Here is a 56,012-nt window from a genome sequence, read left to right as displayed (position 1 = left end):
CGGCACGCCGACGCCGGCCGCTTCGTCGAGCGTCAGCACGGCAGGCTTGCGGCGCACCCAGGACGCGTCGAGTACGAGCCACTCCGCATGCGAGCCGTCGCGATGCACGCCGAGATCGCCACCCGAGCCCCACACCGGCGCGCCGATCCAGTCGTCCGGGCCGCTGCGCACGATGCCGGCCCAGTCGCGCCCGGGCGTGCGCGGCCACACCGCGTGCGGCATGCGCCCGAGCGCAGCCTTCACGTCGCTCGGGTTCACGCCTGCCGCGCGTACCTCGATCAGCATCTGGCCGTCGGCCGGGACGGGCGTGTCGATTTCCCTCACACGCGCGTCGAGCGAGTCGATGTCGGCGGCGGGGGCGTCGAAGCGGATGCTGCGCATGATGATCTCCGTGGCGGTTGGCTGCCGCGCGGCCGGTCGGGCCGGTGCGTGCAGCGGGTGAAAAGGATGAATGCAGTCTAGTCGGCCCGGTTTGACGCGGAAACCCGCAAAGGCGGATGATTGTTTTGCGATAGACGCATAGCCAACACCGAGGGCCCTGATTGGACGATTTCCTTTCCCCGCATCTGGCGCTGTTCGTCGACGTGGTCGACCAGCAGAGCTTCTTGGCGGCCGCACGCCGGCTGGGCGTCGCCGCGTCGTCGGTCACGCGGCGCATCGACCGGCTCGAGACGCAGCTCGGCATCCGTCTGCTGCATCGCACCACACACGCGCTGCGGCCGACCGAGGCCGGGCAGTTGCTGTACGGGCGCGCGATGCGGATGCTGGCCGAGCTGCGCGGCCTGCAGGAAGACCTGCACAGCCAGCACGACGAGCCGAGCGGGCTGTTGCGCGTCGACTGTCCGGCGCCGTTCGGCCGGCGGCACCTGATGGCCGCGCTGGCCGCGTTCATGCAGCGTCATCCGGCGCTGCAGGTCGACCTGGTGCTGACCGACAGCATGGTCGATCTGCAGGGCGCGCGGCTCGGCTCCGACGTCGATCTCGCGGTGCGGATCGGCCCGATCGAGGACACGCGCTTCGTTGCGACCGTGCTGGCACCGCAGCGGCGCGTGCTGTGCGCGAGCGCGGCGTATCTGGCGTGGCGCGGCGAGCCCGAGTCGCCCGACGCGCTCGCCGGGCACGACTGCCTCGCCTGGCACGGTGCGCCGCCACCGGGCGCGTGGCGCTTCGGCGAGCGCCGCCACGCGCCGGCGCAGCCGCGGTTTCGCAGCAATCATTCGGAGGCGTTGCTCGAAGCCGCGATCGACGGGCTCGGCCTCGCGCACCTGCCGACCTGGCTCGCGGGCGACGCGCTGCGCGACGGGCGCTTGCGCGCGGTGCTGCCGCAGTTCGCGGCGGCGCCCGAGCAGGCGACGATCCACGTGTTGCGCCAGCAGGCGCGCGGCACCGCACGCGCGGCGCGGCTCGTCGCGTTCCTCGCGACCTGGTTCGCGCAGCCGGCGTGGGATGCCGCGTGGGCATGACGGCGGGTGCGGGTGTCGCGTTGCGGGGCCGGATAAGCGCCGGGCATAAATACGCCGGGCATAAAAAAGGGCCCCGCATGCGAGGCCCGTCAAAGGTCGGAGAAGCCGGTACGCCGGCCGGCAGCTGCAGACTGCGCGGCGCCGGCCGGATGCGCACCGTTACTGCGTCACTACCTTGCGCGGTTTGAAGATGCCCTGGTAGTGCAGTGCCGGGCGTTCCTTCGTCACCGGCTCGATGCCGTCGAAGGTCGGCGTCTGGCGCAGCTTCATCGCGGCCGGCGAAGCGACCGAGCCGATCGACGTCGAGCGCGAAGCCGGCGCGAGGTTGTTCGAGACGAGCAGCGCGGCCTCGCTCTGCAGGTTCGACAGCAGCACCGGATCGGTCGAGCGGTTGATCTGCGTGAGCAGCCCGCTCCAGGCCGCGTCGCTGTAGTTCACGACGTAGTAGTCGAGCCCGCTCGGGTCAGCCACCACGCCCGTGCAACCGTCGATGCGCGTTTGCGTCTGCGTATCCTTCAGCGCGAGCGTCGTGCGTTTGGCGAGACCCTGGCCGTACGCGAGCGTGATCGGCACCGTCCACTGCAGGCCCGGATACGCGTTCTTGTTCGGGAACGGCTGCTGTTTCAGCGTGACGATCGTCTGGTTCTTCGTCAGGTCGCACTGCGTGTCGAGCGAGATCAGCGGCACGCCGGTCTGGCGGACGTAGCTGTCGCCGATCGGGCCGATTGCCTGGCCGCTTTCCTTCGACAGCGCATCCCACAAGCGCTTCGGCGTACCGTTGCCGAACGAGTAGTCGACCAGGTATTGCTGCAGACCCTTGCGCAGCGTCTGTTCGCCGAGATAGTTCTCGAGCGTCTTCAGCACGTGGCCGCCCTTGTCGTACGTGAACGCGCTGGCGCTCAGCACGAAGTCGTTCGACGCCCAGCCGTTGAAGTTCGGTGCGACCGGGAACGCGTTCGGGCCGATATCACGATTGATCACGCGGTACTTGTTCTTCACCTGGTCGAGCCAGCTGAACTCGTTGGGGAAGAACTGGATCGTCGTCTTCGTCTCGAAGAACGTCGCGAACGACTCGTTGAGCCACACGTTGTCCCACCAGTCGGCCGTGACGAGATCGCCGAACCACTGGTGCGCGACTTCGTGCGTCAGCACCTCGTTGCCGTAGTGCGACATCGGCTGGCCCGGCTGCGGCAGGATGTCGTCGGCGAACTCGAGGATCGACCCCCAGTTCTCCATCCCGCCGAAGTTCAGGTCCTTCTGCGCCTTGAACGCGTCGTTCGCGGCCACCGTGTCGAACTTCGTGAGCGGCAGGGCAATGCCCGTGTAGCGGTAGTAGAAGTCGAGCGCCTGCTTGGTGCGGTCCATTGCCGGCTTCGCCCAGTCGCTCATGCCCGGCGGCGTGAACACGCGCAGGTGCAGGCCGCCCTTGCCGCCCGGCAGCGGGCTCGTGAAGTCGTCCTCGTAGGTGTCGAACAGGCCGCCGCCGAAGAACAGCAGGTACGACGGCATCGGCGGGGTCTTGTCGAATTGCACGAGCTTGTAGCCGCCGCCGACGTTGGTCGACGGCTTCTCGGCCGCGTTCGACACGACACGCCAGCTCTGCGGCACTTCAGCCGTCACTTCATAGGTCGGGCGGAACGCCGGCTCGTCCCAGCCCGGGAACCACTGGCGCGACAGGTTGGTTTCGCCTTGCGTCAGGATCGCGCCGCTCGTCTTGCCGTCGGTGCCCTTCAGGTCGACGCGGAAGATGCCTTCCGCGGCCGAGCAGCCCGGATACGGATCGTCGCCGCAGCTGCCGCCCGTCTTCGCGACCGGATCGTCATACGACTTGAAGTTGATGATGCCCGACCACTCCATGTGCAGCGAATAGTTGCCCGGCGCGATCGAGCCGCTCACGGGGCGCAGCTGATAGTAGTCGCCCTTGTCCTGCGGCGTCGCGATCAGCTGGATGTTGCCCGGCTGCAGCGTGAGGCGGCCGTTCGTGAACTTGATCCGGTGGCCGGCGATCACGATGTTGTTGACCGGCTTCAGCACCTTGATCTCGACGTCGGCGCGGCCGTCGAACGCGTTCAGCGCTTCGTTCGGGCGGAACCACAGCCGGTAGTTCACGGGCACCACGGTGTCCGGCAACTCGACAGGCGATACGCTCTTGTCGACGTTGGATGCGCTCGGCGGCGCGGTGACGGTGGGCGACGAGCCCGATTGCGGCGCGCCGGCGGAGCTGAGCGCGGAAGCCGAGCCCGGGCCGCCGTCGTCACCGCCGCACCCGGCGAGCGCGAGTGCGGCGACGAGCGGCAGATAACGCATCTTGCGAATGTCGATCGACATGACTGAAACCTCGATTGTTGAAAGAATCGTTCAGTGCTGCGAAAACGCCGGCAAAAGCAATCCCCTCGCCGTTAATCAACAGCGATAAAAATGCCAATGACGGATTATTCGAAAAGACGGCGGCCGACTACGTGAAGGTAATCATGGTTTACTGCCCCCTCTGGATTTCCGGATGTCGGTTAACTTGCCGGTTCAAAATGGCCGGGCGCGTGTTGTACTGAATTGATTTCGCGTGCACGACACGGAGCCGCACGCCCGGTGCGGGCGCGCAATCTCCTTGAACAGACGACCTACGGGGCTGGCCGGGCCTGGCCGCAGGATGGCAGGAAGGCGTGTCGCCATTCCGTAAAATCACCGTCATGCGGCTTCAAGGTTTGTCGGCTTGCTCGAAGGATGCGTAAATATACTTGATGGTTTTAGGTAAAGGAAACGAAAAATTTAGAAATTGCATCTATTGAATTCGGCGCGCTTCATTGAATGCTGGAAAGCATTAATGCGCTTTCCGTTTGACTGGTATTTTCGTAGTTTTAATCTATTAACGATCTCGCGTGGCTGCGAAAACTACGAAACCCGGCGTATGGGGTGCTCGGTACAATGCAGTGACGATCCGCTTACTGATTGCCGCGAGGAGGCCCTCCCATGTCACCAGCCCTGTTCCGTATCGCGCCGCTGCGCGCCGCGCTGATGCTGTTCGCCGCCGTGCTCCTGCTCGGCGGTTGCGCGGGGCTGACGCGCGATCCCGTGCGCGTGTCGGTCGCCGGGCTCGACCCGCTCGTCGGGCAGGGCCTCGAGATGCGTTTCAGCCTGAAGCTGCGCGTGCAGAACCCGAACGACGCGCCGATCGAATACGACGGCATTTCGGTCGCGCTCGACCTGAACGGCACGCCGTTCGCGAGCGGCGTCAGCGATCGCTCGGGTACCGTGCCGCGTTTCGGCGAGGCCGTGCTCGACGTGCCGGTTTCCGTGTCGGCCTTCGCCGCCGCGCGACAGGCGTGGAACCTGCCCGGCGCGGCCGCGAACGGCGAGCTGCCGTATGCGCTGCGCGGCCGGCTCGCGGGCGGCGTGCTCGGCACCGTGCACTTCAACGATGCCGGTACGCTGCGCCTGCCCGCGATGCCGGGGTGGGGCGGCTGAGCCGGGCGAGCGCGGCGGCGGGCGGCGCGGGCCGGCCCCCGCGCTTTGCCGCGCGGGCAAAGCGCGGTATGGTGTGAGCCGCGCGGCGCCCGAAATACGGTCGCGCCGCCCGTTGAAGCCAACCGTAACCGAGTTCGCGTGACCGATTTCCCTGTTTTCCACTGGACCGACGCCGACGGCGCCGATCATGCCGTGCGCTGGCGCTCCGAAGCCGGCGTGCAACCGCCGAAGCGCGCGGTGCCCGCCGACGACCGCCTCGCGGCCGACGCGGCCTACCGCCTTGCCTGCGAGGGCACCGCACTCGTCTGGCAGGGCGACTTCCAGAATGCGCGCCAGCTCGTGCAGGCGATGGCGCGCCGTGTCGAGCGCAAGCCGAAGAAGGCGAAAGCCGCGGCCGGCGTCGACGCATTCAACCTGCATCGTCTCGCGCAGTCGCAGCGCGCCCGCACGCTCGGGATGCTGCTGATTCCGCTCGATGCCGACTACACGATCCCGCTGCGCCGTGCGCCCGACGTGCGCGCCGCGTGCGAAGAGGCGTACGGGCCTGGCGGCGCGCCGTCGGTCGTGTCGCTGCGCGAACTGCTCGGCCTCGTCGGCGCGCATGAATGGCGCAAGAAAGGCGTGGCGATCCCGGCGCTCGGCGGCGCGGCGATCCACCCGCACTACGGCGTGTTCTCGCCGGTGCGCGGCGAATACGTCGATCTCGTCGCGCGCGCGCCGCTGCCGGCGACGTCGCTCGCGTTCGACATCGGCACGGGCACCGGCGTGCTGGCGGCCGTGCTGGCGTCGCGCGGCGTCGCGCGCGTCGTCGCGACCGACCAGGATCCGCGGGCGCTCGCCTGTGCGCGCGAGAACGTCGACCGGCTCGGTCACGCGGATCGCGTCGAGATCGTCGAAGCCGACCTGTTTCCGGCCGGCCGAGCACCGCTCGTGGTCTGCAACCCGCCGTGGGTGCCGGCCCGGCCGAGCGCACCGATCGAATACGCGGTCTACGATCCGGACAGCCGCATGCTGCGTGGCTTCCTCGCGGGGCTCGCCGCGCACCTCGAGCCTGGCGGCGAAGGCTGGCTGATCCTGTCCGATTTCGCCGAGCATCTCGGCCTGCGGCCGCGCGACACGCTGCTGCAATGGATCGACGAAGCGGGCCTCGTCGTGCTCGGTCGCGACGACATCCGCCCCGCGCACCCGAAGGCGATGGACGCCGACGATCCGCTGCACGCGGCACGCCAGGCCGAGGTCACGTCGCTCTGGCGGCTCGGCGCACGAGCCTGATCGCGCATTTTCGGTAAACTATCGCCATTCCTCACGAATTCCCGCCGCCGGGCCGTGGTCAGCCGACCGTGGCCCGGCGCCGCATCACGATGTCGAACAAGACCCACGAAATCCGCCCGGAGCAGTCCGTCGAGCTGCTGAAGGAACTGCACATCCTCACCCGCGACGGCAAGCTGAACCAGGACAGCCGCCGCAAGCTGAAGCAGGTCTATCACCTGTTCCAGTTCATCGAGCCGCTGCTCGCCGGCGTGCAGGCCGACCGTGGCAGCGTGACGCTCGTCGATCACGGCGCCGGCAAGTCGTATCTCGGCTTCATCCTGTACGACCTGTTCTTCAAGCAGCAGCCGGGGCACGGCACGCCGGCGTTCGCGTCGCACGTGTACGGGATCGAGACCCGCGAGGAGCTGGTCACGCGCTCGGCCGAGCTGGCGGCCCGGCTCGGGTTCGGCGGCATGTCGTTCCTGAACCTGTCGGTGGCCGATTCGATCACGTCGCCGGCATTGCCTGAAACGGTCGACGTCGTCACCGCGCTGCACGCGTGCGACACGGCGACCGACGACGCGATCCGCTTCGCGCTCGCGAAGCGCGCGCAGCACATCGTGCTGGTGCCGTGCTGCCAGGCGGAGGTCGCGGGTGTACTGCGCAAGAACAAGGGCAAGTCGCTCGCGAACGCGCTGACGGAAGTGTGGCGGCATCCGCTCCATACGCGCGAATTCGGCAGCCAGATCACCAACGTGCTGCGCTGCCTGCAGCTCGAAGCGCACGGTTACCAGGTCAGCGTGACCGAGCTGGTCGGCTGGGAGCACTCGATGAAGAACGAGCTGATCATCGCGCAGTACAAGAACCTGCCGCGCCGGCGGCCCGGCGAGCGGTTGAACGAGATTCTCGGGATGTTCGGGCTCGCCGAGCTGAACGAGCGCTTCTTCGTGCCGGAAGCGGCGGCGGGCGGCGAGGCCGTCGAACCGGCCGCAGGCTGACACGCGGGGGCGGGCACGCCGCGCCGCGTCGCTGTCAATGCGTCGCGCGGTGCACGTTGCGCGCCGCGTCAGACGTCGTCGCCCGGCCGGCGCATCCATTCGCGCCAGCCATCGTGGCCGAGGCGGCGCAGCGTTTCCTGATTCTTTTCGTAGATCGCGGCCGCGTCCGGGAACGCGTCGACCGCGCGCGCAATGCTGTCCTCGCGCAGCAGGTGCAGGATCGGATACGGCGCGCGGTTCGTGTAGTTCTCGATGTCGTCGGGCTCGCTGCCTTCGAACCGGTAGTCCGGATGGAAGCTCGCGATCTGCAGCATGCCGTCGAGCCGCAGCTGCCGCACCAGCCGGTCGGCAAAGAACAGCGCATCGTTGTAGTCGATGAAATCGGCGAACGCATGCGGGAAGATCACGAGCGTCGTGTCGACCTGCTGCGGGTCGGCCGCGTCGAGCGCGCGCAGCTCCGTTTCGAGTTCGGCGAGCGCGTCTTCCAGCGTCGTCGCTTCGCTGATCGCATAGCGCACCTGTTCCTTCACATAGACGCTTTTCGCGAACGGGCACAGATTGAGCCCGATCACCGCGCGCGCGAGCCAGTGCCGTGTGGCGGCGAGGATGTCGTCGTGCGATTCGGGGCGGGTGTCGGTCATCGTGAAACCAGTCGGGCGGAAGGGCGGTGAGGGCCGCATTGTAGCGGGCGCGCCGTCACGCGCAGGCGGCTTCGATCAACTGCGTGACGAGTGCGGGGGCGACGCCGATCGGCGTTTCGCCGTGCCGATAGGTCTGGCTTGCCGCGTAGATGCCTTCGATCACCAGCGCGAGCGAGTCGGCGAGCGCCTGCGGCTGCCGCGCGCCGGCGCTTTCGCACAATGCGACGAGCCGCTTCATCAGCTGTTCCTTGTTCTGCGCGACGCGTTCGCGCGCCGGGTGCGAAGCATCCGGGAATTCGGCGGCGACGTTGACGAACGGGCAGCCGCGGTAATCCTTCTGCGTTGCGCGCTCGGCGAGATCGACGAAATACTGGATCAGCTGCGCTTTCGGCTGGCCCGGGTGTTTCGCGACGCTCGTATTGAAGCGGTCGAAGAAGCACGCATCCATCCGCTCCAGATACGCGAGGATCAGCTCGTCCTTCGACGAGAACTGGCGATACAGGCTCATCTTGTTGACGCCCGCGCGCTCCACGACCGCCTCGACGCCCACCGTCCGAACGCCTTCCTTGTAAAACAGCTCCTCGGCGGCGCGCAGCAGGTGCTCTTGCGCGGTAGCGCCGTCGATCGGCCGGCGCGTGCGGCGCGCCAGCGGTTTGGCGATCTCGATGCCCGACATGATGACCCTCGACTGCATAGTGAATTGCTTGACATGTTACCGATTGGTCACTACGATCGCAACACACTTGTGACCGAGCGGTAACAATACCGATCGGATCGACAGACAAATGCCAAGCGTCGGCCCGGGTCAGCCGATGCAGCGTGCGGCGGAGGTGGCCTGGCTGGGCGGGGCGGAACGGGTGCGGATGCGCCGGAGCCGCCAACAGGAGAACGCGAAGATGAACTGGGCGGTGACACGAATCGGCGGGCGCTTCCACTACGGATGGCTCGCGGCGGCGGTGGTATTCCTGATCCTGCTGGCAGCGGCCGGCACGCGCGCGACGCCGAGCGTGCTGATGGTGCCGCTCGAGCGCGAGCTCGGCTGGAGCCGCGCGGCGATCTCGCTGGCAATCTCGGTGAACATCGCGCTGTACGGACTGACGGGCCCGTTCGCGGCCGCCGCGATGCAGCGCTTCGGGCTACGCCCGACGATTCTCGTCGCGCTTGTGACGATGAGCGCGGGCGTCGCGCTGTCGTCGATGATGACGCAGAGCTGGCAGATGGTGGTGATCTGGGGCCTGATGGTCGGCTGCTCGACGGGCGTCGTCGCGCTGACGCTGTCCGCAACCTTCGTCACGCGCTGGTTCCATGCGCGGCGCGGCCTCGTGATGGGGATCCTGACCGCGAGCACGGCCACCGGCCAGCTCGTGTTCCTGCCGATGCTCGCGGCGATCGCGCAGCGCCATGGCTGGCGGCCGGTCGTGCTGGTCGTCGCGGTCGCGGCCGCGATCGTGATTCCGCTCGTGGCGTTCCTGTTGCCCGAACGGCCGGCCGACTTGCAACTGCGCCCGTACGGCGAGCCGGCCGATGCGCCGCCCGCGCCCGAGGCGGCGAAGGAGAACCCGCTCACGGTCGCGTTCCGTACGCTGCTGACGGCGAGCCGTTCGCGCGATTTCTGGCTGCTGTTCTTCAGCTTCTTCATCTGCGGTGCGAGCACCAACGGTTACGTCGGCACGCACCTGATCGCGATGTGCAGCGATTACGGGATGACGGAAGTGCAGGGCGCATCGCTGCTCGCCGCGATGGGCGTATTCGACCTGTTCGGCACGACGCTGTCGGGCTGGCTGTCCGACCGTTACGACAATCGCGTGCTGTTGTTCTGGTACTACGGGCTGCGCGGGTTGTCGCTGATCTACCTGCCGCACGCGTTCGGGATCGATTTCTTCGGGCTGCCGCTGTTCGCGATGTTCTACGGCCTCGACTGGATCGCGACCGTACCGCCGACCGTGCGGCTTGCGACCGACGTGTTCGGCAAGGCCGCGGCGCCGGTCGTGTTCGGCTGGATCGTCGCCGGCCACCAGCTCGGCGCGGCGTTCGCGGCGCTCGGCGCCGGGCTGCTACGCGCGAGCCTCGGTACCTACACGATCGCGTCGATGATCTCGGGCGGGCTGTGCATCGTCGGCGCGCTGATCGTGCTGCGGATCAACCGCGGCCCGTCGCGCGCAGCCGCGCAGGCGGCCTGAGCGCGGCAATCCGGTGGCCCGGCTGGCCGCGCCGCGGGCCGCCGGCCAATGCACGCACGCAGATTTGCATAGCGCGGGAGGATCGGGCGCGCATCGGCTCAAGCGGGTATGCTTGCGGTTCGCCAGGCGTTCGCGCCCCTTCATCGATGTCAGCGAGGATCCGCATGTCCGTCAAACCTGCTCCCACCACTGTTTCGATTCACGATCTGATCGCGGGCCGCTGGAGCCCGCGCGCGTATTCGGATGAACCCGTCAGCGCCGGCGATCTGCACGCGGTATTCGAAGCCGCCCGCTGGGCGCCGTCCGCGTACAACGCGCAGCCGTGGCGTTTCATCGTATTCGACCGCACGCAGGACGAAGACGCGTTCAAGCGCGCGTTCGCGACGCTGGTGCCGTTCAACCAGGGCTGGAATGCGCCGGCGCCCGTGCTGATCGCGGTGACCGCGCATACGCTCACGTCGAAGGGCGAACCGGCGCCGACCGCGCTGTACGACGCGGGCGCCGCCGCGATGTCGCTGGTGCTGCAGGCGCACGCGCTGGGCCTGGCTGCCCACCAGATGAGCGGCTTCGACGCGAAGGCGTTCCGCGACGCGTTCGCGATTCCGGCCGACGTCGCGATTCCGGCGATCATCGCGCTCGGCCACTACGGCAACGTCGACAAGCTCGATCCCGTGCTGCGCGATCGTGAGAAGGCGCCGCGCACGCGTCATGCGCTCGGCGAGGTCGTCTATGCGAGCGCGTGGAAGAAGGGCTTCGACGCGGCAGCCTGACCGCCAGGCGGGCGGGCTGCGTCGCGCGTCCCGCCCCGCGTGTCTCCCGGCGCGCCAGGCTGCGTGCCGTCGCGATCGGGGCTCGTTGCGCGGCACCGATGGCCAGCCCCGGTTGTGATCCCGCGGGCTTCATGTTAAAAAGCCCGTCCTTTCCGTTTTCGCGCCGGCCCTGCTGCGGCAACTTCCCATGACTTACTGCGCGATCGATTTCGGCACGTCCAATTCCGCCGTGGCGCTGCCCGACGGCGACGGCATGCGCCTCGCGCCCGTCGAGGGCGACCACCTGACGCTGCCCACCGCGATCTTCTTCAACAATGACGAAGAGACGGTCGAATACGGCCGTGCGGCGCTGGCTTCCTACATCGACGGTTTCGACGGCCGGCTGATGCGCTCGATGAAGAGCATCCTCGGCTCGCCGCTCGCGGAAACGACGACCGATCTCGGCGACGGCAGCGCGATCGCGTACACCGAAATCATCGCGCGCTTCCTGACGCACCTGAAGCGCAAGGCCGAAACCCGCGCGGGGGCGCCGATCGGCCGTGCGGTGCTCGGCCGGCCCGTGTTCTTCGTCGACGACGATCCGCGCGCCGACCGCCTCGCACAGGATCAACTCGAAGCCGCCGCGCGGTCGGTCGGCTTCGCGGACGTGCAATTCCAGTACGAACCGATCGCGGCCGCGTTCGACTACGAATCGCGCCAGCAGGCGGAGCGGCTCGTGCTCGTCGCCGACATCGGCGGCGGCACGTCCGACTTCTCGCTGGTGCGCGTCGGGCCCGAGCGGATGGCGCGGCTCGAGCGCAAGGACGACGTGCTGGCCCACCACGGCGTGCACGTCGCGGGCACCGACTACGACCGGCGTGTCGAGCTGGCGGCGATCCTGCCCGCATTCGGCTACCGTTCGCTCGACCCCGAAGGGCGCGAGCTGCCGAACAAGATCTACTTCGATCTCGCCACCTGGCACCTGATCAACACGGTCTACACGCCGAAGCGGCTCGGCGAGCTGAAGCTGATGAAGCACCTGTATCGCGAGGTGCGGCAATACGACCGGCTCACGAGCGTGGTCGAACAGCGGCTCGGACATGCGCTGATGGCGCGTGCGGAAGAAGCGAAGATCGGCGTCGCGGCGGGCGGGGAGACGATGATCGACCTGAACGACGTGGAAGAGGATCTGCAGATCGCGTTCGATGCCGGCCGCCTCGTCGACGCGAGCCACGACGACACCGCGCGCATCGTCGACGCCGCGCGCGAAACGGTGCGGCTCGCGGGCGTTGCGCCGCGCGATGTCGGCGCGCTGTATTTCACCGGCGGCTCGACGGGGCTCGCGTTCCTGTCGGGCGCGCTCGCGGGTGCGTTCCCGGATGCGCAACCGGTGTTCGGCGACCGCCTCGCGAGTGTCGCGACGGGCCTCGGCATTCACGCGCAGCGACTATTCGGTTGAATGCGAGCGGCTAAAAGGCCGCCATGCCGGGCGACCGGCGCTGAAAAACAAAAAGCCCCGCCGAAGCGGGGCTTTTTACACGAATAATCGCGCCAAGCTTAGACCGGACGGATGTTCGCAGCTTGCAGACCCTTCGGGCCCGTCTTCACTTCGAATTCAACCTTCTGGTTTTCTTGCAGCGTCTTGAAGCCTTCGACGCGGATTTCCGAGAAGTGCGCGAACAGATCGTCGCCGCCGCCTTCCGGGGTGATGAAGCCGAAGCCCTTTGCGTCATTGAACCACTTGACGGTACCGGTTGCCATGTTACTTGTTCCTAAAAAGATAAAACGGGGCCGAAGCCCATGGGGTGCGGAAAATCAAGGAAGGGGTAATAGGACCAACCGGAGTACCGTTGATGGGCGAACTACGAAAGAACCAATTCACTCGCCACTTGAAATCCTGCGAAGTCCTTTATACGGCTTATCAACCGCGTGGTCAACCGTATTTCCATTGACTCAGGGTTATTGCGTAGATCAGGTTTACAAAGCTTGCAAACGACGCGAATTTTTTGTAGGGGCCGATCGATTTTGGCGCCACGTTTCAGGTGCAACCGTTAAACTACGCGCCGCGTGGACGGGTTGCCCTGATCGGGTGACTCGCCCCCCCAAAATTGCGTGCGCGGTGCTGTCCGAGCCGATCCCGGACCGCGGGCCGACCATGCTTTTTGAGACACAGGAGAGGATGTGAAGAGTTCTATTCAACGGAACATCGGCCCGTTTGCATTGATGCTGACGGGGCTGGGTTCGATTATCGGCTCGGGCTGGCTGTTCGGCGCCTGGAAGGCCGCGAAGATTGCCGGTCCGGCGGCGATCTGCGCATGGATCATCGGCGCTGTCGTGATTCTTGCCATTGCACTGACGTACGCGGAATTGGGCGCGATGTTCCCCGAGTCGGGCGGGATGGTGCGCTACGCGCGCTACTCGCATGGTTCGCTGGTCGGCTTCATCAGCGCGTGGGCGAACTGGATCGCGATCGTATCCGTGATCCCGATCGAGGCTGAAGCGTCGATCCAGTACATGAGTACGTGGCCGTATCCCTGGGCGCACGCGCTGTTCGTGAACGGTGAGTTGACGGTACCCGGCCTGCTGCTGTCCGCGGTGCTGGTCGTCATCTACTTCCTGTTGAACTACTGGGGCGTGAAGGCGTTTGCCCGTGCGAACACCACGATCACGATCTTCAAGTTCCTGATCCCCGGCCTCACGATCCTCGGCCTGATGCTGACGAGCTACCATCCGGAGAACCTCGGCACGGCGTCGAACGCGACTTTCGCGCCGTACGGCTGGTCGGCGGTGCTGACCGCGGTCGCGACGAGCGGCATCGTGTTCGCGTTCAACGGCTTCCAGAGCCCGGTGAACCTCGCGGGCGAAGCGCGCAATCCGTCGCGCAGCGTGCCGTTCGCGGTGATCACGTCGATCCTGATCGCGCTCGTGATCTACGTGCTGCTGCAGATGGCGTATATCGGCTCGGTGAATCCGGCCGACGTCGCACAGGGCTGGTCGCACTTCAACTTCAAGTCGCCGTTCGCCGAACTGGCGATCGCGCTGAACCTGAACTGGCTTGCGATCCTGCTGTACGTCGACGCATTCGTCAGCCCGAGCGGCACCGGTACGACGTACATGGCGACGACCACCCGCATGATCTACGCGATGGAGCGCAACAACACGATGCCGAAGATGTTCGGCAACGTGCACCCGCTCTACGGCGTGCCGCGTCAGGCGATGTGGTTCAACCTGCTGGTCTCGTTCATCTTCCTGTTCTTCTTCCGCGGCTGGAGCTCGCTCGCGGCGGTGATCTCGGTTGCGACGGTGATCTCGTACCTGACCGGCCCGATCAGCCTGATGGCGCTGCGCCGTGCGGCGACCGACATCGAGCGTCCGCTGTCGATTCCGCTGATGAAGCTGATCGCGCCGTTCGCATTCGTCTGCGCATCGCTGATCCTGTACTGGGCGAAGTGGCCGCTGACGGGCGAGATCATCCTGCTGATGATCGTCGCGCTGCCGGTGTACTTCTACTTCCAGGCGAAGTCGGGCTGGACCGGCTGGGGTGACGACCTGAAGGCCGCCTGGTGGCTGGTCGCATACCTGCCGACGATGGCCGTGCTGTCGCTGATCGGCAGCAAGGAGTTCGGCGGTCACGGCGTGCTGCCGTACGGCTGGGACATGCTGGTCGTCGCGGCAATCGCGCTGGTGTTCTACTTCTGGGGCGTGAGCACCGGCTACCGCACCAAGTATCTCGACGAGCGCGAGTCGCACGACGAGATCCTCGAAGGGGTCGGTGCCTGACGACGCCCGACCTGCCGCCGGAATCGGCGGCGGCAGCCAAGGCAAGAAAAAGCCCGCCCGAGCATCGCTCGGGCGGGCTTTTTCGTTGATGCGGGTGCCGCGCGCCGGTTGGCGCCGTGCCGCTCAGGCGGTCGTGCTCGCGAACACGTAGTTCGTCATCGCGAGCACGCGCTGGTACGTGCCGAGCGACTGGATGCCGAGCTGGTAGTCGTCGTCCGCCGCGCCGAGCGCCGTGAACACCGGCAGCAGATGCTCGTCGGTCGGATGCATCAGCGCCGCGAGCGGCGCCTGCCGGCGGTAGTCGAGCAGGGCGTCGATGTCGCGCGCGGCCAGCTTCGCCTCGAACCAGTCGGTGAATTCCGCGACGCGCGGATCCGCATCCTCCGGTGCCGCACCGAAATCGGCGGCGCGCAGGTTGTGCGTGATCTGGCCCGAGCCGATCACCATCACGCCTTCGTCGCGCAGCGGTCGCAGCGCGCGGCCGAGCGCGAAGTGGTGGGCGGCATCCGCGCGCGGCTGGATCGACAACTGCGCCACCGGCACGTCGGCTTCCGGGAACATCAGCAGCATCGGTACCCACGCGCCGTGGTCGAGGCCGTGCTCGGTCGTCGCGGTCTCGATGCCTGCCGCGTTCAGCAGCCCGGCCGCGCGCTCGGCGACGTCAGGCGCGCCGGGCGCCGGGTAGCGGATGTCGTACAGCGCCTGCGGAAAGCCGTAGAAGTCGTGGATCGTGTCCGGATGCGCGGCGATGCTGGCGACGGGCCGCTGCGTGCCCCAGTGCGCGGACAGCATCAGCACCGCGCGCGGGCGCGGCAATTCGGCAGCGAGGTACGTGAATGCACCGGACGGCAGCGTCGGGTCGATCGGCAGCGTCGGGGCGCCGTGGGACAGGTAGAGCGAAGGCAAGCGGTTCATGGCGGTGGCCTGCAAAGGGATTTGCCAGTGACTATAGGCGCGTACTGCGCATTGATAAATCCACGCTCTGGAATTTGATTGGCGCTTGTTTGTTGATAATCGGGGTGATGTGGCGCACACCGCGGCTGATGGCCGTTGTATTTGTGAAATCGAATGTATTTCGCCGAAAATTCGCGAAGATGCACGCAGATCGAGTCTGCGGGAGTGCGCTTACTGCGCGTGCCGGATGCCGGCCCACGGCGTCGTCAGCGGGGCGTTGAGCGCGAACAGGTCGAGGACGCGCGTGACGGTCTGGTCGACGAGTTCCTCGATCGTCTTCGGCATCGCGTAGAACGCGGGCAGCGGCGGGAAGACGATGCCGCCCATTTCGGTAACGGCCGTCATGTTGCGCAGATGCGCGAGGTTGAACGGCGTTTCACGCACCATCAGCACGAGGCGGCGGCGCTCCTTCAACGTGACGTCGGCGGCGCGCGTGATCAGGTTGTCGGACAGCCCGTGCGCGACGCTGGCGAGCGTCTTCATCGAGCAGGGTGCGATCACCATCCCGTCGGTCGCGAACGATCCCGATGCGATCGTCGCGCCGACGTCGCGCACCGAGTGCACGACGTCCGCGCGGCTTTCGACATCGGTCTTCGACAGCTTCAGTTCGTGCTGGATGTTGAGCCAGCCGGCGTTCGAAATCAGCAGGTGCGTTTCGACGCCGCCGGCGGCGCGCAGCAGGTCGAGCAGCCGTACGCCGTAGATCGCGCCGGTGGCGCCGGTGATCGCGACGATCAGCCGGCGTGGCGGCGCGCTGGGAGATGCCATCGAAAGGGGAGGCTTACGCGGCGGCGAACAGTTGCTGCAGTTCGCCCGACTGGTACATCTCCATCATGATGTCCGAGCCGCCGACGAATTCGCCCTTCACGTAGAGCTGCGGGATGGTCGGCCAGTTCGAGAACTCCTTGATGCCCTGGCGGATCTCGTCGTCTTCGAGCACGTTGACCGTCTTGAACTGGTCGACGCCGCAGGCTTTCAGCACCTGGATGGCGCGGCCCGAGAAGCCGCACATCGGGAATTGTGCGTTGCCCTTCATGAAGAGCACGACCTGGTTTTCGTCGACGATTTGCTTGATACGTTGTTGGGTGTCCATGACTGACCTTGCGTGTTTGCGGGGCGTTAGATCGAAATGATAGCGGATTTCAACCGGGCGGGCCGGGCATCAGCCCGGCAGGCGGCCGCCTGTCGTGCGTTCGATCGCGGCCAGATCGGCGAGCGATTCGACTGCGACGAAGCCGTGCGATGCGAGCAGCGCGCGCACGGCTTCGGCCTGGTCGTAGCCGTGCTCGATCCAGAGCGTGCCGCCCGGTTTCAGATAGGTGCCGGCGCCCGCGACGATCGTGCGGATCGCGCTGAGGCCGTCGGCATCGTCGGTGAGTGCGCCGCGCGGCTCGAAACGCAGGTCGCCTTGAGCGAGGTGCGGATCGTGCTGCGCGATGTACGGCGGGTTGCTGACGATCGTGTCGAATGCGAGCGCCGGCTCGAGCGCCGCGTACCAGTCGCTTTGCAGCCAGTGCAGCGGGCCGCCGGGGCGGTGCGCGTCGAGCAGCTTGCCGGCGTTGCGTTGCGCGACCGCGAGTGCGGCCGGCGAACGATCGAGCGCCCACACGCGCGCATCGGGCCGCTCGGCAGCGATGGAGACGGCAATCGCGCCGCTGCCCGTGCCAAGATCGAGCACGGCCGGATGTGGCAGTCCGTCGATCGCATCGAGTGCGGCTTCGACGAGCAATTCGGTTTCGGGGCGCGGGATCAGCACGTCGGGCGTTACGTCGAACGGCCGGCCGAAGAATTCGCGCATCCCGACGAGCTGCGCGACGGGCTCGCCGGCCAGGCGGCGCGCCTCGAGCGCACGGTAGCGTTCGACCGCGGCCGCGTCGAGCGGCGCGTCGCCGCGCGTGATCAGTTGCGTGCGAGTCCAGCCGAGCGCATGCGCGAGCAGCACGCGCGCATCGACCGGATCGAGTGGTGACGCGCGCAGCAGTTCGTCGGCGGTGGTGTCGGGCATCACGGCCTCAGTCGGCGTCGCCGAGCGACGCGAGCAGCTCGGCCTGATGCTCGCTGACCAGCGCGCTGATCAGTTCGTCGAGATCGCCGTCCATCAGCGCTTCGAGCCGGTACAGCGTCAGGTTGATCCGGTGGTCGGTCATCCGGCCTTGCGGGAAGTTGTACGTGCGGATCCGTTCCGAGCGGTCGCCCGAGCCGATCAGGCTCTTGCGGGTCGCGGCTTCCTTCGCGTGCTGCTCGTGATACTGCTTGTCCTTGATGCGCGCGGCGAGCACCTTCAGTGCGCGATCCTTGTTCTTGTGCTGCGAACGGTCGTCCTGGCACTCGACGACGATCCCGGTCGGGATGTGCGTGACGCGCACCGCCGAATCGGTCTTGTTGATGTGCTGGCCGCCTGCGCCGGACGCGCGGAACGTGTCGATCCGCAGGTCGGCCGGATTGATCTCGACTTCGCCGATTTCGTCGGCTTCCGGCATCACCGCGACCGTGCATGCGGACGTATGGATGCGCCCCTGCGTTTCGGTCGCGGGCACACGCTGCACGCGATGGCCGCCCGATTCGAACTTCAGGCGCGAAAACGCACCCTGGCCCGCGATCCGCACGATCACTTCCTTGTAGCCGCCGAGATCCGACGCGCTTTCCGACATCATTTCGACCTGCCAGCGCTGGCGTTCCGCGAAGCGCAGGTACATGCGCAGCAGGTCGCCCGCGAACAGCGCCGATTCGTCGCCGCCCGTGCCCGCACGGATTTCGAGGAAGATGTTGCGATCGTCGTTCGGATCCTTCGGCAGCAGCATCTTCTGCAGCTCGGTTTCGAGGCGGGTCATGCTCTCGCGCGCGCTGCGGATCTCGTCTTCCGCGAAGTCGCGCATCGACAGATCGCCGAGCAGCTCCTGCGCGGCCGTCTCGTCGCTGCGCGACTGGCGCCACAGCGCGTACTGTTCGACCACCGGGCCGAGTTCCGCATGTTCACGCGTCAGCTTGCGGTACTGGTCGAGGTCGGCCGTGACGTTTTCGCGGCTCAGCAGGTCGTTCAGTTCGGCCAGCCGTGTGGACAGCTGGTCGAGCTTGCGTTGCATGCTCGTCTTCATGGTGTGGAGCGGCGCTCCCGGGCAAGGGGTATTCGGAAAGGATAGACCGGCGCGCGGCCGGCGGCAGGGCGATCGGCCGGCGCTAGTGGCCGGACTGGTCGTTCGAGCGCGGTGCGTGCTGGTAGAAGCCGCGCATCAGGTCGATCAGCGAATCGCGATCGGCCCCGTTCACGCGGTTGAGCGCGCTCGTCGGGCCGTGGATCAGCTTGTTGGTCAGCGCCTGCGACAGCGCTTCGAGCACGGCGGCCGGATCGTCGCCGCGCGCGAGCAGCTTCTGCGCCTTGTCGACTTCGGCCCGGCGCAGCGCGTCGGCCTGCGTATGCATGTGACGGATCACCGGCACGACGCTGCGCGTGTCGAGCCATTGCATGAAATTCTGCACGCGCGTCTCGATGATCGTTTCGGCCTGTGCGACCGCGGCTTGCCGCGATGCGTTGCCTTCGCGCACGATCGCGCCGAGATCGTCGACGGTGTAGAGGAACACATCCTTCAGCTTGCCGACTTCGGGCTCGATGTCGCGCGGTACCGCGAGGTCGACCATGAAGATCGGCCGGTGGCGGCGTGCCTTTACCGCGCGCTCGACGGCACCGAGGCCGATGATCGGCAGCGTCGACGCCGTACACGACACGATGATGTCGAATTCGTGCATGCGGGTCGGCAGGTCCGCGAGCGGCATCGCGCGGCCGTTGAAGCGTTCGGCGAGCCGCTGGCCGCGTTCGGCCGTGCGGTTCGCGACGACGAGTTCGCGCGGGCCTTGCGCGGCGAAGTGCGTCGCGCACAGCTCGATCATCTCGCCGGCGCCGATGAACAGCACGCGCTGATCGGACACTTTTTCGAAGATGCGCTGCGCGAGGCGCACCGCGGCGGCGGCCATCGATACCGACTGCGTGCCGATTTCGGTCGTGCCGCGCACTTCCTTCGCCACCGCGAACGTGCGCTGGAACAGCTGGTTCAGATAGGTGCCGAGCGCGCCGGCTTCCGTCGCGGTGCGGACGGCGTCCTTCATCTGGCCCAGAATCTGCGTTTCGCCGAGCACCATCGAATCGAGGCCGGACGCGACGCGGAATGCGTGCCGGACCGCTTCCGACTGCGGCAGCGCATAGACGTGCGGCGCGAGCTCGTCGACCGGGATCCGGTGATACTCAGACAGCCAGCGGACCGCGCCTTCGCGTGCCGCACGATCGTCGGTCGCGCAATACAGTTCGGTGCGGTTGCAGGTGGAGAGGATCGCCGCTTCGGGCGTATTGGGCGCCTGGGGGCCGAGAAACACGTTTTTGAACGTGACGAGAGCCGGCTTGATCTGCTCGAGCGGAAACGCCACGCGTTCGCGCAAGGCGACAGGCGCAGTGTGGTGATTGATTCCGATCGTGAGGAGTTGCATATCGAGGGCTATCGTTTAGCCCCATATTATAGCGTTTCAGCGATTTCCTCACTCGCCGCATACCGGGCATCAGCGTGCCGGGGCCGGGAATTTGGGGGCTCGATCGGTACGCGGTCGAGCTGATAGCCGTAGCCGTAGAGCGGCAGCAGCCGGTAGCCGCGCTCCGGAAGCAGCTGCAGTTTGCTGCGCAGCCGGGACGCATGGGTATCGAGCGTGCGCGACTTCATGTCGCGGCGTCGCGCCCACACCGTTTCGAGGATATGGGCACGCGACACCGGCCGCGACAGATTCGTGAACAGCAACTGCGCGAAACGGAACTCCTTCGGCGTGAGTGAAACGATTGCGTCGCCGAAGCGAACGAGGCAGTGCGTCGCGTCGAAAGCGTATTCGCCATACATTTCGCGCGAGCGGGTCGGCGGCCGGCGCACGCCGGCGCGCCGGCTCAGCGCGTTGACGCGCGCAAGCAGCTCGGGCCCGCTCACGGGGCGCACGAGGCAATCGTCGGCGCCCGCGTGCAGGCACGATACGATTTCGCTTTCGCGCGGCAACTGCATCACGGCGATGGCCGGCAGCCCGGGCAGGATCGTCTGTGCGCGCGGAATGACTTCCTCGGCCGGCTGGTCGCCGGCCCAGTGGCCGGTGATCAGCATGTCGCAGGTGTTGTCGGCGGCGAGCCACTCGAAGAATGCCGTGCTGGACGGAAACGCGTGGCACACATGACCGCCCGCAAAGAGCAGACGGTTCAGGAGCGCGGCATGACGCGCGTCCGGATCGATCAGCGTGATTCGCATGAGAATTTCTTCAATACGGTAGCCGGTGCGCGCTTGCCATAACGTCGAGTCGGCCCCTACACTCGAATGTTCGCGGTACCCGGCTGGTCTCGGGTTCGATGGATAAATCGATGCTAGCCGCTGGCAACGTTCACGCCTATGGGACGAATCTGAATTTATAGAAGGCGTCGAATGAACTGGTTTGGAATCCTTGTCCTGGGAGCGGCCGTCGGGCTGTTCGGCCGATGGCTGCATCCGATGCGGCGCACGGGCCGGCCGGCGTGGTGGATCGCGGTGCTCGCCGGCATCGTCGGCGCGGCCGCGGCCCGCATGGCCGGCAATCTCTCGGGACTGTTTTACGATGGCGAGACGCTCGAATGGCCGGTCTGCACCGGCGTCGCACTCCTCGCCGTAGCCGTGACGGTCGCGCTGTCGGCCCGTCGCTGAATGCTCTCAGGTGAAATCATGAATGCCCGTCTTCCCGAAGTCTCGCCGGTGCCGGCCCGCCTCGCGCTGCTGCGTGGCGCCATGGCCCGCGAGAACCTGGCCGCCTATCTCGTGCCGTCCGCCGATCCCCATCTGTCCGAGTATCTGCCGGAGCGCTGGCAGGCCCGCCGCTGGCTGTCCGGCTTCACGGGCTCGGTCGGTACGCTGGTCGTGACTGCGGATTTCGCGGGGCTGTGGGTCGACAGCCGCTACTGGGTGCAGGCCGATGCCGAACTGGCCGGCACGGGCGTGCAACTGATGAAGATGACGGGCGGGCAGCAGAGCGCGCCGCACGTCGACTGGCTCGCGCAGAACGTGGCGGCGGGTGCGACGGTCGGCGTCGACGGCGCGGTGCTCGGCGTCGCGGCCGCACGCGGGCTGACGGGCGCGCTGAATGCACGCGGCATCGCGCTGCGCACCGACCTCGACCTGCTCGACGCGATCTGGCCCGAGCGGCCGGGGCTGCCCGGCGACGCGGTGTTCGAGCACGCGGCGCCGCAGGCCGACACGACGCGCGCGAGCAAGCTGGCCGAAGTGCGCCGCGCGATGCGTGCGCAGGGCGCACAGTGGCATTTCGTGTCGACGCTCGACGACCTCGCATGGCTGTTCAACCTGCGCGGCGCCGACGTCAACTTCAATCCCGTATTCGTTGCGCACGCAATGATCGGCGCCGATCGCGCGACGCTGTTCGTCGCCGACGGCAAGGTGTCGCCGGCATTGGCTGCGTCGCTTGCACAGGACGGCGTCGACGTTCGTGCCTACGACGCCGCGCGCGCCGCGCTCGCGGCGCTGCCCGACGGCGCGACGCTGCTGATCGACCCGCGCCGCGTGACGTTCGGCACGCTCGAGGCCGTGCCGGCCGGCGTGAAGCTGGTCGAGGCCGTGAATCCGTCGACGTTCGCGAAGTCGCGCAAGACGTCCGCCGAGATCGAGCACGTGCGCGTGACGATGGAACACGACGGCGCCGCGCTTGCGGAATTCTTCACCTGGTTCGAGCAGGCCGTGAACCGCGAGACGATCACCGAGCTGACGATCGAGGAAAAACTCACGGCCGCGCGCGCGCGGCGCCCCGGTTACGTGTCGGCGAGTTTCGCGACGATAGCGGGCTTCAATGCGAACGGTGCGATGCCGCACTACCACGCAACGCGCGAGTCGCATGCGACGATCGCCGGCGACGGGCTGCTGCTGATCGATTCGGGCGGCCAGTACGTGACGGGCACGACCGACATCACGCGCGTCGTGCCGGTCGGCACGGTCAGCGACCTGCAGCGGCGCGATTTCACGATCGTGCTGAAATCGATGATGGCGCTGTCGCGCGCCCGTTTCCCGCGCGGCATCCGTTCGCCGATGCTCGACGCGATCGCGCGTGCGCCGATGTGGTCGGCCGGGCTCGACTACGGCCACGGCACGGGGCATGGCGTCGGCTACTTCCTGAACGTGCACGAAGGCCCGCAGGTCATCTCGCACTACGCGCCGGCCGAGCCGTACACGGCGATGGAAGAGGGCATGATCACGTCGATCGAGCCGGGCGTGTACCGTCCCGGCCAGTGGGGCATCCGGATCGAGAACCTGGTCGTGAACCGCGCGGCCGGGCAGACCGAATTCGGCGATTTCCTCGCGTTCGAGACGCTCACGCTGTGCCCGATCGACACGCGCTGCGTGCTGATCGAGATGCTGCACGAAGAAGAACGCGCGTGGCTGAACGCGTATCACGCAACGGTGCGCGAGCGCGTCGGCCGGCACCTGAGCGGCGATGCGAAGGCGTGGCTCGACACGCGCACGCAGCCGATCTGAAACAACACGTGATAACGGCCGGACAACGGCCGAACGACAAAACCGAGGGCAAGCAATGGCGGACACCGCAGTGATCGTGGTCGACATGCAGCGCGGGCTGGTGGAGCGGGCGCAGCCCGCTTACCGGCTCGATGACGTGGTGTCGGGCATCAACCGGTTGACGGCGGCGGCGCGCGCGGCGAACGCGCCCGTGTGCTTCGTGCAGCACGACGGCGATGCGGACGACGACATCGTGCCCGGCACGCCGGGCTGGGAACTGCATGCGGGGCTGGTCGTCGGGAACGACGACTGGCGCGTGCGCAAGCAGGTGAGCGATTCGTTTCACGACACGCCGCTCGCGGCGCAGCTCGACCGCCACGGCATCCGTTCGGTGCTGATCTGCGGCTATGCGACCGAGTTTTGCGTCGATTCGGCCGCACGCCGCGCGGCGCTGCTCGGCTACCGGACGACCGTCGTGTCCGACCTGCACACGACGAACGAGCGCACGCACCTGTCGGCCGCGCAGATCGTCGCGCACCATCATTTCGTATGGCAAAACAATACGCTGTCGGGCAATCCGGTGACGCCGCGCCCGCTCGTGGACGTCCTGGCAACGGAGTTCGCATGACGATCAAGGCCGTGGTGTTCGATTTCGGCGGCGTGCTGATCGACTGGAGCCCCGAGTACCTTTACCGGGAGCTGATTCCCGACGACACGGAGCGTCGCTGGTTCCTCACGCACGTGTGTGCGATGGACTGGGTGATCCGCCAGGACGGCGGGCAGACGATCGAAGAGGGGACGGCCGAGCTCGTCGCGAAGTTTCCGGAGCATGAGGCGCTGATCCGTGCGTTCTATGTGCGCTGGCACGAGATGATCGGCGGCGTGCTCGAAGAGGGGGCCGCACTCGTCGACCGGCTGGAGGCACAGGGGATGCCGCTGTTCGGGCTGACGAACTGGTCCGCGCAGACGTTTCCGTATGCGTGGGACAACTTCCCGGTGCTGCGGCGTTTCAAGGAGATCGTCGTGTCGGGCCGCGTGAAGCTCGTGAAGCCCGATCCGGCGATCTATCGCGAGATGCATGCGCGAATCGAGCCGCACCTGCCGGGCATCGCGCCGCACGAACTCGTGTTCATCGACGACAACGCGAAGAACGCCGCGGCCGCGACGGCGCTCGGCTGGCACGGCATTCATCACACGAGTGCGGCAGCGACCGAGGCACGGCTGCGCGAACTGGGCGCGCTCGCGTAAGCGGCGAGCGAGCAGCAGCCGTCAGATAAAAAAAGCGGGCCAGCGGCCCGCTTTTTTGTTGTGCCGCTCCTGAAGCGGCCACCCTTGGTGCCTGGCCCTGCGTTGCCGCAGCGCCGGGCACCCGGGCCGTACCGGTCAGCGGCTGATCGGCTTGTAGCGCAGACGCTTCGGCTTCGCGGCTTCCTCGCCGAGGCGCGCACGCTTGTCGGCTTCGTATTCCTGGTAGTTGCCGTCGAAGAACGTGACCTGCGAATCGCCTTCGAACGCGAGGATGTGCGTCGCGATCCGGTCGAGGAACCAGCGATCGTGCGAGATCACCATCACCGAGCCCGCGAATTCGAGCAGCGCGTCTTCCAGCGCGCGCAGCGTTTCGACGTCGAGGTCGTTCGACGGTTCGTCGAGCAGCAGCACGTTGCCGCCGGAGATCAGCGTCTTCGCGAGGTGCAGGCGGCCGCGTTCGCCGCCGGACAGGTTGCCGACGATCTTCTGCTGGTCGCCGCCCTTGAAGTTGAAGCGGCCGATGTACGCGCGCGACGGCGTTTCGTACTTGCCCACCGTCAGCACGTCGGCGCCGCCCGAGATTTCCTCGAACACCGTCTTCGAGCCGTCGAGCGCGTCGCGGCTCTGGTCGACGTACGCGAGCTTCACGGTCGGCCCCATCACGACTTCGCCCGAATCCGGCTGTTCCTTGCCCGTCAGCATCCGGAACAGCGTCGACTTGCCGGCGCCGTTCGGGCCGATGATGCCGACGATCGCGCCAGCCGGGATCTTCAGGTTCAGGTTGTCGATCAGCAGGCGGTCGCCGAACGCCTTGCTGACGTTCTTGAACTCGATCACTTCATTGCCGAGGCGGTCGCCGACCGGAATGAAGATTTCCTGCGTTTCGTTGCGCTTCTGGTATTCCTGGCTGTTCAGTTCCTCGAAGCGCGCGATACGGGCCTTCGACTTCGCCTGGCGGCCCTTCGGGTTCTGGCGCACCCACTCCAGTTCCTTCTTGATCGCCTTCTGGCGTGCCGATTCCGATGCTTCTTCCTGCTTCAGGCGCTCTTCCTTCTGGTCGAGCCAGCTGCTGTAGTTGCCCTTCCACGGAATGCCGTGGCCGCGGTCGAGTTCGAGAATCCACTCGGCTGCGTTGTCGAGGAAGTAGCGATCGTGGGTGACGGCGACCACGGTGCCCGGGAAGCGCACCAGGAACTGCTCGAGCCAGTCGACCGATTCGGCGTCGAGGTGGTTGGTCGGTTCGTCGAGCAGCAGCATGTCCGGCTTTTCGAGCAGCAGCTTGCACAGCGCGACGCGGCGCTTTTCACCGCCCGACAGGTGCTCGATCTTTGCGTCCCACGACGGCAGGCGCAGTGCGTCGGCGGCCACTTCGAGCTGCTGCTCGGGGCTGCCGCCGTCGCTCGACGCGAGGATCGCTTCGTACTTCGCCTGCTCGGCTGCGAGCGCGTCGAAGTCGGCGTCCGGCTCCGCGTATGCCGCGTAGATTTCTTCCAGCTTCTTGTTGGCCTGGAACAGGTCGCCGAGGCCGTCCTCGACGGCTTCGCGCACCGTCTTCGTCGGGTCGAGCTGCGGCTCCTGCGGCAGGTAGCCGATGTTCAGGTTCGGCATCGGCGTCGCTTCGCCTTCGATGTCCTTGTCGACGCCCGCCATGATGCGGATCAGCGTCGACTTGCCCGAGCCGTTCAGGCCGAGCACGCCGATCTTCGCGCCGGGAAAGAACGACAGCGAGATGTCCTTCAGGATCTGGCGCTTGGGCGGCACGATCTTGCCGACCCGGTTCATCGTGAAAACGTATTGGGCCATTTGGGTGTGAAAGTCAGAAGTGGTTGAGACGGCCGCGCAGCGCGCGGGCGGGGCGGCGTCGGGGGATTCGGTACGGAGCGTGCCGCGCATGGCGCGGCGGCGTCGCCGCGTGTCGGCGGCGAGAGCGGCTATTGTACTTCGCCGCCGCCTGCCGCTGGCGCGATGCCGGCCTTTTGGCCAGGGCCATGCTCACAGCCACGCGGCGACGCCGCCGTGCCCCGAGCACGTGCCGCGCCGGTGACGGCTGAAGCTGTACGTGCCGTCGCGGCAGCGCGCGCTCGCACTGTCGGGCACGCGGCCCGATTTCGAATGTGCGGGCGCGTGCACGGTTTCGCCGTCGCGGTTGCGGTACGTGTCGTGACGGTCGAGATCGGCTTCGTTGCCGTAGCCGGGCGGGGCGCGGTACGCGTGCGCCGGATGGGGCAGCGCGGCGCACGCGACGAAGAACGCGGCGGACAGGGTCGCGATGCGCGTCGCGCGGCGGAGCAGGGCAGGCATGGTCTCTCTCGGTCTGTTGTTATCGGTGCCGGGCCGCATGTTAGCCGACCGGCCGCGGATCGGCGCCGCGCGGGGCGTGGCGCTACGCCGCGCCGGACATCGACGCCGCGCCGTCGGCCTGCACGGCGTCGAGGATCCATCGGCGAAAAGCGGCGACCTTCGGCCGTTCCGCATGATGCGGTGGATAGACGAGGTAGTACGCGAAATCGTCGAGCCACGCGACGTCGGCGAGCTGCACGAGCCGGCCGCTTGCCAGCTCGCCGCGCACCATCGCGGCCGGCAGCAGCCCGGCGCCCTGGCCGGCGACGATCGCCTGCAGCAGCAGGCCCGAGTCGTCGAACGCGGGGCCGCGTGGCGGACCGAAGTCGTCGATCCGCTGCGCGCCGAACCAGATGTGCCAGCCCTTGCGCTCGGCATCGTGCAACTGCGGCCAGCCGACGAGATCGGCGGGCGTTGCCGGCATGCCGAGTCGCGTGACGAGTTCGGGCGACGCGAGCGCGACGATCTCCACCGTCAGCAGGCGTTCGCTGCACAGGCCGATGTAGCGCCCGAGGCCGTGACGGATCGCGACATCGACACCGTCACGTGAAAAATCCGCGAGTGCATGGCTCGTGCTGACCTGCAGGTCGACGTCCGGGCAAGCCTCCCGGAACCGGGCGAGGCGCGGGACGAGCCATGCGGATGCGAAGAACGGCGTGACGCTTACCGTCAGCACGCCGCTGTCGGCGGCGCCGGACACGCGCTGCGACGCGTCGGCGATCTGCCTGAACGCGTTGCGCACCGGCGGCAGGTAGTCGCGGCCGGCGGCCGTGAGCAGGATGCCGCGGTTGACGCGCTCGAACAGCTGCACGCCGAGATGCGCCTCCAGCGTGCGAATCATCTGGCTTACCGCACCGGGCGTGACCGACAGCTCCTCGGCCGCCGCCTTCACCGACAGGTGGCGGGCGGCCGCTTCGAATGCGCGCAGCGCATTGAGGGGCGGCAAGCGGGAACGATTCATTGAGTTTTTCTAAATCGAAAGTCCGATGAAATATCGTTTGAGACGATGCGTACGCGCGAGTACCGTTGACGCATCGGATCGCGTGCTTCGCGACTGCCTGTCGGCGGCCGATGCGATCAACATAGTTCAACTATATCCATGAGGCAATCCGGTTGCTGCCGGCGGCCGGTGGAACCTGAGAGGAGCATCGTCATGAACCGCCCGGGCGCATCGCGCCTTTTTTACGGCTGGTACGTGGTTGCAGCCGCGTTCGCCGTCACGTTCGTCGGTTTCGGCAGCGCGTATACGTTCAGCGCGTTCGTCGAATCGCTGCAGCGGGATTTCGCCGCGTCGCGCGGGCAGATCTCACTCGTGTTCTCGCTCGCCGGTTTCCTGTATTTCGGTTTCGGCATCATCAGCGGGCCGCTCGCCGACCGCTTCGGCTCGCGGCGGCTCGCCATCGCCGGGATGTTGCTGACGGGCGCCGGGCTCGCGGCTGCCGGCGCCGCGCATACGCTGGTGCAGGTTTATGTCGCGTACGGGCTCGGTGTCGGTTTCGGCATCGGCTGCGCGTACGTGCCGGCCGTCGGCGCGGTGCAGCGCTGGTTCGTGCGCCGGCGCGGTTTTGCGTCGGGGCTCGCGGTCGCGGGGATCGGTGTCGGCACGCTGGTGATGCCGCCGCTCGCGTCCGCGTTGATTGCGCATGTCGGCTGGCGCGGTGCGTATTTCACGCTGGCCGTGATCGCGGTCGTGATCGGCGCGGGGATGTCGCTGCTGATCGAGAACGACCCGCGCGGGCGTGGGCTGCTGCCGGACGGGGACGCGGCGCATGAGCCCGTCGAAGGCGGCGGCGCGAAAGCCGCCGGGCCCGAGGCGGGGCACCCGGTGTCCGGGGCAGCCGCGGGCCGCAAGCCGGGCGCCGCTTCGGCGTCTGCCGGCGCGACGGTGCGCGAAGCCGTCACGTCGCGGCCGTTCGCGAGCCTCTACGCGGCATGCCTCATCTGCTCGTTCGGCGTGTTCGTCCCGTTCGTTCACCTCGTGCCGTACGCGCTCGATCATGGCGTCGCGTCGTCGACGGCCGTGCTGCTGCTTGGCGCGATCGGCGTCGGCAGCACGGCCGGCCGCTTCTTCCTCGGTGGCCTCGCCGACCGCTTCGGCCGCCGCACGTCGCTGCTCGCGATGTTCGCCGGCATGGCCGTCGCCCTCGTCGCGTGGGCCGGTGCCGGCACCGTCGCGACGCTCGCCGCGTTCGCGCTCGTGTTCGGTGTGTTCTACGGCGGTTGGGTTGCCGTGCTGCCGGCGGTCGTGATGGACTACTTCGGCGGCCGCAACGTGAGCGGAATCATCGGCGTGCTCTACACGAGCATCGCATTCGGCACGCTGATCGGGCCGACTGCGGCCGGCTTCATCTACGACGCGGGCGGCGGCTATCTCGTGCCGATCCTGGCCAGCGCCGCCGCGAATGCGATCGCCTTCGCGATCGTCGCGACGACAGGGCGTGCAGCGACGGCCACCCGTGCGGCGCGCGGATAGGCGTGCTTCGCCCGGCGCGTCGTCGCGAATTCCGGTAGGGTGGCCGGATCGTCAAACGAAGGCGTGCAGCAGGGAGGCCCGATGACATTCGACGAAGTCCGGCAGATCGCACTGGCGTGGCGGGGCGTCGAGGAAGGTACGTCGTACGGCACGCCCGCACTCAAGGTGAGGGGCAAGATGCTCGCGCGGCTGCGCGAGGACGGCGACACGCTCGTCGTGAAGGGTGTCGGCCCCGACGAGCGCGCGTGGCTGATCGAATCGGAACCTGACGTGTATTACGTGACGGATCACTATGTCGGCTGGCCGATCGTGCTGGTGCGGCTGTCGGCGGCCCGTCCGGACGCCGTGAAAAACCTGCTTCTGCGAGAATGGCAGGCTGTCGTTCCCGCGAAATGGCGCGACGAGATGGCGCGCGGCGCGAGCTGACGCACGGGTTGCCGCAGCTTGCTGCCCGGCTCGACGGGCGCTGCAGGCGCGCTCGCGAGACGCCGCGAATGGTACAAGCGTTGCATCGATCGACGTCGATACAACAAGTGGTTCCATCGAAATTCTTCAATTGGTTCTTAGTGAAGAACCGTTTGATGCTTACACTCCTTCGCTTCGAAGGCAGCTGACGAAAGCCGACGGAAAGGGCGCACGCGATGCGTCGGCGCGCTGCGCGCCGCATCGCACCCGCAGCTTCGCAGACTGCATGGCGCACCGTTCCGGAACGGCCCCCGATCCGGTCCCGTGTCTGCATCCCGTGCAGGCGCCGCATCCGGCCCGGCTCAAGAACCACAATCCCCCGTGCTGCCTTCACGCGATACCCGGCCATACCGGAACCGTTTTTTGGAGAGAGACAGATGAGTGGAAGCAACACAGGCCTCGGTACGGGCCTGAAGCAGCGGCACGTGACGATGATGTCGATTGCCGGCGTCATCGGCGCGGGCTTGTTCGTCGGTTCAGGCCACGCGATCGCGGAGGCCGGCCCGGCATCGATCCTCGCGTATGCGATCGCGGGCGTGCTGGTCGTGCTGGTGATGCGCATGCTCGGCGAGATGGCCGTCGCGCATCCGGACAGCGGTTCGTTCTCCACTTATGCCGATCGCGCGATCGGCCACTGGGCCGGTTTCTCGATCGGCTGGCTGTACTGGTGGTTCTGGGTGCTCGTGATCCCGATCGAGGCGACGGCCGCCGCGACCATCCTGAATGCGTGGTTCCCCTCCGTCGCGACCTGGATCTTCGCGCTCGGCATCACGCTGGTGCTGACGGTCACCAACCTCTTCTCGGTCAAGAACTACGGCGAATTCGAATTCTGGTTCGCGCTGATCAAGGTCGTCGCGATCGTCGTGTTCCTGTGCATCGGCGGGGCGGCGATCGTCGGCATCATCCCTGCGCCGGCCATGTCGGGTGTATCGAACCTGTTCGCGCATGGCGGCTTCATGCCGCACGGCGCGAGCGCGGTGCTCGCGGCAATGCTGACCACGATGTTTTCGTTCCTCGGCACCGAGATCGTGACGATCGCGGCCGCCGAATCGGACAACCCGCAACGCCAGATCGTGCGTGCGACCAACTCGGTGATCTGGCGCATCACGCTGTTCTATCTCGGCTCGATTCTCGTCGTCGCGGCCATCGTGCCGTGGAACGATCCGCTGCTGCCGACGCACGGCTCGTATCAGCGCGCGATGGAGCTGATCGGCATTCCGAATGCGAAGGCGATCATCGACGTGATCGTGCTCGTGTCGGTCGCGAGTTGCCTGAATTCGGCGCTGTACACCGCGTCGCGGATGCTGTTCTCGCTGTCGAAGCGCAAGGATGCGCCGGCGTTCCTGCACCGCACCGATTCGACCGGCACGCCGCGCGCGGCCGTGCTCGCGTCGACCGCATTCGGCTTCCTGACCGTGATCGCGAACTACCTGATGCCGGAGCAGGTGTTCGGCTTCCTGCTCGCGACGTCGGGCGCGATTGCGCTGCTCGTGTATCTCGTGATCGCGATCTCGCAGCTGCGGATGCGCAAGACGCTCGAATCGACCGGTGCGGACCTGACGCTGCGGATGTGGCTGTTCCCGTGGCTCACGTGGTTGGTGATCCTGTTCATCTGCGGCACGCTGACCGTGATGCTCGTGAGCGAGGATCACCGGATGGAAGTGGGCGCGACGGCCGTGCTGGCGTTGATCGTGCTGCTGGCGTCGTGGCTGAACAAGCGTGGTCGCGATGCGCAGGCGAGCGAAGGGCGGCGTGTGTCGGCGACGTGATGAAGGTGAAACGAGGTGGCGGGCAAGCGCTCGCTGCCGGATGACGGGAAAACCCCGCACGAAAAATGGCCTGACCGGCGTTTGCCGGTCAGGCCATTTGTTTTTTGTGGCGGACGCGGCTGCTGGGAGGGGCGCGGAGGTTATCGCGAGAGACAAGGAACAGCGCGCAATTAGCGCGGAATATTCGAACTTGTCTGATTTCATCGACAAAGATTTGCTCTTACATTGATCGCTCTGACTATCGGGGTGAATCGATGAATAAATCGATTTGGATTCCTTTGTTGTTGCTTCACATTAACAGGCAGCACTCTCTGTCCAATCGGTCGATCGATACACCTGCTCGTTCATCGACGGTCTTGAGGTCGATGCGATGAGTGAGCGTTCAACAACTCGCGTCTGCATTGATTTCGTCGCCCGCGACGGATTCCAGTTGAGCGGAACCTATTTCCCGGCAGTCAACGACGATCGTTCCCCTGTACTCATCTGTCCCGCAACAGGGATTCGCCAATCCTTTTATTTCCCGTTTGCGGATTGGTTGCGTCGCGACGGCTATTCGACGTTCGTATTCGACTATCGGGGAATCGGCGCGTCGCTCGATACGCGTCATGTTCGTCAGTCACGCGTGCGGAAACAGGACTGGGGGGAACTCGATATGCCCGCAGCGCTTGATTGGCTCCTCGGCAAGACCGGCGCGGGCCACGCACATTTGATCGGGCATAGCGCAGGTGCGCAACTCATTGGCCTAATGCCGAATCACGCATCGGTTCGCTCTTTGTGCGCTGTCTCCGCGTCGTCCGGATATATCGGCAACATCCGATGGCCACAGCGTTTCGCGGCATTGCTGCTTGCGAATGCGTACGTGCCGATTGCCGCGCGGTTGCTCGGCTACGTTCCAGCCCGGGTGCTGGGCTGGGGCGATGATTTGCCGCCGCGCGTCGGGCTTCAATGGGCTCGGTGGTGTCGTCGACCCGGATATGTGGCAAACGAATTCGGAGCAGGGGTGACGCATCACTACTACGACGAGTTTACAGCGCCCGTCACCGTCGTGGCCGCAACCGACGATCCGCTCGCCACGCCGGCCAATGTCGAAGACTGGCTGCGCCTGCTGCCGAGAGCAGAGCACGGCGTCCATTTCATCCATCCAGAAAACCCCGACGGCCGAGCAATCGGACACGTCGGCATGTTCCGCCGCGAGCATTCGTCGCTGTGGCCGGAACTCATCAGAGGATTGCCGCGCTGACAGTACGTGTCGCTGGCGCCCTCGTATCAGGAGACCACGATGGATGATTCAATCGACATGAAAGCGCGCTTCAAGGCGGTTAGAAACGAGGCGAAGGAGACGCGTGCTTCGCTTTACCACCTCACGAATCAATGCAATCTGCGCTGCAAGGGCTGCTGGTTCTTCGAGAACGAGTTCGATACGGCGTCGCGCGAACTGAACGATACGCTTCGTCTCGAGCAACGCGTGAAGGAGGAGGCGGCGCGCGGGATCAACGCGCCGCTCTTGATTGGTGGCGAACCCGCGTTGTATCTCGATCGGATACGGATGTTTCGGAAATACATGCCGAAAGTATCCGTGTCGACGAATGGTCTTCGAAAAATTCCGTATGAAGGCTTCGAAGACATCACCATCGCTATTTCTGTATTTGGTGGTGGGCCACTCGACGACGAGTTGCGTGCGATCGGTCCGAACGGCAAGCGGTTTACGGGCTTGTTTGACAAGGCACTGGCGAACTACCGGGACGACGAGCGGGCGGGTTTCGTCTACGCAGCGACGATGGATGGCCTCGCGTATATCGAGGAAACAGTACGCAAGATTCGGGACAACGGAAACCGGCTGCTGTTCAATTACTACAGCCCATACGACGTCGACGGCCCGCTTCGCCGACGTGGAGAGGAGCGGCTGTTGAATGCGTTGCTCGATTTGAAGGCGAGATACCCTGAAACCATTGCAAGCCATCCCTATTATCTAGCCGCTCTGATGCGCGGGGCGACCTCTTGGGGAGTATTCGATGGCGCAAGCTGCCCGAGCGTTAGTGAAGATCATCCGCAGAACGCGGATCGGCTCGCTTCGAGTTGGCCCGCACTGCCCAAGTTCAATGCGTATCGTGCCGACTTCGTTTCGCTGGCGCGTTGTTGTACGTCAGGGGAGTGTGCGAAGTGCCGTGACAGCCAGGCGGTGATGTCGTGGTTGCTGGTCAACGCCAGGCATGTGCTGCAGGAGGACGACGGGCTCCGGACGTGGACGGAGGTTGCTGAGACTTATTTCAGTCAGTTTGTCTGGTCGGGATATCATCCGCGCAACCGTACCGAGGGTGTATCGATTTGCGCCATGCAATGAGTTTGGCGTCGAACGGGCGGAAGGCCACAAGCGCTACTGGATTGAATTCGAGCTTGCGGAACCGGCTGTAACGAGACAAACGCACCAAAAAAAGCCCGCGAAAGCGGGCTTTTTTCATCAAAGTGCCGAAGCAACGCTCAGACGTTGAACAGGAAGTTCATCACGTCGCCGTCGTGCACGACATACTCCTTCCCTTCCGCGCGCATCTTGCCGGCTTCCTTCGCGCCTTGCTCGCCCTTGTACGTGACGAAGTCGTTGAACGCGATCGTCTGCGCACGGATGAAGCCGCGCTCGAAGTCGGTGTGAATCACGCCGGCGGCTTGCGGGGCCGTGTCGCCGATATGGATCGTCCACGCGCGCACTTCCTTCACGCCCGCGGTGAAGTAGGTCTGCAGGCCGAGCAGCTTGAAGCCCGCGCGGATCACGCGGTCGAGGCCCGGCTCTTCCATGCCCATGTCGGCGAGGAACGCTTCCTTGTCCGCGTCGTCGAGATCGGCGATTTCCGCCTCGATCGCCGCACACACGGCGACCACCGGCGCATTCTCGCTTTCCGCGTACTTGCGTACCGCGTCGAGGTGCGGGTTGTTCTCGAAACCGTCGTCCTTCACGTTGGCCACGTACATGGTCGGCTTCGCGGTGATCAGGCAGAACGGCTTGAGCACCGCCTGTTCGTCGTCCGACAGCGCGAGGCCGCGAATGGCCTTGCCTTGGTCGAGCTGCGCGCGCACCTTCTCGAGCACCGCGACGAGCTTCGCCGCTTCCTTGTCGTTACCCGACTTCGCGGCCTTCGAATAGCGCGTGAGCGCCTTCTCGACGGTGCCGAGGTCGGCGAGCGCGAGTTCGGTGTTGATCACTTCGATGTCGTCGATCGGGCTGACCTTGCCGGCGACGTGAATGACGTTCTCGTCCTCGAAGCAGCGCACGACGTGCGTGATCGCGTCGGTTTCGCGAATGTTCGCGAGGAACTGGTTGCCGAGGCCTTCACCCTTGCTCGCGCCCGCGACGAGGCCCGCGATGTCGACGAATTCGACGACGGCCGGCACGATGCGCTCGGGGCTGATGATTTCAGCGAGCGCCTTCAGGCGCGTATCGGGCACTTCGACGATGCCGACGTTCGGCTCGATCGTGCAGAACGGGTAGTTCTCGGCGGCGATGCCGGCCTTGGTCAGCGCATTGAACAGGGTGGACTTGCCGACGTTGGGCAAGCCGACGATGCCGCATTTGAGACTCATGGAATCCTTCGGACGGGTAAGGCGGCGCGGCCGGACAGGGCACGGCGGCGCGGGAAAAAAGGGCGGCCGGCGCTTGGGGCGCGGCGGGCCGACGGTCAAAGACGCTATTGTACCGTGCCGACGCCCCGGATTCCGGGCTGGCGCCGAACGGCCGATGCGGCGGGCCGCCGCGCCGCCGCATCGGCCTGCGATTCTGCTGATTTCCCGCAAAGTCCGGCCGCGTAAGGGTTTGGCCCCGCGGCTATAATGCCCGCCATGACTGCCCACCACACCTTCGACGTCGCCGTGGTCGGCGGCGGGCTCGTCGGCAAGACGGCCGCGCTCGCGCTGACCCAGTCCGGCTACAAGACAGCCTTGCTTGCCCAGCCGGCCACGCCGCGCCCCGCCGATCTCGCGTTCGACACGCGCGTCTACGCACTGTCCTCCAGTTCGCAGGCCCTGCTCGAGCGGCTGCGGGTCTGGCAGGCGCTCGACCACGGCCGGCTCGCACCGGTCTACGACATGCGCGTGTACGGCGATGCGCACGCGGAACTGCATTTCTCCGCGTACCAGGCTTCCGTGCCGCAACTCGCGTGGATCGCCGAATCGTCGCTGGTCGAGGCGTCGCTCGACGCCGCGCTGCGGTTCCAGCCGAACCTCACGTGGTTCGATGCGCGCGCGCAGGGCTTCGACGTGCGCGACGACGCGGCCGTGCTCACGCTGTCGTCGGGGCAGGTGCTGGAAGCCGATCTCGTCGTCGGCGCGGACGGCGCGCATTCATGGGTGCGCTCGCAAATGGGGGCCAAGGTCGAACGGCGCGACTACCGGCAGACGGGCGTCGTCGCGAACTTCAAGGCGTCGCTGCCGCATCGCGAGACGGCCTACCAGTGGTTCCACGAAGGCGAGATCGTCGCGCTGCTGCCGCTGCCGGACGGTCATGTGTCGCTCGTCTGGTCCGCGCACACCGCGCATGCGGACGAATTGCTCACCCTCGATCCGTCGCAGCTCGCGGCCGAAGTCGAGCGCGTGTCGCATGGCCAGGTCGGCACGCTCGACTGCGTGACGCCGGCCGCCGGCTTCCCGCTGGCGCTGCAGACGGTCGACAAGCTGATCGCGCCGCGCGTCGCGCTGGTCGGCGATGCCGCGCACCTGATCCACCCGCTCGCGGGGCAGGGGATGAACCTCGGGCTGCGCGACGTCGCGGCGCTTGCCGACGCGATTGCAGGCAAGGAAAGCTTCCGCAACCTCGGCGATACGGTGCTGCTGCGCCGCTACGAGCGTTCGCGGCGCGAGGACATCCGCGCGTTGATGGTTGCAACCGACGGGCTGCAGCGGCTGTTCGCGGTGCCGGGCTCGCTCGCGAAGGCCGTGCGCAATGCGGGCATGGCCTTCGTCGGCGCGCAGCCGCTCGTGAAGCGCTGGCTCGTGTCGGCCGCGCTCGGCTGATCGAACCTTCGGCGGTTTCGCCGGTCGGACACGGTTCCGTTACGGCGTACACTGTGCCGTGCACACCGATTGAGCTGAAGGAAGATTTCGATGAAAAAAACGATCCGCATCGCGTCGCTGGCGCTGGCCGTCACGATGGCGACGCTTGGCTGCACCGCGCAGGCCGACCAGACCACCGACAAGCTGAAAGCCACGCTGCAGGCCCGTCTCGGCAACGACGCGCCGATCAAGAGCGTGTCGAAATCGCCGGTCGCGGGCCTTTATGAAGTCAACCTCGGCTCGCAGATCATCTATAGCGATGCGGCGGGCGACTACGTGCTGCTCGGCGATCTCGTCGACGCCAAGACACACAAGAACCTGACCGACGCACGCCTGTCCGAAATCAACAAGATCGACTTCGCGAGCCTGCCGTTCGCGAATGCGATCAAGGTCGTCAAGGGCAACGGCGCCCGCAAGATCGCGGTGTTCTCCGATCCGAACTGCCCGTACTGCAAGAAACTCGAGACGACGCTGCAGTCGGTCGACAACGTGACCGTCTACACGTTCCTGTACCCGGTTCTGTCGCCGGATTCGACCGCGAAGTCGAAGGCGATCTGGTGTGCGACCGACCGCGCGAAAACGTGGCAGGGCTGGATGCTCGACCATCGTGCCCCGTCCGGCGCCGGTACCTGCGATACCACTGCGCTCGACAAGAACCTCGCGCTCGGCCGCGGGATGAACGTCACGGGCACGCCGACGATCTTCCTGCCGGACGGTCGCCGCCTGCCGGGCGCGGTGTCGGCCGACCAGCTCAACCAGGCGCTCGCTTCGAGTAAGTAACCGACCACACGCCGGGCCGCATGGCCCGGCCAGCGAGGGGCGCCCGCGTGATCTGCCGGCGCCTCTCTTCGTTTCCGCCGCCGTATTCGACCGACCGATTGCCACGATGACCCAGCCGATCCGCTATTCGATTGCCCCGAAAGATCTTGCCGCGCACCTGTTCGAAGTAACGGTGACGGTCGCCGATCCCGATCCCGAAGGCCAGCGCTTTTCGTTGCCGGTGTGGATTCCGGGCAGCTACCTGGTGCGCGAGTTCGCGCGCAACATCGTGACGCTCGGCGCATACAACGACGCGGGCCGCAAGGTGCGGATCGCGAAGACCGACAAGCACACGTGGCAGGCCGCGCCCGTGAACGGCGCGCTGACGCTGCGCTACGACGTGTATGCATGGGATCTGTCGGTGCGCTCCGCGTATCTCGACGAATCGGGCGGCTTCTTCAACGCGACGGCCGTGTTCCTGAGCGTCGCCGGCCGCGAAGGCGCGCCGTGTGAAGTCGACATCGCGAAGCCGGCCGGCGCGGCGTTCCGCGCGTGGCGCGTCGGTACCGCGTTGCCCGAGGCGCGCGGCACGAAGCGCTACGGGTTCGGTGCGTACCGCGCGTCGAACTACGACGAGCTCTCCGACCATCCGGTGACGATCGGCGAATTCGCGCTCGCGACTTTCGATGCACACGGCGTGCCGCACGACATCGTGATCGCGGGGCGTGTGACACAGCTCGACATGGAGCGCCTGCGTACCGACCTGAAGCGCGTGTGCGAAGCGCAGATCGCGCTGTTCGAGCCGAAATCGAAGAAGGCGCCGATGGACCGCTACGTGTTCATGACGCTGGCGGTCAGCGACGGCTACGGCGGCCTCGAGCATCGCGCGTCGACCGCGCTGATCTGCAACCGCACCGACCTGCCGGTGAAGGGGCGGCCCGAAACGACGGAGGGCTATCGCACGTATCTCGGCCTCTGCAGCCACGAATACTTTCACACGTGGAACGTGAAGCGGATCAAGCCGGCCGCGTTCGTGCCGTACGACCTGTCGAAGGAAAACTACACGTCGCTGCTGTGGCTGTTCGAAGGCTTCACGTCGTATTACGACGACCTGATGCTGGTGCGCAGCGGGCTGATGTCGCAGGACGAATATTTCGCGGCGCTCGGCCGTACCGTCGCCGGCGTGCTGCGCGGCACGGGCCGGCTCAAGCAAAGTGTCGCGGAGAGCTCGTTCGACGCGTGGATCAAGTACTACCGCCAGGACGAGAACGCGACCAACGCGATCGTCAGCTACTACACGAAGGGTTCGCTCGTTGCACTCGCCTTCGATCTCGCGATCCGTGCGCAGACGCGCAACAAGAAGTCGCTCGACGACGTGATGCGCCTGCTGTGGCAACGCTATGGCCGTGACTTCTACCGCGGCAAGCAGGCGGGCGTCGAGGAAAACGAAGTCGAGGCACTGATCGAAGAGGCGACCGGCGTCGCGCTCGGCCGCCTGTTCGCCGATGCCGTGCACGGCACGCGCGACCTGCCGCTCGCCGAGCTGCTCGCACCGTTCGGCGTGACGCTCACGCCTGATGTCGCGAACGGCGCGGCCGCGAAGCCGACGATCGGCGCGCGCCTGCGCGGCGGCGCGGACTGCACGTTCGCGGCCGTCTACGAAGGCGGCGCCGCACATCGCGCGGGGCTGTCGGCCGGCGACACGCTGATCGCGGTCGACGGGCTGCGCGTCACGGGCTCCAACCTCGACGCACTGCTCGCGCGCTACCGGCCGGGTGACAAGGTCGAGGTGCACGCGTTCCGCCGCGACGAGCTGCGCACCGCGAAACTGAAGCTCGACGGCCCGGAAGTCACGCGCTACCGGCTGACGGCGGCCGCGAAGCCGGTTGCGGTATCGAAGGCCCGGGAGGCCTGGCTGAAGGGTTGAACTGTCTGAAGCGGGTATCGGGGCGCGATCGAGGATCGTTCTGCTGCTGCAACAATCCGTCGCCCTGAACCCGCTTTTTCGCGGTCATGCGGCCGCGCACAATGGCGTCACTCGCGCTACCGAAGCGCAACCCTACTGGAGCCTGACATGACGACCATTCTGCAAATCAATTCCGCGGCGCGTTCGCAAGGTGCGCAATCCACGCTGCTGTCCAATGAACTGACGGCAAAGCTGCAACAATCGAACCCCGGCGCGAAGGTCGTGGTTCGCGATCTGCTGGCCGATGCACTGCCGCACCTCGACGAATCGGTGCTCGGCGCGTTCTTCACGCCGGCCGACCAGCGCACCGCGGAACAGAATGCGATCGTCGCGAGGAGCGATGCACTGATCGCCGAACTGCAAGCCGCCGACATCATCGTGATCGGCGCACCGATGTACAACTTCGGCATCTCGTCGCAACTGAAGACGTACTTCGACTGGATCGCACGTGCAGGCGTCACGTTCCGCTACACCGAGAATGGTCCGGAAGGCCTGATCAAGGGCAAGAAGGTTCACGTGGTGGCGGCCCGTGGCGGCAAGTACGCCGGTACGCCGAACGACAGCCAGACCCCGTACCTGCGCACGTTCCTCGGCTTCGTCGGCATGACCGACGTGAGCTTCATCTTCGCGGAAGGCCTGAACCTCGGGCCGGATGCGCAGAGCGCCTCGCTCGCAAGCGCACGCGAAGCGATCGCCGCCGCGTAAGGTCGATGCGGGTGCGTCGCACCCGCTGCATCGTCCGATAAAAAAACGCCGCGTCCCGAAAGGGACGCGGCGTTTTTGCATGCCTGGTGGCGTGGCGAAATAAGCGGCGGCGCAGCCGTCAGGCGAGCGTTTCGGCCACTTCCGGCAGGCGCCAGTCGATCGGTTCGCGGCCTGCATCGACCAGATAGTCGTTCGCCAGCGCGAAATGGCGGCAACCGAGGAAGCCGCGGTGCGCGGACAGCGGCGACGGATGCGGCGCCTCGAGCACGCAATGCGCGCTTGCGTCGAACAGTGCGCGCTTCGCCTGCGCGTGTGCGCCCCACAGCATGAAGACGAGCCCGCGATGGCGGCCGGCGAGTTCGCGGATCAGCGTGTCCGTGCACTGCTCCCAGCCGCGCTTCGCATGGCTTGCAGCGGCGCCGCGCTCGACCGTCAGCACCGTGTTGAGCAGCAGCACGCCCTGGCGTGCCCAGGTGTCGAGGCAGCCGTGGCGCGGCGTGTCATGACCGAAGTTCGCGGCGATTTCCTTGAAGATGTTGCGCAGCGACGGCGGCGTGCGCACGGCCGGCGGCACCGAGAATGCGAGCCCGTGCGCCTGCGGCGTGCCGCGATCGTCGCCGTGATACGGATCCTGGCCGAGGATCACGATCTTCACGTCGTCCGGGCTCGTCAGGCGCAGTGCACGGAACACGTCGGTCGGATAGACCATCTTGCCGGCTGCGCGCTCGTCGTCGACGAAGCGGCACAGCGGCGCGTATGCGTCGCTGTCGGTAAAGGGTTTCAGCACGTCGCGCCAGACGGCCGGCAGCGCGTCGAATTGCGCGGCGAGGTGCGGAACGTTGGCGGCAACAGGCTGCGGTGCCGTCGGGGCCGCAGCCGGTGCGGCGGTTTTCTTTGCGGGCTTGCGCCCAGCCGCGGGCGGCTCGGAAGGCGGGGATGGATTGTCGGCCGGTGCCGTTTCCGGCACGAGATCGTCGAACAGCGACGCCTGTTGCGGCGCGCGGGAAGTCTTGCGGGTTGCCATGCGTGATGCGTGATTATTGCGCGCGCAGCCGGTAGCCGCGCTGCGCCTTGCTGATGTTGTCGGGAGCGAGGCCCGGCAGCGCCTGCTGCAGTTCGGCGGCGAGCGTTGCGAGCGCCGCTTCCGGGCCGTCGATCAGTTCGAGTTCGATTTCGCTGATCGGTTCGCGGCGCGTTTCGTGTTCCGCCTGGACGACGATCTCGCCGAGGTCCACCGCGGCTTCGACGGTTGCGCCGCCGATTGCGATGCGCCACAGCGTACGCGAAAAATCCGTGCGGAACAGTGCGGACAGCGTGCCGGCCGCGTCATTCAGCGCGGCGGCGGCTTCCGGCACGTCGCAGGCCGCGACGAGCGCATCGATCTCGAGCGCGTCGCCGGCGACCGGAAGTTCCCATTCGTGGCGGCGATGCAGGCCGCCTTCGGCGCTGCCGACCGTCTTGAACGTCTGCAGCCAGCCGTGCGGCGCCCGACGCACGCGCACCGCGCTTTTCGAGCGGGCCAGCGCGAGATCGGGCGTGTCGTAGTAGACGTTCGCGAGCGTAATGTCGTGACCGGGTTCGCCGGTCAGCGTCTCGAAGAAGCGTCGCGCGGCGTCGGCCTGGCCGGCCGGCAGCGCGAGCTTGATTTCCTTTTCGATCGCCATCAGAAGAACATCCGTGCGAGCTCTTCGCCCGGCTGGTCGGCGCGCATGAACGCTTCGCCGACGAGGAACGTGTTCACGTTCGCCGCGCGCATCGTGTCGACGTCGGTACGCGACAGGATGCCCGATTCGGTCACGACGATCCGGTCGGCCGGAATCATGTCGAGCATGTCGAGCGTCGTCTGGATCGACGTCTCGAACGTGCGCAGGTTGCGGTTGTTGATGCCGAGCAGCGGCGTCTTGAGCGTCAGCGCCTGTTCCATTTCGTTGCGGTCGTGTACTTCGACCAGCACCGCGAGGCCGAGCGAGTGTGCGTACGCTTCGAGATCCTGCATCAGCGGCGTGTCGAGCGCGGCCGCGATCAACAGGATCGCGTCGGCGCCCATCGCGCGCGCTTCCATGATCTGGTACGCGTCGACGATGAAGTCCTTGCGCAGCACCGGCAGCGTGCAGGCTGCGCGCGCTTCCTCGAGGTAGCGGACGCTGCCCTGGAAGAACTGCTCGTCGGTCAGCACCGACAGGCACGCGGCGCCGTGCGCCGCATACGAACGTGCGATGTCGGCCGGCACGAAATGCTCGCGCAGCACGCCCTTCGACGGGCTCGCCTTCTTGATTTCGGAAATCACGGCCGCGTGGCCGGCCGCGTGCTTCGCACGCAGTGCGCCGACGAAGTCGCGCAGGTCGCGCGCGGATGCGTCCAGCTTCAGTGCCTCGAGCGGCGCGCTGCGCATGGCCGCCGCGACTTCTTCGCGCTTGACGGCGATGATTCGGTCGAGAATGTCGCTCATGTGGATTCCTGCTTGATTCGTAAGGGGAGTCAGCGCTTGAACTGCTGCGTGAAGCGCACGAGTTCGTCGACCTTCGCGCGGGCCTTGCCGCTTGCGATCGCTTCGCGGGCGAGCTGGATGCCGTCCGCGATCGATTCGGCGACGTTCGCCGCATAGAGCGCGGTGCCCGCGTTCAGCGTGACGATCTCGCGCGCGACGCCCGGCTGGTTGTCGAGCGCGCCGAGCAGCATCGTGCGCGATTCGTCGGCATTTTCCACCTTCAGCGTGCGGTTCGACACCATCTGCAGGCCGAAGTCTTCCGGATGGATCTCGTATTCGTGCACCTTGCCGTCGCGCAGTTCGCCGACGAGCGTCGCCGCACCGAGCGATACCTCGTCCATCCCGTCCTTGCCGTACACGACCAGCACGTGCTGCGCGCCCAGACGCTGCATCACGCGCACCTGGATGCCGACGAGGTCGGCGTGGAACACGCCCATCAGCTGGTTCGGCGCGCCGGCCGGATTGGTCAGCGGACCGAGGATGTTGAAGATCGTGCGCACGCCGAGCTCGCGGCGCACGGCCGCGATGTTCTTCATCGCCGGGTGATGATTCGGCGCGAACATGAAGCCCATGCCCGTTTCAGCGATCGACGCGGCAACCTGGTCGGACTGCAGGTCGATGTTCACGCCGAGCGCCTCGAGCACGTCGGCGCTGCCGGACTTGCTCGACACGCCGCGGTTGCCGTGCTTCGCGACCTTCGCGCCGGCCGCCGCCGTGACGAACATCGACGCGGTCGAGATGTTGAATGTGTGCGAGCCGTCGCCGCCGGTGCCGACGATGTCGACGAAGTTCGAGTTGTCCTGCACCTCGACGTGGTTCGCGAATTCGCGCATCACGGTCGCGGCGGCGGCGATCTCGCCGATCGTCTCCTTCTTCACACGCAGCCCGGTGATGATCGCGGCCGCCATCACGGGCGACATGTCGCCGCGCATGATGAGCCGCATCAGGTGCAGCATCTCGTCGTGGAAGATCTCGCGGTGTTCGATCGTGCGCTGCAGCGCTTCCTGCGGGGTAATCGTCATCGTGAGGCTCCCGTCAGGCTGCGTGCGCGGCCGCGCGGGCCTGCTTCAGGAAGTTTTCGAGCAGCGCATGGCCGTGCTCGGACAGGATCGATTCCGGATGGAACTGTACGCCTTCGATCGGCAGCGTCTTGTGACGCAGGCCCATGATTTCGCCGTCGTCGGTCCACGCGGAAACCTCGAGGCAGTCGGGCAGCGATTCGCGCTCGACCGCGAGCGAGTGATAGCGCGTGACGTCGAAGTGCTTCGGCAGGTCGGCGAACACGCCGCGGCAGTCGGTTTCGATCTTGCTCACCTTGCCGTGCATGATGGTCTTCGCACGCACGACGCGGCCGCCGAACGCCTCGCCGATCGCCTGATGGCCGAGGCAGACGCCGAGGATCGGCTTCTTGCCCGCGAATTCTTTCAGCACGTCGAGCGTGATGCCTGCGTGCTGCGGGTTGCTCGGGCCGGGTGACAGGCAGATCGCGTCGGGATTCAGGCGCGCGATCTCGTCGAGCGTGATTTCGTCGTTGCGGTAGGTGCGCACGTCCTCGCCGAGTTCGCCGAAGTACTGGACCAGGTTGTAGGTAAACGAATCGTAGTTGTCGATCATGAGCAGCATGGTCAGTCTCCGGTCAGAAGTCGCTATCGAGGCCGTCCTGGACCTGTTCGGCCGCACGCAGCACCGCGCGCGCCTTGTTCTCGGTCTCTTGCCATTCGGATTCGGGCACCGAATCCGCGACGACGCCGGCCGCCGCTTGCACATACAGGTTGCCGTTGTGGATCAGGCCCGTGCGGATCGCGATCGCGAGATCCATCTCGCCCGAGAACGACAGGTAGCCGACGGCACCGCCGTACAACCCGCGCTTGACCGGCTCGAGTTCGTCGATCAGTTCCATCGCACGGACCTTCGGCGCGCCGGACAGCGTGCCGGCCGGGAACGTTGCGCGCAGCACGTCGTAGTTCGTCATGCCGGGCTTCAGCTTGCCTTCGACCGAGCTGACGATGTGCTGCACGTGTGAGTATTTCTCGATGACCATCTGGTCGGTCACGTGCACCGAGCCGATTTCCGCGATGCGGCCGACGTCGTTGCGCGCGAGGTCGATCAGCATCACGTGCTCGGCGATCTCCTTCGGATCGTTGAGCAGTTCGGTCGCGAGTTCCGCGTCGCGCTCGGGCGTGTTGCCGCGCGGGCGCGTGCCGGCGAGCGGGCGGATCGTGACGATCTGGTCTTCGCCGCGCTTTTCCTGGCGCACGAGGATTTCCGGCGACGCACCGACCACGTGGAAATCGCCGAAGTTGTAGTAATACATGTACGGCGACGGGTTCAGCGAACGCAGCGCGCGATACAGCGACAGCGGATTGTCGCGATACGGCTTCGTCAGGCGCTGGCCGACCTGGATCTGCATCAGCTCGCCGGCCGCGATGTATTCCTTCGCCTGGCGCACGGCGGCCAGATAGTCGTCCTTCTTGAACTCGCGGAACGTCTCGGTGCGCACGCTCGCCGACGTGACGGGCGGCTGCACGGTCGTGCGCAGGCGTTGCTTCAGTTCGCGCAGGCGCTGTTTCGCCTTCGTATAGGCTTCGGCCTGGCTCGGGTCCGCGTAGATGATCAGGTACAGCTTGCCGGCGAGATTGTCGATGACCGCGACTTCCTCGGTCAGCAGCAACTGGATGTCGGGCAGGCCGAGATCGTCGCGCGGCGCGGTGTTCGCGAGCTTCTTCTCGATGTAGCGCACCGCGTCGTAGCCGAAATAGCCGGCGAGACCGCCACAGAAGCGCGGCAGGCCCGGGCGCTGCGCCACCTTGAAGCGCGCCTGGAACGATTCGATGAACTGGAACGGGTCGCCGTCATGCGTCTCGACGACCTGGCCGTCGCGCACGACTTCCGACACGCCGTTGCGGGTACGCACGAGCGTACGGGCGGGCAGGCCGATGAACGAATAGCGGCCGAAGCGTTCGCCGCCGACCACCGATTCGAGCAGGAACGAGTTGGCGCCCGAGCGTTCGGGCTGGGCCAGCTTCAGGTAGAGGGACAGCGGCGTTTCGAGATCGGCGAGGGCTTCCGCGATCAGCGGGATGCGGTTGTAGCCTTCGTTCGCGAGCGATTGAAATTCGAGTTCGGTCATGTTCCGGTCCTGTTCGGGACGAGCGGCGCGTGCGCCAGGGATCACTTGACGCTGCGCGGGTTGCCGTCGGCGAAAGGGCGGTCGATCGAGAAGTGCCTGTTGCCGGCCGGCACTCCGGGCGTGAACGTCGCGAGCCTGCGGCCGAGCCTGAACGCAAGCGTTCGGACGCGGTAGAACTCGAGGTGGTGCGACGGTCGACGCGCGGATGCGCAGCGAGATAAAAAACGGCGCTGAAGACGTGCTTCAGCGTACCTCATCGAAGAGGTTAGCGCGACCAGCGACGCCAGGGCCAGGCTCCCCGGTCGATGCTGCTCAGACTCCGTTTTTTATTCAGAAACATGCGGATGGAAGAAATAATCAGATGGTTGGCCGGCCGGCGTTGTGCGCAGAAATTGCGCGAGCTGCGACCAGCAACGAATCGACTATACCATCCGAATTTATCGTTTGTATAGCTTTGCCGTGGTTGTAGCCATAGGGCACCGTCAGCGTCGCCATCCCGGCCGCACGGCCTGCCAGCGCATCGTTTTCCGAGTCGCCGATTGCGACCGCCGTATCGGGTGCGACGCCGAGCGCGTTGCAGGCCGTCAGCATCGGCAGCGGATCGGGCTTCTTGCGCGCGACGCTGTCGCCGCCGAGCACGATGCCGAAGCAATCGGCCAGTCCGTATTGCTCGAGCAGCTCGACCGCGAAGCGGTGCGGCTTGTTCGTCACGCACGCGAGCCGGATGCCGGCCGCGCGCAGCGCGTCGAGTCCGGCCGCCACGTCCGGATAGAGGCGCGTGTGGCGGCCGTTGATCTTCGCGTATTCGGTCTGGTAGATCGCCAGCGCGTCGTCGAAGCGCGCGTGCGCTTCGTCGGCCGCGAAGCGCGGCTTCAGCACGCTCTGGATCAGGTGTTCGGAGCCCTTGCCGACGTAGCCGATCACCTCGTCGCGCGACGTGGCCGGCGCGCCGAGCTGCGCAAGCATCCCGTTCAGGCCGGCCGTGAAGTCGTCGGCCGTATCGACCATCGTGCCGTCGAGATCGATCAGCGCCGCGTCGATGCGCGGCGCGGCGAAGCGGATCGGGGCGGCGTTCGTTGCGGCCCCGGCCGGCGCATGGCCGGCGAGCGACGATTCGGCCACGGCGTCAGCTCCGCTCGACGGTAGCGAGCGCAGCGCGCATCTCGTCGATCACCTTGCGGTAGTCGGGCTTGCCGAAGATCGCCGAACCCGCGACGAAGGTGTCGGCACCGGCCGCCGCGATTTCCGCGATGTTGTCGGTCTTCACGCCGCCGTCGACTTCGAGCAGGATCTCGCGGCCGGTGCGCTCGGTGTACGCGTCGATGCGTGCGCGTGCTTCGCGCAGCTTGTTCAGCGTTTCCGGAATGAACGACTGGCCGCCGAAGCCCGGGTTGACCGACATCAGCAGCACGAAGTCGAGGCGATCCATCACGTGGTCGAGGTAGTTCAGCGGCGTGGCCGGGTTGAACACGAGGCCGGCCTTGCAGCCGTGGTCGCGGATCAGCGACAGCGTGCGGTCGATGTGATCGGAGCCTTCCGGGTGGAAGCTGATCAGGTTTGCACCAGCCTTCGCAAAATCGGGCACGATCCGGTCGACCGGGCGCACCATCAGGTGCACATCGATCGGCACCTGGACGTGCGGGCGGATCGCTTCGCACACGAGCGGGCCGATCGTCAGGTTCGGCACATAATGGTTGTCCATCACGTCGAAGTGGATCCAGTCGGCGCCGGCGGCGACGACGTTGCGGACTTCTTCGCCGAGCCGTGCGAAATCGGCCGACAGGATGCTGGGAGCGATACGGAATTGGGTCATGGCAGGGGAGCGGGGACGTTGCGGCGCAAAACCGTCATTCTACCGTCCGGCGACCCGGTGCGCGGCGGCGGGCCGTGCGGCCGAGGCCCGATTGCGCATAGAATGCCGAACCAATGCGGCGCGCCCGCGGCCCCGTTGCCCCTGCCGGCACGGGCAGTCACCTTCCACCGGAAACATCATGAGTCAGTATCAGTTCACCGTTTCGGTGAAAACCAGCTACTTGCCGGAACAATCCGACCCCGATCGCCGTCAATACGCATTCGCGTACACGCTGACGATCCGCAACACGGGACAGGTCGCGGCGCAGCTGATCGCGCGTCACTGGATCATCACGGACAGCGAGAACCACGTGCAGGAAGTGAAGGGGCTCGGCGTCGTCGGGCACCAGCCGCTGCTGCAGCCGGGCGAGCACTTCGAGTACACGAGCTGGGCCGTGATCGCGACGCCGGTCGGCACGATGCGTGGCGCGTACTTCTGCGTGGCGGAGGACGGCGAGCGCTTCGAGGCGCCGGTCGACGAGTTCGCACTGCACATGCCGCGCACGCTGCATTGAGCGTGCGGAGCGCGTCAGTGCGTTAGCGCGGCTGGCGGTCGTTGTTGCTGCGGGCGTGCTTCTTTCTGCCCGACGACGTCCACACGACGATGAAGATCAGCAGGGCAAGCGCTACGAAGGCTTCGAGCGCGAAGATGAGCATCGGATATTGGTCGAGAAAATCTGACATGGCGGTTTCCATCAAGAACGGACATTGTATGTGGTTTGGGCCCCGGTTGGCCGGGTGGGTGGCGGCGGCCGCAGCGGCGGCGCTGCTTGCCGCGTGCGGCGGTGCGCCGACGCGGACGTCGTCGCTGAAGCCGCCGACCGGCGCGGCGATCGTGCCGGGGCAGGTCGCCGCGAAGCGGCTCACGCCGGTCGCGTGGCAACAGGTACCGGGCTGGCAGGACGATTCGCTGATCGGCGCGGCGGCCGCGCTGCGGCAGAACTGCGTGCGGCTCGCGCGCCAGCCGGCCTGGCAGCGCGCTTGCGCGGCTGCCGACCGGCTCGACGAGCTCGACGTCAGCAGTGCCCGTACGTTCTTCGAAACGTATTTCACGCCGTTCCAGCTCGCGAACACCGACGGTACGCTCGACGGGCTCGTGACCGGCTATTACGAGCCGCTGCTGCATGGTTCGCGCGTGCGTCGCGGTCCGTATCAGTACGCGCTCTACCGCTGGCCGGCCGGTTATCGCGCGGGCGCCGCGCTGCCGGCACGCTCGCAGCTCGAACGCGCCGGCATCCTGAACGGCAACGAACTCGTGTGGGTCGACGATCCGATCGAAGCCTTCTTCCTGCAGGTTCAGGGTTCGGGGCGCGTGCTGCTCGACGACGGTTCGGTGATGCGGGTCGGCTTCGGCGGTACCAACAACCAGCCGTATCGCTCGATCGGCAAGTGGCTGCTCGATCGCGGCGAGCTGACGCCGGCTCAGGCGACGATGCAGGGCATCAAGGCGTGGGCGAAGGCGAACCCGAACCGCGTCGACGCGTTGCTCGACACGAACCCGCGGTTCGTGTTCTTCCGCGACATGCCCACCAAGGAAGATGCACCGCATGGCGGCTCGGACGGCCCGATCGGCGCGCTCGGCGTACCGCTGACGCCGGAGCGTTCGATCGCCGTCGATCCGTCGTCGATCCCGCTCGGCACGCCGGTGTTCCTGCAGACCACGCGCCCGCTGACGAATACGCCGATGAACCGGCTCGTGTTTGCGCAGGATACGGGCTCCGCGATCAAGGGCGGCGTGCGGGCCGACTATTTCTGGGGGCTCGGTGACGACGCTGGCGATCAGGCCGGGCGGATGAAGCAGGTTGGCCGGATGTGGCTGCTGTTCCCGAATTCGTGACATGAGGCGGCCCGGGTTGCCCGGGTCGCCGCCGATGCATCAGATGCGGTATTCGTGGGTGCGACGGTGTGCTTGCGGGACGTCGCGCTGATCGTGAAGGCTCCAGTGCGGTGTCAGTCTTCGTGATGCGCGTGTCGCGTCGACGGGTGCCCCAACGGTGTCCCGGAATGAAACAGCCCGATCGGCATTGGCCGATCGGGCTGTTTCATTTGCAGCCACGGATTTACCGCGCGTCATGCACGCGCAGCGATTGTCGTCAGCCCTTGCGCTTGTCGACGACGCGCCGCGCCTTGCCGACCGAGCGCTCGATCCCGTTCACGGGCAGCACGTTGATCACGGCCGTCACGCCGATCAGCGACTTGATGTCGTAGGCGAGCGCCTGTTTTGCCGCATGGATCGCCGCCGTATCGGGTGCGGTCTCGGGGCAAGGCTCGACGTTGAGCGTCAGCACGTCGAGCGGGCCTTCCTTCGTCAGCACGATCTGATAGTGCGGTGCGAGCGCGCGCTGCTTGAGCAACTGTTCCTCGATTTGCGTCGGGAACACGTTGACGCCGCGCACGATCATCATGTCGTCCGAACGCCCCGTGATCTTCTCCATCCGACGCATCGTGCGGGCCGTGCCGGGCAACAGCCGCGTGAGGTCACGGGTCCGGTAACGGACGATCGGCAGCGCCTCCTTCGTCAGCGACGTGAATACAAGCTCGCCGAGTTCGCCGTCCGGAAGCACTTCACCGGTTTCAGGATCGATGATTTCCGGATAGAAGTGGTCTTCCCAGATGGTCGGGCCGTCCTTGGTCTCGACGCATTCGGACGCGACGCCGGGGCCCATCACTTCCGACAACCCGTAAATGTCGACCGCGTCGATGCCCATCCGCTTTTCGATCGCGACGCGCATGTCGTTGGTCCAGGGTTCCGCACCGAAGATGCCGATGCGCAGCGAACTCTGCACGGGATCGAGACCCTGGCGCTCGATTTCGTCGGCGATCGACAGCATGTAGCTCGGCGTCACCATGATGATGTCGGGCCGGAAATCCTGAATCAGCTGTACCTGCTTCTCGGTCTGGCCGCCGCCGAACGGGATCACGGTCAACCCAGCGCGTTCGGCGCCGTAGTGCGCGCCAAGCCCGCCCGTGAACAAGCCGTAGCCGTAGCTGACGTGCACCTTGTCGCCACGGCGCGCCCCGGCGGCGCGGATCGAACGAGCGACGAGATTCGCCCATGTGTCGATGTCGCCGGCCGTATAGCCGACGACTGTCGGCTTGCCGGTCGTGCCTGACGACGCATGAATGCGCGAGATCTGGTCCTGCGGCACCGCGAACATCCCGAACGGGTAACTGTCGCGCAAGTCGCTCTTCGTCGTGAACGGGAAGCGCGACAGGTCGGCGAGCGTCTTCAGGTCGTCCGGGTGGACACCCGCGTCGTCGAACTTGCGACGATAGACGGGGGAGTGGTCATACGCATGCCGGAGCGACCACTTGAGGCGCTCGAGCTGCAGCGCGGTCAGCTCGTCGCGTGAGGCGGTCTCGATCGGCTCGAGCGGTAGCGGGGTAGTCATGCCTGTCTCCAGTGTTTGTTATGTGCGAGCGGTCGACGTCAGCGGTCTTCCGGGATGACCGTGCCCTTGATCTGGGCGGATTTGCCGCGAAACATCGCGACCGTTTCGCCGGTCTGGTTCGTGACGCGGATGTCGTAGATGCCTTGGCGGCCGGCGCGTGCCTGCTCGATCGCCTCGGCCGTCAGCACGTCATCGCCGTGCACGGGGCGCAGGAATTCGATCGAGCAACCGGCCGCGACGGTATTCACGTTGTACGAGTTGCACGCGAACGCGAACGTCGAATCGGCCAGCGTGAAGATGATCCCGCCATGGCAGGTCTGGTGCCCGTTCAGGAATTCGGGCCGCACGCGCATCTGCAGGCGCGCGTAGCCGGCGCGTACTTCGGCGATTTCCATGCCGAACGCGCGGCTGCATGCGTCGGCGTCGTACATCGCCCGTGCGGTGGCGCGGGCCAGCGAATCGGGGTCGAGCGTGGCAGTGGCGTTCGTCATGTCAACGCCCCTCGAAGCGCGGCGCACGCTTCTCGATGAATGCCGTCACGCCTTCCGCATAGTCGTGCGACTGGCCGAGCTTGCGCTGCAGGTCGCGTTCCAGGTCGAGCTGCTGGTCGAGCGTGTTCGTGACACCGTCGCGCATCGATTGCTTGATCGATGCGATCGCGAGCGTCGGCTGCTGCGCGAGCTGGGTGGCGAGCTGGCGGGCTGACGCGACGAGTGCGTCGTCGTCGACCGCGCGCCAGATCAAGCCCCATTGCTCGGCCTGTTCGGCGCCGAGCTTGTCGCCGGTCAGCGCGAGCCCGAGCGCGCGTGCCATCCCGACGCGTTGCGGCAGGAACCAGGTACCGCCCGAATCGGGTACGAGCCCGATCTTGACGAAGGCCTGGATGAAACTGCTCGAGCGGGCGGCGAACACGAGATCGCAAGCGAGCGCGAGATTCGCGCCAGCGCCGGCCGCCGTGCCGTTGACGGCGGCGATTACCGGAATCGGCAGACGCTGCAGGCGGCGGATCAGCGGATTGAAGCGCTCGTCGATCAGCGTGCCGAGGTCGGTGGACGCGCCCGGCGTGAAGTCGAGATCGGCCAGGTCCTGGCCTGCGCAGAAGCCGCGCCCCGCACCTGTCAGGATCAGCGCGCGTGCGCCGGCCGCCTCGACATCATCGAGTGCCGATTGCAGCTCGCGATGCATCGCCCGCGTAAAGCTGTTCAGCTTGTCGGGGCGGTTGAGGGTAATCGTGGCCACGTTCGAGGCCTGATCGATATCCAACTGAATCGCCTGATAGGACATGCAGTGTCTCCTTCATGACTTCGTTATAGGCGCGCGGTGCGTGGGTTACACGCGTTCGATCGCGAGCGCGATACCCTGGCCGACGCCGATGCACATCGTACAGAGCGCGAAGCGACCGCCCGTACGCTCGAGTTGGTGGAGTGCCGTGGTCACGAGCCGGGCGCCCGATGCACCGAGCGGATGGCCCAGTGCGATCGCACCGCCGTTCGGGTTCACGCGCGGATCGTCGTCGGCGACGCCGAGCATGCGCAGTACCGCGAGGCCTTGCGAGGCGAACGCCTCGTTCAGTTCGATCACGTCGAACTGGTCGATGGTCATGCCGAGCTGGCGCAGCAGTTTCTGCGTGGCCGGCGCGGGGCCGATGCCCATCACGCGCGGCGCGACGCCGGCCGTCGCCATGCCGATGACGCGTGCGCGGCGGCGCAAGCCGTACTGGTCGACTGCCTGCGCATTGGCGAGCAGTAGCGCGCACGCACCGTCGTTGACGCCGGATGCGTTGCCGGCCGTCACCGAACCGTCCTGGCGCACGACACCCTTGAGCTTCGCAAGCGCTTCGAGCGACGTCTCGCGCGGATGCTCGTCGCGCGAGACGACCACCGGATCGCCTTTCTTCTGCGGAATCGTGACCGCGACGATTTCGTCGGCGAGCGTGCCGTCCTGCTGCGCACGCGCGGCCTTCTGCTGGCTGCGCAGCGCGAACAGATCCTGGTCGGCGCGGCTGATGTTGTAGTCGACCGCGACGTTCTCGGCCGTCTCGGGCATCGAATCGACCCCATACAGCTGTTTCATCAGCGGATTGATGAAGCGCCAGCCGATCGTCGTGTCGAAGATGTCTGCCTGGCGCGCGAACGCGCTCGTGGCCTTGCCCATCACGAACGGCGCACGCGTCATGCTCTCGACGCCGCCGGCGATCATCAGGCGCGCCTCGCCCGCCTTGATCGCGCGCGCGGCCGTGCCGATCGCGTCCATCCCGGAGCCGCACAGCCGGTTCAGTGTCGTGCCGGGCACGTCGGTCGGCAGGCCTGCGAGCAGCGCCGACATGCGCGCGACGTTGCGGTTGTCCTCGCCGGCCTGGTTCGCGCAGCCGTAGATCACGTCGTCGATCGCCGTCCAGTCGACGTTGCGGTTGCGCTCGACGAGCGCCTTGAGCGGTACCGCACCGAGGTCGTCGGCGCGGACATCTTTCAGGGCGCCGCCGTAGCGGCCGATGGGGGTGCGAATCGCGTCGCAGATATAGGCGTCTGTCATGAGCGTATCGATGAGCAACGAACCCGCCGGGTGGCGGATTCGTTCATGGTAGAGAACGTGGCGGCGTTTGCACGTCGACCAATCGGGTTATGCCGGTTGGCCGGCTTCCGCAGGTGCCGCTTTCGGCGCAACATGGACGCGGCTTTGCACCACGCGGAACCGGTTGGCGACGAACGCCGGGTCGGCCAGCGCTGCGTTGGCTGCCGGGTTCGCGCCCGTGCCGTGGAAATCCGAGAATGCGGCCGACTGGTTCACGAACACACCGCCCGTCAGGTTGATCGACAGTGCGACTCCGCCGCGCACCGCCGCATCGTGGGCGGCGTCGACCATCGCATCGTCAGTGCTGTAAACGGAGAGCGTCAGCGCGCCATGTTCCGCCGCGATTTCGCCGGCGAGATCGAGCGACTGCGCGGTCGAGTCGGTCGCGATCACGAACGAGATCGGGCCGAACCACTCCTGCGTGAATTTCTCGCGATCGGCCACGTCGAGTTGCAGCACGAGCGGCGTGCGCACGCGGGCATCGGGGAACGCAGGGTGCTGGAGGGTAAGGCTGTCGGCGAGCACGCGGCCGAGCTGGCGGGCGTCGTCGATGCGTGCGGTCACGCCTTCGTTCTGGATTGCGCCGATCAGTTCGACCGAGCGTGCCGGGTCGCCGGTGAGTTTTTGCACGGCAACGGTGATTGCCTGTGCGACTTCGTCGAAGCTCGCATGGCCGTCCGCCGTCCGGATGCCGTCGCGCGGCACATAGATGTTCTGCGGCGCCGTGCACATCTGACCGGAGTACAGTGCCAGCGAGAATGCAATGTTCTTGGCGGCGGCCTTCAAATCGTCGGTCGAGTCGATCACGATCTGATTGACGCCGGCCTTCTCGGTATAGACCTGTGCCTGATGGGCATGGCGTTCGAGCCACGTGCCGTTTTGCGTGCTGCCGGTGAAGTCGATCAGCTTGATCTCGGGGCGCAGCGCGAGATCCTGAACGAGTGCGCCGTCGTTGGGTTCGGTCGCGAGGAGCGTGACGACGTTCGGATCGAAACCGGCTTCGCGCAGTACGTCGCGAGCGATCCGGACGGTGATGGCGAGCGGCAGGATCGCGCCCGGATGCGGTTTGACGATCACGGTATTGCCGGTTGCCAGATCGGCGAACAGGCCCGGGTAGCCGTTCCAGGTCGGGAACGTGCAGCAGCCGAGCACGAGCCCGGTGCCGCGCGGGACGATCGTGTAGCGCTTGTGCATCGCGAGCGGCGGGTTCTTGCCTTGCGGCTTTTCCCAGTGCGCGTCGGCCGGGATGCGGCGCAGTTCGTCCCATGCATAGGCGACTGCCTCGAGCGCACGATCTTGTGCGTGCGGGCCGCCGGCCTGGAACGCCATCATGAATGCCTGCCCCGTGGTGTGCATCACGCTGTAGGCGATCTCGAAGCTTGCGCGATTCAGGCGCGCGAGGATTTCGAGGCTGACGCCGATCCAGGCGCTCGGGCCGGCTTCGCGCCACGCGCGTTGCGCGGCGGCAGCGGCGGCGATCAGTTCGTCAGGTGTCGACTTCGGATACCGGATGCCCAGTGCAATGCCGTACGGCGACCGCTCTGCGCCGACCGTTTCCCCGGACGCCGGCTGATCGAGCGCGAACGTCTGGTCGAGGTGCGACTTGAACGCGGCCTCGCCATCTGCGTTCGCGCTTTCCCCGTACACTTTGGGGCTCGGCATTTCGGCGAACGGGCTCCAGTACCCGCGGCTCTCGATGGCGGCGAGTGCGTGCTTCAGCGTGTCTTCGTGCTTCGTGAACAGTGCATGGGTCATGGCGGCAGCCTGATGGACGTTGAGAGGGGTTGGGTCGATTAATTAACCGACCGGTTGGTCGGAGAATGGTAGCATCAAACTATTCGCATGTGCGAGGCGTTTCTCATTTCATTGATCGAGGAGAAATAGATGGCTTACGAGAACATCCTGGTGGAGACCCGGGGGCGTGTCGGGCTGGTTACGCTGAATCGCCCGAAAGCGCTGAATGCGCTGAACGATGCGCTGATGGATGAACTGGGTGACGCGCTGAAGGCGTTCGATGCGGACGATGGCATCGGCGCGATCGTCGTGACCGGCAGCGAGAAGGCGTTCGCGGCCGGCGCTGACATCGGCATGATGGCGACCTACTCCTATATGGATGCCTACCGGGGCGACTACATCACGCGCAACTGGGAGACCGTTCGCGAGATCCGCAAGCCGATCATTGCCGCGGTTTCGGGCTTTGCGCTGGGTGGTGGCTGTGAACTGGCCATGATGTGCGACATCATCTTCGCGGCGGACACGGCCAAGTTCGGCCAGCCGGAAATCAAGTTGGGTGTCATGCCGGGTGCGGGCGGCACGCAGCGTCTGCCGCGCGCGGTGTCGAAGGCGAAGGCGATGGACATGTGCCTGACGGCCCGCTTCATGGATGCTGCCGAAGCGGAGCGCGCGGGGCTCGTGTCGCGCGTGCTGCCGGCCGACACGCTGCTCGACGAGGCGATTGCCGCTGCGGCGACGATCGCCGAGTTTTCGCTGCCGGCGGTCATGATGGTCAAGGAGTCGGTGAATCGTGCGTACGAGACGACGCTTGCCGAAGGTGTCCACTTCGAGCGTCGGCTGTTCCATTCGCTGTTCGCGACCGAAGACCAGAAGGAGGGGATGGCGGCATTCGTCGAAAAACGGAAGCCGGTATTCAAGCACCGCTGATCGGGCTGCCTGGGTGGCGGTCGGCGACTGACCGGGATCGGTTGTCGGCGACTGACCGGGATCGGTTGTCGGCGTGATTGCCCGGCCGGTCGAGCCCCAAGCCCCCGTGCGCGGTAGCGCACGGGGGCTTTTTCAAAATATTTTCACAAAGGGGCTTGCGTAGTTGGGGGCGGG

The 56,012-nt window shown here is 66.4% G+C and carries 53 protein-coding genes (1 of these 53 running past the window's edge); 24 read left to right on the top strand and 29 right to left on the bottom strand.

What is annotated here, in order from left to right:
• On the bottom strand, positions 1–381 hold the beginning of the coding sequence (locus tag BDO18943_RS18575; RefSeq protein WP_175023522.1) for a quinone oxidoreductase family protein. 597 nt of this gene lie to the left of the window's left edge; only the first 381 of its 978 coding nucleotides appear in the window; its start codon is at positions 379–381; the stop codon falls past the left edge of the window.
• 161 nt (positions 382–542) lie between these two features.
• Here BDO18943_RS18575 and BDO18943_RS18570 point away from each other — a divergent pair, with 161 nt between their 5' ends.
• On the top strand, positions 543–1,463 hold the full coding sequence (locus tag BDO18943_RS18570; RefSeq protein ID WP_175023521.1) for a LysR family transcriptional regulator: 921 nt from the start codon (positions 543–545) through the stop codon (positions 1,461–1,463).
• A 159-nt stretch (positions 1,464–1,622) separates the two neighbouring features.
• On the opposite strand, the gene BDO18943_RS18565 is transcribed toward BDO18943_RS18570, so the two are convergent.
• Positions 1,623–3,791: a M1 family metallopeptidase gene (locus tag BDO18943_RS18565; protein WP_175023520.1), complete on the bottom strand. Its 2,169-nt coding sequence runs from the start codon at positions 3,789–3,791 to the stop codon at positions 1,623–1,625.
• Positions 3,792–4,430: 639 nt separating this feature from the next.
• On the opposite strand from BDO18943_RS18565, the gene BDO18943_RS18560 reads away from it, so the two are divergent.
• From BDO18943_RS18560 to BDO18943_RS18550, 3 genes are all read left to right on the top strand, one after another.
• Complete coding sequence (locus tag BDO18943_RS18560; protein ID WP_175023519.1) at positions 4,431–4,925, top strand: LEA type 2 family protein; 495 nt, start codon at positions 4,431–4,433, stop codon at positions 4,923–4,925.
• Between the two features lie 138 nt (positions 4,926–5,063).
• Positions 5,064–6,197 (top strand): methyltransferase, encoded by a 1,134-nt coding sequence (locus BDO18943_RS18555; protein WP_175023518.1) that lies wholly within the window; start codon positions 5,064–5,066, stop codon positions 6,195–6,197.
• 89 nt (positions 6,198–6,286) lie between these two features.
• A complete protein-coding gene (locus BDO18943_RS18550; protein WP_175023517.1) occupies positions 6,287–7,174 on the top strand; it encodes a class I SAM-dependent methyltransferase in 888 nt (295 codons plus the stop codon).
• A gap of 68 nt (positions 7,175–7,242) precedes the next feature.
• Here the strand turns inward: BDO18943_RS18550 and BDO18943_RS18545 are convergent, their stop codons facing one another.
• Together BDO18943_RS18545 and BDO18943_RS18540 are read right to left on the bottom strand one after the other, a co-directional pair.
• The gene (locus BDO18943_RS18545; RefSeq protein ID WP_175023516.1) at positions 7,243–7,815 is read right to left on the bottom strand and encodes a DUF1415 domain-containing protein; all 573 of its coding nucleotides are present in this window, start codon (positions 7,813–7,815) and stop codon (positions 7,243–7,245) included.
• 55 nt (positions 7,816–7,870) lie between these two features.
• Positions 7,871–8,491 (bottom strand): TetR/AcrR family transcriptional regulator, encoded by a 621-nt coding sequence (locus tag BDO18943_RS18540; protein WP_175023553.1) that lies wholly within the window; start codon positions 8,489–8,491, stop codon positions 7,871–7,873.
• Positions 8,492–8,711: 220 nt separating this feature from the next.
• On the opposite strand from BDO18943_RS18540, the gene BDO18943_RS18535 reads away from it, so the two are divergent.
• From BDO18943_RS18535 to BDO18943_RS18525, 3 genes are all read left to right on the top strand, one after another.
• Positions 8,712–9,995 (top strand): MFS transporter, encoded by a 1,284-nt coding sequence (locus BDO18943_RS18535; RefSeq protein WP_089449815.1) that lies wholly within the window; start codon positions 8,712–8,714, stop codon positions 9,993–9,995.
• Positions 9,996–10,159: 164 nt separating this feature from the next.
• On the top strand, positions 10,160–10,765 hold the full coding sequence (locus BDO18943_RS18530; protein WP_089449816.1) for a nitroreductase family protein: 606 nt from the start codon (positions 10,160–10,162) through the stop codon (positions 10,763–10,765).
• 187 nt (positions 10,766–10,952) lie between these two features.
• Positions 10,953–12,203: an Hsp70 family protein gene (locus BDO18943_RS18525; RefSeq protein ID WP_089449817.1), complete on the top strand. Its 1,251-nt coding sequence runs from the start codon at positions 10,953–10,955 to the stop codon at positions 12,201–12,203.
• A 98-nt stretch (positions 12,204–12,301) separates the two neighbouring features.
• On the opposite strand, the gene BDO18943_RS18520 is transcribed toward BDO18943_RS18525, so the two are convergent.
• Complete coding sequence (locus BDO18943_RS18520) at positions 12,302–12,505, bottom strand: cold-shock protein (protein ID WP_006477070.1); 204 nt, start codon at positions 12,503–12,505, stop codon at positions 12,302–12,304.
• Positions 12,506–12,925: 420 nt separating this feature from the next.
• Here BDO18943_RS18520 and BDO18943_RS18515 point away from each other — a divergent pair, with 420 nt between their 5' ends.
• Positions 12,926–14,524 (top strand): APC family permease, encoded by a 1,599-nt coding sequence (locus tag BDO18943_RS18515; protein ID WP_043191605.1) that lies wholly within the window; start codon positions 12,926–12,928, stop codon positions 14,522–14,524.
• 123 nt (positions 14,525–14,647) lie between these two features.
• Here BDO18943_RS18515 and BDO18943_RS18510 read toward each other — a convergent pair whose 3' ends face one another.
• The 7 genes from BDO18943_RS18510 to BDO18943_RS18480 form a co-directional block, all read right to left on the bottom strand.
• Positions 14,648–15,439, bottom strand: a complete 792-nt coding sequence (locus BDO18943_RS18510) for a DODA-type extradiol aromatic ring-opening family dioxygenase (RefSeq protein WP_175023515.1) — start codon at positions 15,437–15,439, stop codon at positions 14,648–14,650.
• 210 nt (positions 15,440–15,649) lie between these two features.
• Positions 15,650–16,246: a UbiX family flavin prenyltransferase gene (locus BDO18943_RS18505; RefSeq protein ID WP_175023514.1), complete on the bottom strand. Its 597-nt coding sequence runs from the start codon at positions 16,244–16,246 to the stop codon at positions 15,650–15,652.
• 13 nt (positions 16,247–16,259) lie between these two features.
• The gene (gene grxD, locus BDO18943_RS18500) at positions 16,260–16,571 is read right to left on the bottom strand and encodes a Grx4 family monothiol glutaredoxin (protein ID WP_175023513.1); all 312 of its coding nucleotides are present in this window, start codon (positions 16,569–16,571) and stop codon (positions 16,260–16,262) included.
• Between the two features lie 69 nt (positions 16,572–16,640).
• Entirely contained in the window at positions 16,641–17,483 is an 843-nt protein-coding gene (prmC, locus tag BDO18943_RS18495; protein WP_175023512.1) for a peptide chain release factor N(5)-glutamine methyltransferase, read from the bottom strand.
• Between the two features lie 7 nt (positions 17,484–17,490).
• A complete protein-coding gene (gene prfA / locus BDO18943_RS18490; RefSeq protein ID WP_043191597.1) occupies positions 17,491–18,573 on the bottom strand; it encodes a peptide chain release factor 1 in 1,083 nt (360 codons plus the stop codon).
• An 82-nt stretch (positions 18,574–18,655) separates the two neighbouring features.
• Positions 18,656–19,954: a glutamyl-tRNA reductase gene (gene hemA, locus BDO18943_RS18485; RefSeq protein WP_175023511.1), complete on the bottom strand. Its 1,299-nt coding sequence runs from the start codon at positions 19,952–19,954 to the stop codon at positions 18,656–18,658.
• Positions 19,955–19,980: 26 nt separating this feature from the next.
• The gene (locus tag BDO18943_RS18480) at positions 19,981–20,745 is read right to left on the bottom strand and encodes a response regulator transcription factor (protein ID WP_175023510.1); all 765 of its coding nucleotides are present in this window, start codon (positions 20,743–20,745) and stop codon (positions 19,981–19,983) included.
• A 171-nt stretch (positions 20,746–20,916) separates the two neighbouring features.
• Between BDO18943_RS18480 and BDO18943_RS18475 the strand changes: the two genes are divergently transcribed.
• The 4 genes from BDO18943_RS18475 to BDO18943_RS18460 are packed head-to-tail and all read left to right on the top strand — an operon-like array spanning position 20,917 to position 24,231.
• Complete coding sequence (locus BDO18943_RS18475) at positions 20,917–21,171, top strand: DUF1129 domain-containing protein (RefSeq protein WP_043191589.1); 255 nt, start codon at positions 20,917–20,919, stop codon at positions 21,169–21,171.
• A gap of 18 nt (positions 21,172–21,189) precedes the next feature.
• Positions 21,190–23,004, top strand: a complete 1,815-nt coding sequence (locus BDO18943_RS18470) for an aminopeptidase P family protein (RefSeq protein WP_175023509.1) — start codon at positions 21,190–21,192, stop codon at positions 23,002–23,004.
• A gap of 55 nt (positions 23,005–23,059) precedes the next feature.
• Entirely contained in the window at positions 23,060–23,611 is a 552-nt protein-coding gene (locus BDO18943_RS18465) for a cysteine hydrolase family protein (RefSeq protein ID WP_175023508.1), read from the top strand.
• The gene (locus tag BDO18943_RS18460) at positions 23,608–24,231 is read left to right on the top strand and encodes an HAD family hydrolase (protein ID WP_175023507.1); all 624 of its coding nucleotides are present in this window, start codon (positions 23,608–23,610) and stop codon (positions 24,229–24,231) included. Before BDO18943_RS18465 ends, BDO18943_RS18460 begins: the two co-directional genes overlap by 4 nt.
• Before the next feature lie 135 nt (positions 24,232–24,366).
• Here the strand turns inward: BDO18943_RS18460 and ettA are convergent, their stop codons facing one another.
• The 3 genes from ettA to gcvA all read right to left on the bottom strand — a co-directional run bounded on the left by ettA (position 24,367) and on the right by gcvA (position 27,532).
• Complete coding sequence (gene ettA, locus BDO18943_RS18455; RefSeq protein ID WP_175023506.1) at positions 24,367–26,034, bottom strand: energy-dependent translational throttle protein EttA; 1,668 nt, start codon at positions 26,032–26,034, stop codon at positions 24,367–24,369.
• A 189-nt stretch (positions 26,035–26,223) separates the two neighbouring features.
• Positions 26,224–26,532 (bottom strand): DUF3761 domain-containing protein, encoded by a 309-nt coding sequence (locus BDO18943_RS18450; RefSeq protein ID WP_175023505.1) that lies wholly within the window; start codon positions 26,530–26,532, stop codon positions 26,224–26,226.
• A gap of 82 nt (positions 26,533–26,614) precedes the next feature.
• Complete coding sequence (gcvA, locus tag BDO18943_RS18445; RefSeq protein WP_175023504.1) at positions 26,615–27,532, bottom strand: transcriptional regulator GcvA; 918 nt, start codon at positions 27,530–27,532, stop codon at positions 26,615–26,617.
• 192 nt (positions 27,533–27,724) lie between these two features.
• Here gcvA and BDO18943_RS18440 point away from each other — a divergent pair, with 192 nt between their 5' ends.
• The 5 genes from BDO18943_RS18440 (at position 27,725) to BDO18943_RS18420 (ending at position 33,619) form a co-directional block, all read left to right on the top strand.
• Positions 27,725–29,044, top strand: a complete 1,320-nt coding sequence (locus tag BDO18943_RS18440; RefSeq protein WP_175023503.1) for an MFS transporter — start codon at positions 27,725–27,727, stop codon at positions 29,042–29,044.
• A gap of 81 nt (positions 29,045–29,125) precedes the next feature.
• Positions 29,126–29,470, top strand: coding sequence for an MmcQ/YjbR family DNA-binding protein (locus BDO18943_RS18435; RefSeq protein ID WP_089449826.1), 345 nt, complete (start codon positions 29,126–29,128; stop codon positions 29,468–29,470).
• Positions 29,471–29,886: 416 nt separating this feature from the next.
• Positions 29,887–31,278 (top strand): GABA permease, encoded by a 1,392-nt coding sequence (gene gabP / locus BDO18943_RS18430; protein ID WP_175023502.1) that lies wholly within the window; start codon positions 29,887–29,889, stop codon positions 31,276–31,278.
• 370 nt (positions 31,279–31,648) lie between these two features.
• Positions 31,649–32,518, top strand: coding sequence for an alpha/beta hydrolase family protein (locus BDO18943_RS18425; RefSeq protein ID WP_175023501.1), 870 nt, complete (start codon positions 31,649–31,651; stop codon positions 32,516–32,518).
• 39 nt (positions 32,519–32,557) lie between these two features.
• Positions 32,558–33,619, top strand: a complete 1,062-nt coding sequence (locus BDO18943_RS18420) for a radical SAM protein (RefSeq protein WP_175023500.1) — start codon at positions 32,558–32,560, stop codon at positions 33,617–33,619.
• A 137-nt stretch (positions 33,620–33,756) separates the two neighbouring features.
• Here BDO18943_RS18420 and ychF read toward each other — a convergent pair whose 3' ends face one another.
• The gene (ychF, locus tag BDO18943_RS18415; protein WP_175023499.1) at positions 33,757–34,851 is read right to left on the bottom strand and encodes a redox-regulated ATPase YchF; all 1,095 of its coding nucleotides are present in this window, start codon (positions 34,849–34,851) and stop codon (positions 33,757–33,759) included.
• 246 nt (positions 34,852–35,097) lie between these two features.
• Here ychF and BDO18943_RS18410 point away from each other — a divergent pair, with 246 nt between their 5' ends.
• From BDO18943_RS18410 to BDO18943_RS18395, 4 genes are all read left to right on the top strand, one after another.
• Positions 35,098–36,276 carry a UbiH/UbiF family hydroxylase gene (locus tag BDO18943_RS18410; protein ID WP_175023498.1) on the top strand — a complete coding sequence of 393 codons (1,179 nt, stop codon included), beginning with the start codon at positions 35,098–35,100 and terminating at the stop codon, positions 36,274–36,276.
• Positions 36,277–36,366: 90 nt separating this feature from the next.
• A complete protein-coding gene (locus tag BDO18943_RS18405) occupies positions 36,367–37,095 on the top strand; it encodes a DsbC family protein (protein ID WP_043191561.1) in 729 nt (242 codons plus the stop codon).
• Between the two features lie 106 nt (positions 37,096–37,201).
• Complete coding sequence (locus BDO18943_RS18400; RefSeq protein ID WP_175023497.1) at positions 37,202–39,001, top strand: M61 family metallopeptidase; 1,800 nt, start codon at positions 37,202–37,204, stop codon at positions 38,999–39,001.
• A gap of 147 nt (positions 39,002–39,148) precedes the next feature.
• On the top strand, positions 39,149–39,745 hold the full coding sequence (locus BDO18943_RS18395) for an FMN-dependent NADH-azoreductase (RefSeq protein WP_175023496.1): 597 nt from the start codon (positions 39,149–39,151) through the stop codon (positions 39,743–39,745).
• 118 nt (positions 39,746–39,863) lie between these two features.
• Here BDO18943_RS18395 and BDO18943_RS18390 read toward each other — a convergent pair whose 3' ends face one another.
• The 8 genes from BDO18943_RS18390 to rpe form a co-directional block, all read right to left on the bottom strand.
• A complete protein-coding gene (locus BDO18943_RS18390) occupies positions 39,864–40,769 on the bottom strand; it encodes a uracil-DNA glycosylase (protein WP_175023495.1) in 906 nt (301 codons plus the stop codon).
• 13 nt (positions 40,770–40,782) lie between these two features.
• Positions 40,783–41,409: a CYTH domain-containing protein gene (locus BDO18943_RS18385; RefSeq protein ID WP_089449834.1), complete on the bottom strand. Its 627-nt coding sequence runs from the start codon at positions 41,407–41,409 to the stop codon at positions 40,783–40,785.
• Positions 41,409–42,194, bottom strand: a complete 786-nt coding sequence (gene trpC, locus BDO18943_RS18380; RefSeq protein WP_043191548.1) for an indole-3-glycerol phosphate synthase TrpC — start codon at positions 42,192–42,194, stop codon at positions 41,409–41,411. Before trpC ends, BDO18943_RS18385 begins: the two co-directional genes overlap by 1 nt.
• A 29-nt stretch (positions 42,195–42,223) precedes the next feature.
• Complete coding sequence (gene trpD / locus BDO18943_RS18375; RefSeq protein ID WP_175023494.1) at positions 42,224–43,255, bottom strand: anthranilate phosphoribosyltransferase; 1,032 nt, start codon at positions 43,253–43,255, stop codon at positions 42,224–42,226.
• 13 nt (positions 43,256–43,268) lie between these two features.
• Positions 43,269–43,856, bottom strand: coding sequence for an aminodeoxychorismate/anthranilate synthase component II (locus BDO18943_RS18370; protein ID WP_043191542.1), 588 nt, complete (start codon positions 43,854–43,856; stop codon positions 43,269–43,271).
• A gap of 13 nt (positions 43,857–43,869) precedes the next feature.
• On the bottom strand, positions 43,870–45,363 hold the full coding sequence (trpE, locus tag BDO18943_RS18365) for an anthranilate synthase component I (RefSeq protein ID WP_039362349.1): 1,494 nt from the start codon (positions 45,361–45,363) through the stop codon (positions 43,870–43,872).
• A gap of 357 nt (positions 45,364–45,720) precedes the next feature.
• The gene (locus BDO18943_RS18360; protein WP_175023493.1) at positions 45,721–46,485 is read right to left on the bottom strand and encodes a phosphoglycolate phosphatase; all 765 of its coding nucleotides are present in this window, start codon (positions 46,483–46,485) and stop codon (positions 45,721–45,723) included.
• 4 nt (positions 46,486–46,489) lie between these two features.
• On the bottom strand, positions 46,490–47,176 hold the full coding sequence (gene rpe, locus BDO18943_RS18355; protein WP_011883156.1) for a ribulose-phosphate 3-epimerase: 687 nt from the start codon (positions 47,174–47,176) through the stop codon (positions 46,490–46,492).
• A gap of 178 nt (positions 47,177–47,354) precedes the next feature.
• On the opposite strand from rpe, the gene apaG reads away from it, so the two are divergent.
• Positions 47,355–47,729: a Co2+/Mg2+ efflux protein ApaG gene (apaG, locus tag BDO18943_RS18350; protein ID WP_011350820.1), complete on the top strand. Its 375-nt coding sequence runs from the start codon at positions 47,355–47,357 to the stop codon at positions 47,727–47,729.
• 89 nt (positions 47,730–47,818) lie between these two features.
• On the top strand, positions 47,819–49,051 hold the full coding sequence (gene mltA, locus BDO18943_RS18345) for a murein transglycosylase A (RefSeq protein ID WP_043191900.1): 1,233 nt from the start codon (positions 47,819–47,821) through the stop codon (positions 49,049–49,051).
• Positions 49,052–49,307: 256 nt separating this feature from the next.
• Here mltA and paaK read toward each other — a convergent pair whose 3' ends face one another.
• From paaK to paaN, 5 genes are all read right to left on the bottom strand, one after another.
• Complete coding sequence (paaK, locus tag BDO18943_RS18340) at positions 49,308–50,606, bottom strand: phenylacetate--CoA ligase PaaK (RefSeq protein ID WP_043191530.1); 1,299 nt, start codon at positions 50,604–50,606, stop codon at positions 49,308–49,310.
• Between the two features lie 38 nt (positions 50,607–50,644).
• A complete protein-coding gene (paaI, locus tag BDO18943_RS18335) occupies positions 50,645–51,097 on the bottom strand; it encodes a hydroxyphenylacetyl-CoA thioesterase PaaI (protein WP_043191528.1) in 453 nt (150 codons plus the stop codon).
• 1 nt (position 51,098) lies between these two features.
• Positions 51,099–51,890 (bottom strand): 2-(1,2-epoxy-1,2-dihydrophenyl)acetyl-CoA isomerase PaaG, encoded by a 792-nt coding sequence (paaG, locus tag BDO18943_RS18330; RefSeq protein WP_175023492.1) that lies wholly within the window; start codon positions 51,888–51,890, stop codon positions 51,099–51,101.
• A 45-nt stretch (positions 51,891–51,935) separates the two neighbouring features.
• Positions 51,936–53,138 (bottom strand): 3-oxoadipyl-CoA thiolase, encoded by a 1,203-nt coding sequence (pcaF, locus tag BDO18943_RS18325; RefSeq protein WP_175023491.1) that lies wholly within the window; start codon positions 53,136–53,138, stop codon positions 51,936–51,938.
• Between the two features lie 87 nt (positions 53,139–53,225).
• Positions 53,226–54,932 (bottom strand): phenylacetic acid degradation protein PaaN, encoded by a 1,707-nt coding sequence (gene paaN / locus BDO18943_RS18320; protein WP_175023490.1) that lies wholly within the window; start codon positions 54,930–54,932, stop codon positions 53,226–53,228.
• 129 nt (positions 54,933–55,061) lie between these two features.
• Here paaN and BDO18943_RS18315 point away from each other — a divergent pair, with 129 nt between their 5' ends.
• Entirely contained in the window at positions 55,062–55,838 is a 777-nt protein-coding gene (locus BDO18943_RS18315) for an enoyl-CoA hydratase (RefSeq protein ID WP_021156980.1), read from the top strand.
• Positions 55,839–56,012 lie beyond the last annotated feature (174 nt).

The organism is Burkholderia aenigmatica (assembly GCF_902499175.1).
Taxonomy (GTDB): domain Bacteria; phylum Pseudomonadota; class Gammaproteobacteria; order Burkholderiales; family Burkholderiaceae; genus Burkholderia; species Burkholderia aenigmatica.
The sequence above is the reverse complement of the archived record's forward strand: the minus strand, read 5'-3'. Positions and strand labels throughout refer to the sequence as shown.

Bases quoted from the DNA above. Each gene is read 5' to 3' on its own strand.
- BDO18943_RS18565 (WP_175023520.1), bottom strand. From the start codon at position 3,791: ATGTCGATCGACATTCGCAAGATGCGTTATCTGCCGCTCGTCGCCGCA.
- ettA (WP_175023506.1), bottom strand. From the start codon at position 26,034: ATGGCCCAATACGTTTTCACGATGAACCGGGTCGGCAAGATCGTGCCG.
- gcvA (WP_175023504.1), bottom strand. From the start codon at position 27,532: ATGAATCGTTCCCGCTTGCCGCCCCTCAATGCGCTGCGCGCATTCGAA.
- prfA (WP_043191597.1), bottom strand. From the start codon at position 18,573: ATGAAGACGAGCATGCAACGCAAGCTCGACCAGCTGTCCACACGGCTG.
- BDO18943_RS18435 (WP_089449826.1), top strand. From the start codon at position 29,126: ATGACATTCGACGAAGTCCGGCAGATCGCACTGGCGTGGCGGGGCGTC.
- BDO18943_RS18535 (WP_089449815.1), top strand. From the start codon at position 8,712: ATGAACTGGGCGGTGACACGAATCGGCGGGCGCTTCCACTACGGATGG.
- pcaF (WP_175023491.1), bottom strand. From the start codon at position 53,138: ATGACAGACGCCTATATCTGCGACGCGATTCGCACCCCCATCGGCCGC.
- BDO18943_RS18395 (WP_175023496.1), top strand. From the start codon at position 39,149: ATGACGACCATTCTGCAAATCAATTCCGCGGCGCGTTCGCAAGGTGCG.
- BDO18943_RS18420 (WP_175023500.1), top strand. From the start codon at position 32,558: ATGGATGATTCAATCGACATGAAAGCGCGCTTCAAGGCGGTTAGAAAC.
- trpD (WP_175023494.1), bottom strand. From the start codon at position 43,255: ATGACGATTACCCCGCAGGAAGCGCTGCAGCGCACGATCGAACACCGC.
- rpe (WP_011883156.1), bottom strand. From the start codon at position 47,176: ATGACCCAATTCCGTATCGCTCCCAGCATCCTGTCGGCCGATTTCGCA.
- BDO18943_RS18450 (WP_175023505.1), bottom strand. From the start codon at position 26,532: ATGCCTGCCCTGCTCCGCCGCGCGACGCGCATCGCGACCCTGTCCGCC.
- BDO18943_RS18390 (WP_175023495.1), bottom strand. From the start codon at position 40,769: ATGGCAACCCGCAAGACTTCCCGCGCGCCGCAACAGGCGTCGCTGTTC.
- mltA (WP_043191900.1), top strand. From the start codon at position 47,819: ATGAAGATCAGCAGGGCAAGCGCTACGAAGGCTTCGAGCGCGAAGATG.
- paaN (WP_175023490.1), bottom strand. From the start codon at position 54,932: ATGACCCATGCACTGTTCACGAAGCACGAAGACACGCTGAAGCACGCA.
- BDO18943_RS18560 (WP_175023519.1), top strand. From the start codon at position 4,431: ATGTCACCAGCCCTGTTCCGTATCGCGCCGCTGCGCGCCGCGCTGATG.
- BDO18943_RS18475 (WP_043191589.1), top strand. From the start codon at position 20,917: ATGAACTGGTTTGGAATCCTTGTCCTGGGAGCGGCCGTCGGGCTGTTC.
- paaK (WP_043191530.1), bottom strand. From the start codon at position 50,606: ATGACTACCCCGCTACCGCTCGAGCCGATCGAGACCGCCTCACGCGAC.
- BDO18943_RS18545 (WP_175023516.1), bottom strand. From the start codon at position 7,815: ATGACCGACACCCGCCCCGAATCGCACGACGACATCCTCGCCGCCACA.
- BDO18943_RS18425 (WP_175023501.1), top strand. From the start codon at position 31,649: ATGAGTGAGCGTTCAACAACTCGCGTCTGCATTGATTTCGTCGCCCGC.
- trpE (WP_039362349.1), bottom strand. From the start codon at position 45,363: ATGACCGAACTCGAATTTCAATCGCTCGCGAACGAAGGCTACAACCGC.
- BDO18943_RS18400 (WP_175023497.1), top strand. From the start codon at position 37,202: ATGACCCAGCCGATCCGCTATTCGATTGCCCCGAAAGATCTTGCCGCG.
- BDO18943_RS18525 (WP_089449817.1), top strand. From the start codon at position 10,953: ATGACTTACTGCGCGATCGATTTCGGCACGTCCAATTCCGCCGTGGCG.
- BDO18943_RS18385 (WP_089449834.1), bottom strand. From the start codon at position 41,409: ATGGCGATCGAAAAGGAAATCAAGCTCGCGCTGCCGGCCGGCCAGGCC.
- BDO18943_RS18370 (WP_043191542.1), bottom strand. From the start codon at position 43,856: ATGCTGCTCATGATCGACAACTACGATTCGTTTACCTACAACCTGGTC.
- ychF (WP_175023499.1), bottom strand. From the start codon at position 34,851: ATGAGTCTCAAATGCGGCATCGTCGGCTTGCCCAACGTCGGCAAGTCC.
- paaI (WP_043191528.1), bottom strand. From the start codon at position 51,097: ATGACGAACGCCACTGCCACGCTCGACCCCGATTCGCTGGCCCGCGCC.
- BDO18943_RS18460 (WP_175023507.1), top strand. From the start codon at position 23,608: ATGACGATCAAGGCCGTGGTGTTCGATTTCGGCGGCGTGCTGATCGAC.
- BDO18943_RS18550 (WP_175023517.1), top strand. From the start codon at position 6,287: ATGTCGAACAAGACCCACGAAATCCGCCCGGAGCAGTCCGTCGAGCTG.
- apaG (WP_011350820.1), top strand. From the start codon at position 47,355: ATGAGTCAGTATCAGTTCACCGTTTCGGTGAAAACCAGCTACTTGCCG.
- BDO18943_RS18315 (WP_021156980.1), top strand. From the start codon at position 55,062: ATGGCTTACGAGAACATCCTGGTGGAGACCCGGGGGCGTGTCGGGCTG.
- BDO18943_RS18540 (WP_175023553.1), bottom strand. From the start codon at position 8,491: ATGTCGGGCATCGAGATCGCCAAACCGCTGGCGCGCCGCACGCGCCGG.
- paaG (WP_175023492.1), bottom strand. From the start codon at position 51,890: ATGTCCTATCAGGCGATTCAGTTGGATATCGATCAGGCCTCGAACGTG.
- BDO18943_RS18520 (WP_006477070.1), bottom strand. From the start codon at position 12,505: ATGGCAACCGGTACCGTCAAGTGGTTCAATGACGCAAAGGGCTTCGGC.
- gabP (WP_175023502.1), top strand. From the start codon at position 29,887: ATGAGTGGAAGCAACACAGGCCTCGGTACGGGCCTGAAGCAGCGGCAC.
- BDO18943_RS18505 (WP_175023514.1), bottom strand. From the start codon at position 16,246: ATGGCATCTCCCAGCGCGCCGCCACGCCGGCTGATCGTCGCGATCACC.
- BDO18943_RS18510 (WP_175023515.1), bottom strand. From the start codon at position 15,439: ATGAACCGCTTGCCTTCGCTCTACCTGTCCCACGGCGCCCCGACGCTG.
- BDO18943_RS18480 (WP_175023510.1), bottom strand. From the start codon at position 20,745: ATGCGAATCACGCTGATCGATCCGGACGCGCGTCATGCCGCGCTCCTG.
- BDO18943_RS18405 (WP_043191561.1), top strand. From the start codon at position 36,367: ATGAAAAAAACGATCCGCATCGCGTCGCTGGCGCTGGCCGTCACGATG.
- grxD (WP_175023513.1), bottom strand. From the start codon at position 16,571: ATGGACACCCAACAACGTATCAAGCAAATCGTCGACGAAAACCAGGTC.
- BDO18943_RS18410 (WP_175023498.1), top strand. From the start codon at position 35,098: ATGCCCGCCATGACTGCCCACCACACCTTCGACGTCGCCGTGGTCGGC.
- hemA (WP_175023511.1), bottom strand. From the start codon at position 19,954: ATGCAACTCCTCACGATCGGAATCAATCACCACACTGCGCCTGTCGCC.
- prmC (WP_175023512.1), bottom strand. From the start codon at position 17,483: ATGCCCGACACCACCGCCGACGAACTGCTGCGCGCGTCACCACTCGAT.
- trpC (WP_043191548.1), bottom strand. From the start codon at position 42,194: ATGAGCGACATTCTCGACCGAATCATCGCCGTCAAGCGCGAAGAAGTC.
- BDO18943_RS18530 (WP_089449816.1), top strand. From the start codon at position 10,160: ATGTCCGTCAAACCTGCTCCCACCACTGTTTCGATTCACGATCTGATC.
- BDO18943_RS18470 (WP_175023509.1), top strand. From the start codon at position 21,190: ATGAATGCCCGTCTTCCCGAAGTCTCGCCGGTGCCGGCCCGCCTCGCG.
- BDO18943_RS18465 (WP_175023508.1), top strand. From the start codon at position 23,060: ATGGCGGACACCGCAGTGATCGTGGTCGACATGCAGCGCGGGCTGGTG.
- BDO18943_RS18440 (WP_175023503.1), top strand. From the start codon at position 27,725: ATGAACCGCCCGGGCGCATCGCGCCTTTTTTACGGCTGGTACGTGGTT.